Raw genomic sequence first — 57,671 nt, 5'->3', positions numbered from 1 at the left:
AATTTTCCTTGCTTTTAAAAAATATTTTTGAGAATTTTACTACCTACTAGTACCAACCAGTTGGGCAGTAACTAAAATTAATAAAAATGAAAAGCTACAAACTACTTTCACTACTACTATTTATTTACCTGGGCATCTCATGCTCAAGCAAATATGAAGATGTACCTTTCGAAGAACCTGACCCAAAACCATGGGAAGATCCGGAAATTGTACAAATCAACAAAGAAGCGCCAAGAGCACATTACATTCCCTACGCAACAGCAGAACAGGCCATCGCCGATGAAAAATGGGAATCACCCAAGCTGCTTTCACTCAACGGAACGTGGCAGTTTCATCTGGCACAAAATCCAGGCGAACGTCCGTTTTGGTTTTTCAAAAACGATTACGATACGGGTGATTGGGATGAAATCAAAGTCCCTTCAAATTGGGAGGTTGAAGGATTTGACTACCCTATCTATACCAACGTGAAGTATCCGCATGCTAAAACTCCTCCACTCATTCAAGACCATTACAACCCGGTTGGTTCGTATAAACGTACCTTTACGATTCCTTCAGATTGGAAAGAAAAAGACATCATCCTGCACTTCGGTGCGGTGAGTTCGGCCATGAATGTTTGGTTGAATGAAGAATTTGTCGGTTACAGCGAGGACAGCAAAACACCTGCCGAATTCAACATCACACCCTTGCTAAAAGAAGGGGAAAACACGCTTGCCGTTGAAATTTTTCGATGGAGCGATGCCAGCTACCTCGAAGATCAGGATTTTTGGCGCCTCAGCGGAATGACCCGCGACGTTTTCCTGATGGCCAGAAACAAGCAAAACATACACGATTTCAGGGTAACAGCCGGACTGGACGAAAACTACCAGGATGGAACATTTGTCTTGAATGTGGAACTGGTTAATTCGGCCGATGCCGCTCAACAAGTAAGTTTGGAAGCCGAATTGTTTGACGGAACCACATCTGTTAAATCTTTTGAGCAAACCGTTGAATTGGCCAATCCCAGTGAAATAGTTTCTTTTGAAGAAACATTCGCTGATGTAAAAAAATGGTCAGCCGAACATCCAAATCTATACTTGCTTCTGCTCACCCTGAAAGATGAAGCGGGCAAAACCATCGAAGTCATTGGCCAGGACGTTGGCTTCCGCACAGTTGAAATTAACAATGCGCAGTTGATGGTGAATGGCGAACCAATCTATGTTAAAGGTGTAAACTTGCACGAACACAATGATGTTACCGGACATGTGCAGGATAAGGAAACCATGCTCAAAGACATTGAGTTGATGAAAACCCATAACATCAATACCGTTCGTACCTCACACTATCCGCAACCCGAATTGTGGTACAAGCTCTGCAATGAATATGGACTTTACCTGATTGATGAAGCCAATATCGAATCGCATGGGATGGGATATGGAAAAGAATCGCTGGCCAAAGACCCGATTTGGGCAAAAGCACACCTTGATCGTACCAAAAACATGTTTGAGCGCGACAAAAACCAGCCATCGATCATTATCTGGTCGCTTGGAAACGAAGCAGGAAACGGAGTCAATTTCATGGCCAATTACAAGTACCTGAAAGAACAAGACTCGACCCGCCCGGTTCAGTATGAACAAGCTCACGGCGGCGAAAATACCGATATCAATTGTCCGATGTATGCCAGCATCGACCATATGGTTAAGTACGCAAAATCGGATCCTGAAAAACCAATGATCCAGTGTGAATACGCACACGCCATGGGTAATAGCGTTGGTAACTTACAAGACTATTGGGACGCCATTGAAAAGTATGATGTTTTGCAAGGAGGTTGCATTTGGGATTGGGTTGACCAGGGACTGTTGACAACCAACGAGGAAGGCGAAGAATTTTGGGCTTATGGCGGTGATTTCGGACCGGATACGGTTCCATCGGATGGGAACTTCTGTAACAATGGACTGGTTGATCCTGACCGTGACATAAAACCTCATCTACTCGAAGTAAAAAAGGTGTACCAGAACATTGGTTTTACAGCTAAAAACCTAAAAACCGGCGTTGTTGAAATTGAAAATAAATATGCCTTCACCAACTTGTCCGAGCTGAATTTGAGTTGGACCATTACCGCAGATGGCGAAGTGGTAAAAGAAGGAACGCTGAACGACTTTGAGTTGGCTCCAGGAACAAAAAAGCAAGTACAACTGGATTACTCCATCGACCCAAAACCGGGTACCGAATATTTCCTGAACTTCTCAGCGAAAACGAAAACTGATCAAGGACTGGTTCCTGCCAATTATGAACTGGCTGCCGAACAAATGAAACTGCCTTTCGAAAAGGCAGCACCGAAGGCCAACATCACTGAATTTCCTACTCTTGAAGCCAATGAAACCGATTCAGAAATCACCATTCAGGGCAAAGGTTTTAGTCTGACTTTCAGCAAGGAATCCGGTGTATTAAGTAGTTTCCAGTCTGGTGATACCGAACTGCTAAAAGCAGGCCCGATCCCAAATTTCTGGCGTGCACCAATCGACAACGATTACGGAAACGACCTACACAAGCGCAGCCGTGTATGGCGAAAAGCCGGTGAAAATAGGAAAGTAAACTCCGTCAAGCTCACGAAAAAAGCAGCCAACCAATTGGTGGTCGATTTCAAATTTGACTTAACCAATGAGCAAGATCAAAAAATTGCTGACTACAACTCCACTTACACGATTTATGGCAGCGGCGATGTGGTAGTTGCCAACCAGTTTAAAATGGCCAATGACGAGCTGCCTGAGATTGTCCGCATGGGTATGAATCTGCAAATGCCTCGCCAGTTTGACCAGATGAGCTGGTTGGGTCGTGGACCGCACGAGTCCTATTGGGATCGTAAAACATCCGCTTTTGTAGGTAAGTATTCCGGATCAGTTGCCGACCAATACTGGGCTTACCTGCGTCCGCAAGAAAATGGTAACAAAACCGATGTCCGTTGGATGACCATCACCAACGAAGACGGCAATGGCCTGCTTTTCGTAGGACAACCACTACTGTCAGTGAGTGCACACCACAATATCATGGAAGATTTCGAATCGCCCGAACGCACGGATGGTCGCCAGGAAGATGGCGTGAAGCCTGTGCATCGGCATATCGATGATGTAAAACCACGCGATCTGACTTCGGTAAATATCGATTATAAACAAATGGGAGTTGGCGGTGATACCAGCTGGGGTGCCTGGACACACGATGAATACCGTTTAACCGGGAAAAGTTACAGCTATTCCTTCCGGATGCGCCCGATTACATCTGGCGTTAATCCCGTAGAAAATGCAAAATTGAAACTCAATTAGTACCGATTACCCTTAATAACGAAGCAAATCCCTGGCAGATACTTGTTCTGTCAGGGATTCTCGTTCTATATAAACAGATAAAAGTTAAGCCTGATCACTTCAAAATCAAAACATTTAAAGATTGTTATCTGTTTTTTTAGAGGAATTCTTAATTTTGCGCCCACTATTCTGAAAAAAGGAGTATTTCAAGATGGAAAAGTTATTGATACAGGAGATGTTGGAAGAGAAAGGTTTTATTGATGAAAAAATCGATCCGAAGTTAAAATTGGTCGAGGAAATCAATCGCCTGAAAAAGGAAAAGAACGCCGTCATTTTAAGTCATTATTACGTTGATGGCGAACTACAAGATATTGCCGACTTTGTGGGAGATAGCCTGCAACTGGCTCAAGCTGCTGCAAAAACTGAAGCTGACATCATCGTATTTGTTGGTGTTCATTTTATGGCTGAAACAGCAAAGATTATCAATCCATCTAAAAAAGTTATTCTGCCCGATTTAAAAGCCGGGTGCTCGCTAGCCGAATCAGCTCCTGCTGAGAAGTTTGCTGAGTTTAAAGCGAAATATCCCGATCACAAAGTCATTTCGTATATCAATTGTACTGCCGACTTAAAAACGATGACTGACATTGTTTGTACTTCATCCAATGCGGAAAAAATTGTGGAGAGCTTCCCCAAAGATGCTAAACTGATTTTTGCACCCGATAAAAATCTGGGTAACTACATCAACAGCATTACTGGTCGCGATATGGTACTTTGGGATGGCGCATGCATGGTACACGAAAAATTCTCGATTGAACGGATCATCAGCCTGATGGACGAACATCCGGATGCTGAATTTATCGCACACCCCGAATGTGAAAAACCGGTTTTACTGCTGGCCAAACACATTGGGTCCACGAGCTCCTTGCTTAATTTCGTTCAGGAAAGCGATGCCAGAAAGTTTATAGTGGCAACTGAAAGTGGAATCCTCCACCAAATGCAAAAAGCCTGCCCCGATAAACTATTCATCCCTGCTCCCTCAACAGATGAAACTTGCGCATGCAGCGACTGCTCCTACATGAAACTGAATAGTTTACAAAAACTATACATCTGCATGAAGTATGAACAGCCTGAAGTACAGCTTTCTGCAGAAGTTATCGAGAAAGCGAAAGTGCCCATTATCCGCATGCTTGAAGTGTCGAAATAGCTGTTCAAAACTTTCAACCACATCACTATTTCATACATATCGTGAGTTGATATCGAAAAAATATCGCCGAACAGCCCACGACTATTGACTTTTAAACAACTACCTGTTGATTAGTTTTAGTGCGAAGACACCAATCTGCACTTGCTGATTTCATATCTTCGTACTAAGCAAAAAAATATCTTATGCCATACCGAAGATTGCCAAACACAGACCAAGCGAGGATGAAAGCCATCGAAATGGCGTTGGAGAAAGGAAAACGCACCGCGTTTAGTGAGCTGGCATTTGATGCCTTAACACTCGGAAAAATTCAAATTCTATATCCTCGACTATCAAACTCCATTCGTCAGCTACAAGCAAGCAAGCAAATACAGTTTGACAGATCTAACGAGTATGGCACCATTTTCAAGAAGGCCAAGCTTTACCTTTCGCACTTTGTACAAGTACTGAATTTCGCGATTCTTCGTGAAGAGATGAAACCTGAAGTTCGCGAATTTTATGGCATGCCATCTCATTCGGCTAAAGTTCCTCCACTAAACTTAGAAAATGATGTATTGGCCTGGGGCGAGCGCATTATTTCTGGTGAGCAAAAACGTTGCATGCAGGGTGGAAGCGCCATTTATAGTCCGTCTATCGCGCTGGTAAAAGTTCATTACGAAAATTTTAAAGACGCTTTTCATCACCAAAAAATACTGCAAAATAATGTAGACCGTGCCACTTTAAAAGTGAAAGAAATGCGCGAGGATGCAGATGCCCTCATTCAGGATTTATGGAATCAGGTAGAAGAAAAATTTTCAGATTTCCCTGCTGACCAACGGCGTGAAAAAGCACAGGAGTATGGTCTCGTTTATGTTTTTCGACAATCTGAATTGAAAAAAATGGAAGCGGAAAAGCTCCAAACAAACCTAAGCTTTAACTAGCAAAAGACTTCTTTTTCAGAAAGAACAACAACAAAACGGACAGGATTAAACCGACAATGGCCAAACCGGGTGAACTGCCATACGAATCGGAATACTGATTAATCGCTTCAACCGTTTCACTCCCCTGTTGCTCGCTATGCAGAGCTAACACTCCAATTGCATTATTAAAGAAATGAGCCAGTATTGGCAGCCAGAGAGAGCCCGAGTAAACCAGCAAATAGCCAAATAATCCACCAAGTAGCATGCGTGGTAAAAAGCCGTAAAACTGCATGTGCAAGGCACTAAACACAAAAGCTGAAATCCAGATTCCCCAATGATAGTTCTCGGTCATTTGAGTGAAAATTTTCTGAATCACTCCACGAAATAATAACTCTTCACCAATAGCAGGAATTACAGCAATCATAAAAAGGTTGAATAACAATCCCCAAACGGTTTCAACCTGAATAAAACGGTCAATCATTTCGGTTGCGCTATCTTCCATGGTGCGCATCCAATTTTCAAATCCAGCCATCGACTCCGGAAAGGTCATCTGCTGATTCAACTCGCCTAAAAAGCCCACCAAAGGTCCGGCAGCTAAAACAGCCAGTAATCCCAAAATAATACTTTGGATATCGATTTTCTGCTTTAAATTCAAATACGAAACAATATTTCCGTCGTACAAATAAGCGATAACTAGTGGCGGCAACACAAAAAGCCCAATAGACTGCACCACCTGAAAGTATTTTAGCAATGCGATTGTTGACGGATCGGAGAGGTTCTCGCCGGATAGTCCATTCATCATACCAGAAACTCCAATAACCGGAACAATAGCTAAAATTGAAAGTACAAACACCAACAGAAAAGAAACCAGAATAATGAAAGCAGCAAAAATAAACTGAGACCAGGGATTCATCCCCCGAAATGCTGTAATCGCCATAATTGTATTTTTTTTAGAGGCCTAAAGATAGCTCCTGTTAAGCGAAAAAAAAACCTTCATATTCTCCAAAAACTAAAATGAAAACCCAACACTTCCGATTAACAACTCGAAACCTTGAACTTGAAACTTTGAACTCGAAACTTGAAATGCTAAACTTCTACGTTTTTATATCTTTGCGTCCTGAAATTTTGACAAAGTGAAGATTGGATCAATTGAATTAGGCGAAACACCATTGTTTTTATCGCCGATGGAAGAGGTTACTTACAAGTCGTTTCGAAATATTTGCAAGAGATATGGCGCGGATGTGGTATGCACAGAATTTGTCTCGTCGGAAGCACTAATTCGTGATGTGGAGAAGACCAAACAGAAGATGAGACTGTATCCCGAAGACCGGCCGGTGGCCATCCAGGTTTATGGCTCCAATATCGATTCGATGGTGAGCGCCGCCAAAGCTGCCGAAGAATTCCAACCCGATTATATTGACATCAACTACGGCTGCCCGATGAAAAAGATTGTCAATAAAGGAGGAGGAGCCGGCATGCTGCAAGATCTGGATAAAATGCAAAAGATGACCGCCGAAATCGTAAAAGCCGTTTCGCTTCCGGTAACTGCCAAAACCCGGTTGGGCTGGGACCAGGATTCGATTTCAATTCAGGAGGTGGCTGAGCGGTTGCAGGATGTCGGCATCCAGGCGCTAGCCATTCATGGTCGCACGCGCAAGCAACTGTATACCGGCGAAGCCGATTGGAGCAAAATTGCAGCGGTTAAAAACAATCCACGAATCCACATTCCAATTATCGGAAACGGCGACATCAATGGTGCCGAAAAAGCCAAGCAATGCCTGGATGAAAGCGGTGTTGATGGCTTGATGATTGGCCGGGGAGCAATTGGTCGCCCATGGATTTTCAATGAAATTAAGCACTATCTGCAAACCGGAGAGCTACTCCCGCCACCAACGGTTACCGAAATTATTCAGCGTACCCGCGAGTTTATGCAAATGACCCTCGACTGGAAAGGCCACGAACGCCCAACTATTTTGATGATGCGCCGCCACTTTGCCAAGAGCTTCCCGGGCTTGCAGGATTTTCGCCCGCTCCGGATCAAACTCTTGCAAGCTGCGGAAATGGATGCTGTTCAGCAAATACTGGACGAAATTATTGAACACTATGGCGAGGTACGGGTTGATTATACAAACGTCAGTTTGAAATGAACAAGGAAGAATACAAAGATTTTTACAATGAGCAATCTTTTAAAAACAAACTTCAAAAGTTTGCTAAAACAGCCGGTATCCAAGTGGTTTACTCAGCCTTGCTTTTGTATTACATGATGAAAGACCCATCGGTTCCTCTCCGATCCAAAGTCATCATTGCTGCCGCTCTGGGCTATTTCATTTTTCCAACCGATGCCATCCCTGATTTAGCTCCGTTGGTTGGTTATTCTGATGATCTGGGTGTGCTGATTTTTGCCCTTTCGCAAATAAGCGACAGCATTACTACCGAGCTTCAGGAAAAAGCGAAATCGCAACTTCGTTCGTGGTTTAATGATTTTGATGAAGAAAAACTGGACGAAATCCACGCTAAGATTTTCTAAAAACGATATCGCTGTGGTCGTCATCCTGCAGTCGTTTCAGGATCGGAACCAATTGACAAACACCCACTGAAACAAGCTCAGACCGACCTGTTAAAGTTATTGTCTTGTACTTTCAACACTTCTTTCCATCTTGCTTCAAAACAGAAGATTCTATTCCTGGCATTATTTTTGACTTTTGGTAAACAACAAGCAATTAAAAGTCTCAAAGCCATGAAACGAACACTACTTACACTTGCAATTGTGATTGTTGCCTTCTTATTGAATCAGGAAACAGCATCGGCACAGGTAACTGTCGCCCAAAAACCAACTCCACCGGAGTACAAACTTTCGCTGGCCGAAAAACCCGGAGCAGACTACCAACTGATACCAGGGCACTGGATCTGGCACAGGCCCTCAAAAATGTACGTTTGGGTTGGCCCCCGGTGGGTTGAAAAGAAGGAAAACAAAAAATGGAGACCGGGACATTGGCAGAAACAGTCAAAAGGCTGGAAATGGATTCCCGGTAAGTGGGAGAAAATTAAAAAGAAGAGATACTTTTTCAAGTAGTTGAGTTGTGTTTTTGTTTACTTGTTTGTTATGTGTTTTTTTGAGTTATAAGGCCGGAGTGATCCGGCCTTTTTTAGTTACTACACGCTCTAGTCTACCCATCTTTATTACTTTTGTATTTCTAAACACACAAGATGGAACTGCTTTCCCCTTTCGATTTAACGGCTTTACAATGGTTTTTCATGGCTGTTTGTGGCATGCTCATTGGCATGTCTAAAGTTGGAGTGCCCGGAGTTTCTCTCATCGTGGTTCCCATTTTAGCTTTTATATTCGGCGGAAAACAATCCACGGGCGTTTTGCTTCCTATTTTAATGATGGCCGACCTGTTTGGTGTGGGCTACTATCGCCGTCATGCCGAATGGAAATACCTGTTTAAAATATTGCCCTGGGCCTTTGTTGGAGTAGGCATTGCCCTGTGGGTTGGCGAAGTGGTAAACGATGAACAGTTTAAGGACATTATTGCCATTGTGGTTTTCATTTGCATTGGCCTGATGCTTTGGAAAGACCGCACGAAAAACGGTAGCCTTTTCCCCGACAGCTGGTGGTTCGCTGCACTCATGGGGGTTTTGGGTGGATTTGCCACCATGATTGGCAATGTTGCCGGCCCTATTTTTGCCATTTATTTACTGGCCATGCATTTGCCCAAAAACAACTTTATTGGTACAAAAGCCTGGTTCTTTCTCATCATCAATTTCTGTAAGTTTCCCCTGCATTTATTCGTATGGAATACGATTAGCTGGCAGAGTTTAAAACTTGATTTACTCACGCTGCCGGCTATCGCATTAGGTGCATTTCTTGGAATTTTACTGGTGAAACGGATACCCGAAAAAGCTTACCGGGCAGTGGTCATTGGAGTTACGGCAGTTTCTGCCTTTTTATTGCTAATTTGAGTTTGAATTAACCAGACATAAATAAAGACCAGCTCAACAAGAATAACAACAATCGATATGAAACGCTTACAACAATTTTTCAACAAACACACCGTCAAACAAGTATTGGATATTGGAACAGGCTCGGGTGACTTTGTGAAAATACTAAACGATACTTTTCAAGGCGAGGCTGATATCATCGGGGTCGATCCCGGCGAGCAGTGGCTCAAGGAAGCCCGCAACAAGTTCCCGCAGGACAACATCCGGTTTCAGTGTATGAGTGGCGAAAAGCTGGCGTTTGACGATCATGCATTCGATGTGGTGAGCATTGCCAACGCCCTGCACCATTTGCAAGACACGACCACAACATTGAGCGAAATGAAACGGGTGACCAAGCCCGGTGGATGGATCATTATCTGTGAAATTTCGGATGGTGAGTTGAACGAGGCTCAGAAAAATCAGCAGCTATTGCATCATTTCAAATCGTTTGTCGACCGCCTGCATGGCATCTCCCATCGCGAAACCTATACCCCGGATGAGATCAATGCCATCATCACCCAAAACCAAATTGACATACAGGAGTCGTTTACGCATTTAAAGATGAAGCAGCCCAAGTTTGAAGAGCAAATTCTGGATGAAAAATACGCGCAAATGAAAAGCCTGCTCGAAGAACTACAAGGCCGCCCGGAGTATGAAGCAAAAAAGGACCAACTCCCGCTATTCAAAGAACGACTGAAAAAATACGGCTTTCAAATGGCGCCTCAACACGTGGTGATTGGCCATGTTGAAAACGAAGCTTAATAAGTTAAACCCGGCCTTTTCAACGGTTCGAAAAGGCCGGGTTTAATTTATCTTACAAATCGTGACTCCCGTTCTTCTTACGTCACCCCTCTGTCAGCAGAAAAGCTGAGAGCTCCCCTGATTTTCAGGAAAGAGAAAGCGGGTTAGTTCATAATCATCTCCATTTATTTCATAACGTGTGCTAGCCATTGTATAACTATTGTACGAAATCCCTGTTCCAATTATTAACACCTACCTGTTAATGATGATTTTTGAGTTTTTTAATTGGCAGCACACATGCATCCTCTATGATTGACTACTTTTTTTTGGCACCGCTTTACTATACAAGATTGACCTAATTCTCAATCGTTTCTATCAAAACAGCTATAAGTTAATCAATTCAACAGAATAACTGATTTTAATAGCTTCTATTTAGTTTCATTAAAAATAACAAATCGACTATTTATTGTTGTACTATTGATTATAGCAAACGAATAAATCACGATGTACACTGCCTGTTTTATCGTTAGAAACTAGTCATCAGCAGTTCTATTCTGGTTCTCATAAACTGAGTTTCCACCCTAAATTTTTTGGACGCCGGAAACTCAGTTTCCAGCTCGTTTTAAATTCTGTTCGTGAAATCGACCCGATTTTTAGGGCAAATTCAGTTGATTTCAGCCTTTCGACCCGGTTTTCGGCCTCAGCTATCTTTGTTCGTCCAATCGACCGGGTAGCTGAGCTAAACAAGTTTTGTTGAGAGCGAAAACTCAGTTTCCAGCTTCAGCTATTTTTTCTCTCTTCACCAACCGGGTTTCCGGGAGCACTTAAGTTGGGTTCGTAAAATTTATTTTAATTTATCAGTAGTTTATTATGATTATTCCAACGTATTGTGTTAAATTAGACATCACCTATTAATCAAAAATCAAATTAATTTATGAGTTTAACACTTCAACCTTTACGATTTGCCAGCCTCTCCAATATGGAAGCAGGGCAGCTCATCAACCGACATCTTACCGATGTAGGAAGTATTGATCCTGGTTTACGAACCGACGAGCCTTTTAACACTTACGTTCAAAAGCTAACAGCTCAAAGCACTACTTACGAGAAGGCTCTGGCGCAAGTACAAACACACGAAGAAACGTTAAAAATTAGCCATGCCGATGATGATCGCGACAAAGCCAGCCGAGCCCTTGAACTGTGTGTAAAGTTGTATTTAATGTCAGACGACGAGGCAGAAGCAGAAGCTGCCCGCGGATTGAAAATTATTTTGCAGAACTTTAAAGGCTTATCCGCGCTCAACTACGAAGCAGAAACGATGGCCATTGACAAATTGGTGGATGAATTAGGTAAACCGGCCAATAGTCCAAAGGTAGAGCTACTGAACATGGAGAGTTATGTTACCCGCCTGACAACTAAAAACGAGGCATTTAAAGCACACTTCAATAGCCGCATACAATCGGAAGCACACGCCGAAGCTTATGACATGAAAGTGGTGCGTAAGGAAACATACCAAATCTATAAAGAATTTTGCAGCTACGTGCTAGCCATGGCAAAAGCGCTTAAAACACCCTTGTTTATTCAGGCATTAGACTTATTGAATGCCGGCCGCAGCTATTATGCAAACATGCTGGCCCGGCAAGGCTCGGGCGAACACGAGCCCCAGCAACCAACATAAAGTTATCTTCATTGGTTTTCTTTACGCGAACCCGCTGAACTTGCATAAGAGTAGCGGGTTTTTTTACGCCTAAAAAAACAAGAATCTATTTCTTATCCGCAATAACTCCTTTATCAAATTCAAATTCCTTGAATGATTGATTCAGGATGGCTTGAATAGCCCGGGCAAGTGTTTGTTCAGCCTGGTAAAATGGAAGGACAACAGAGATCGGCAGCTTGTTCATCAAACGAAACATTAAACACGGCGGGTTAATTCGCGAAATACGCTTTCCAATCCTGCTTGCTTTTCATTCATCGTCAGAATGACCAGACCATTGTCTACGGCGAATTGAAAAATGGCTGGCCGTAAGTCGCGGTCATCCAAAGCTGTCAGCAGCAGTGCTTTTTCCGATAGTACCTCAATCGTTTCAGCACCGGCCAGCTTTTGCCAGGCTACTTTTTGTATTGGAGTTGAGAGCTCAACCAGTACCTGTTGTTTGGAGATCAACTGCCCGGACCGAACCTGATCAACCGTACCATCAGTCACAATTTTTCCACGATTAATGATAATCACCCGGTTGCAGATAGCCTCCACTTCTTGCATAATGTGAGACGAAAAAAGTACGGTTTTCTCCCTGCTGATTTGCCGGATTAGCGAGCGGATTTCATCCAACTGGTTCGGATCAAGCCCGGTTGTCGGCTCGTCTAAAATCAATACCGAAGGATCATGAATCAACGCTTGTGCCAGCCCTACCCGCTGACGATATCCCTTTGAAAGTGCACCAATTTTTTTGTGCTGCTCCAAACCCAGCCCTGTCATTTCGATGGCCTCAGCAATCTTTTGCTTTTTGTTTGAAAGTTTGTAAAATCCGGCGGCAAAACTCAACGATTCCCTGACATACAAGTCGGCATATAACGGATTATTCTCGGGTAAATAACCAATCTGATTACGCAGCTGATAATTTTCCGGTGTCATGGCTTCACCATTCAAGATCACCTGCCCTTCGTCAGGCGCCAAAAATCCCGTTATAATCTTCATCAGGGTCGACTTTCCTGCACCATTCGGACCCAAAAAACCAACCAATTCACCGTCATTAAATCCAAAACTCACATTATCAAGTGCTTTCTGACTTCCATAGGTCTTCGTAACTGTTTCAACTTGTACCGGCATACAAAATAAAGTTTGATCAAAAGTAAGTGATTTCAACCAAACCAAAAAGCTGATAAAACGGCTAAAAATTAAGCTTCCCGTAATGAATAAGTCATTCTTGTTAGCTTTCTTTGCAATCCTGAAAAAGAATCAAGAAAAAAGAAAAAGCTCGAGTTGTGTAAGAATCACACAAATACCACCCATATAGAGAGATTTGTATTCGCTGTGCGTGGAATTTAAGCTTTGAGATTTTTTATTTCTTAACTTTAAATTAACTTTGTGGCGCTCAAACTAGAGGTGGTAATGAAAGATCGGAATTTTAATTATATCAAAGACTTAACGAAGTATCAACGTCAGGTAACCAGCCCTGTTCAAATCGGTAATGTCCCGATGGGAAGTGAATATCCTATACGTGTGCAATCGATGACCGACACAGATTCTCGGGATACAGATGCCACCGTTGATCAAATTATACGGATTATTAAAGAAGGTGCAGACTACGTTCGCGTAACTGTAAAAGGCATTAACGACGCTGAAAACCTGAAAAATATTAAGAAGGAGTTAGTTGCCAGAGGCTTCGAAACTCCCCTGATTGCTGATATCCACTTTAATCCCCGTTTAGCTGAAGTTGCCGCACGATTTGTATCGAAAATCCGAATTAATCCGGGTAACTTTTACGATAAGCGCGCCCGATTCGAGCATCACTTATACACCGATGCCGAATACAAAGAAGAATTACGCAAGATTGAAGACCAATTTATTCCCTTCCTCGGCATCCTGAAAAAAACCAATACGGCATTGCGAATCGGTGCAAACCAAGGATCGCTGTCAGATCGGATTATGAGCCGTTTTGGAGATACTCCTGCCGGAATCTCAGAATCGGTGATGGAGTTTTTACGCATTTGCAAGAAAGTAAACTTCAACGATGTTGTTATCTCCATCAAATCGAGCAATACCCGAATGATGGTGTATACCGTTCGTCTGCTCAACAAAAAAATGCGTCTCGAAGAGATGAAATTTCCCCTCCACCTGGGGGTAACTGAGGCTGGTGAAGGAGAAGACGGAAGAATCCGATCAGCTGTTGGAATTGGTGCTCTGCTAGTTGATGGCATTGGTGATACCATTCGTGTTTCGCTAACTGAATCGCCTGAAAAGGAGATTCCGGTTGCTCAAAAAATTATTGGACATGTTCAAACCTATAAAGGACATGAGCCCATCAAAGCCCCACTTTTTGCTCAAACCAATCCATTTGAATACGAACGTCGATCTGTTCGTCCGGTGATGAATATGGGAGGCAAGCAAGTGCCGGTTGTTGTTGCCGATTTACGTGACAGGAGCATCTCAGAGATTCTTCCATTGCGCGGCAAGCAGATCCCGGAGTACTTTTTGAAAAATGATGAGGTACTTGATCTGGAAGGTAATTCTTATCCCATACTTTCAGTTGAAGAATATTTGTTTGGTGGTTCGCATTGGGGACAGATGAAATTCATCCGCACCAACAAGCCCGAGTTTGATCGTTTTATGAGCGAAAATCCGGAGATTATTACCAAGCTTAAGCAGACCCGCAAAACAGTTCTGATTCTTGAAAGCTTCAATAAAAACCCACTGTCTGAATTACGAGCCTTTTTTATGAGTTTAGAAACCCATATTTGGAAAGTTCCTGTAATTATCTACCGCAAATACAAGGAAAAAAGGCTGGATGATCTGCAGATCAAATCGGCAGTTGATTTGGGTGGCTTATTGCTGGACGGCTATGGTGATGGAATTTGTATTACCAACGAAGGCGACAACATCACCTTTACCGATCTGAAAGATTTGAGCTTCTCCCTTTTGCAGGCTAGCCGGATGAGGGTAACTAAAACGGAATTCATTTCTTGCCCGGGTTGTGGCAGAACCTTATTCAACTTGCACGAAACGACTAAAAATATCAAGGAGCACTTTAAGCATCTCAGCCACCTTAAAATTGGAGTCATGGGCTGTGTGGTAAATGGTCCGGGCGAAATGGGTGATGCCGACTACGGTTTTGTAGGAGCCGGTCCCGGCAAGGTAAACTTATATAAAGGTCAAACCCTCAAAAAGCGTCACATTCCTTTCGAAAACGCCGTTTACGAACTGGAAACCCTCATCAAAGAGAATGGCGACTGGAACGAGCCGGAAGATAATTAATCAGTAGCAAAAATTTTGTGTAAGCTTTTTTCGGAAGTTAGGTGAACAGCATGCATCCCTACTTTTTGAGCCCCTTCCACATTATCTTTGGAATCGTCGATAAAAAGCGTTTCCCGTGGACTCAAGCCGGCATTATTCAAAACAATTTGAAACGATTCCAAGCTTGGCTTTCGCTTTTGAATGACATGGGAGTAAAAGTCCTTTTCAAACAATTCGGTAATCGAATACCCAAATTTTTGCTGAAACAGGTGATGAAAATACTGTAAATGAATGTTGTTGGTATTGGAGAATAGGTACAATTGATAATCCGCCTGCAGTTCCTTCAACAACGCAATCCGGTCAACCGGAAAATCGATCAGCATTGCACACCAGGCCGTGTCAATATCATGATCGGTAACCTCTTGAGGCAATAACTTACGCACGCCATCGCGAAATTCATCATCGGTCAGCAATCCTTCTTCCATGTTCAGAAAGACCTCATGTTTGTACCCCCAACCACCGGGTTTTATGACATCGGTCAACCCCAGCGCTTTAAACGCTTCAATAGAGCGATCGGGGTCAATATCCAGTAAAACACCACCTAAATCGAAAATAATATTTTGTACTCCTTCCGGAACTTGCTTCATGTTATTCAATTTTCTATTTCAATCATACCTTGTCACAAATCTATTCAATGTATTTCTTGTAACAGAAAATTGGAAGCTAAGTTTAACGATTTATTGAAGCAAAATGCGCCGGGTGTGCTGTCCGTTTATTTTTAACAGGTAAACTCCGGGAGTCAGCTGCCCCAGATGCAGCTGATAGCTTTTATCGCTAACATCACTTTTTGACAGGATCAAATTCCCTTGCAATGAATAAAGCTGGATTTCATGAATCAATGAAGTAGAAGTGATCGTGACAAACTCGCTAGCAGGAACAGGAAAAACCTTGAACTCGGTGTCCGATACCAGCTCTTCGATTGCGGTATTGACCGGAACTTGCATGCGCATATTTTTTAGTTGAAAGGCTCCGCCTCCACTTCTCCCCAAAATACCATAATTGAAGTACACACGTATTTGTGCCACCCGATCAATTCGAAAGGAACCATCAGCACTTGCTGTAAACAGATGGTTATATGCATGAAAAGAGCCATCCAACTCAAACGAATCAATTTTAAACAGGTCCGAAAGTTTGACACTCCCATTCATATCAACTAAATCAATTCGCATGTTGGAAGGTGGATTTATTGGATCAACTTTCAGGTCGAAAGCGAATTGGTTAATTTCAGACAAGTCGAACAAGCCATCAAAATCATAATAAACAGAGGGATTCTGAGATGGTTTGCTTATCTGAAATGCAACAGCCAGATTTCCATCCTCTTCCGACAAGCCTACTGTATTGTCAGAGCCAGGAGTTGCTCCCCAAAGCAACTCCTGGTCATCATTCAGAATTGAAATTTCCAACTGCTCCGCGTCTGGTTTAACCAAGTAGTTTACATGAAAGATATCGGAAACAACCGTATCACAACTCGTAAAAACTTCCACCTGAATATCACCAGGCGAATCGTTCCACCGTACTGAAGCAGAATTTGTACCCTCTCCACTAATTACCGTTACTCCCTCCGGAAAATGCCATTTGTATTGAGCTCCCTGAACAGCGTCAATAGAATAAGTTGGCTCGTCACCCGCTGCATTGATTGTTGGTCCCTGAACAACAGGCTGAGCCATCTTATCGTTGTAAACCCGAACGTAGTCAACCTCCATCACGGCTTCAGTCAGATTTGGATCAATACCCTGTGCTCCTCCCCAGTCGCCACCAATGGCGATATTTAACAACAAATGAAAACGTTTATCGAAAGGCCATTCTTTATAGGTTTTATCCTCATTATTGAAGGTAAAATACAGCTGATCATCAACATACCATTTCATGTCTTCAGCTGTCCATTCAATAGCATAAACATGAAAAACAGACATGGCATCGTCAACCGTAATGCGTCCCCCTTTTTGTGTGCCAATGCCGTGATTATAGGCCTCGGTATGGATGGTTCCATGCACCACCCCGGGATCGTATCCGACGTGCTCCATGATGTCTATTTCGCCACTGGCAGGCCAGCCACCATATTCCCAATCAGTTGGTAACATCCAAACAGCCGGCCAGGTACCTCTCCCGGAAGGAAGTTTTGCTTTCACTTCAATGCGTCCGTACAACCAATCGCCTTTATCCCGTGTCACCAATCTTGCCGAAGTCCAACTGCCGCTTGACTTCGTGGCTTTAATGTGCAAATGGCCATTTTCAATCCATGAATTTGTACGGTTGTTCGTATAAGTTTGTAATTCATTATTTCCCCAGCCACCGCCGCCTGTGTCGTAATTCCATTTAGCTGTAGATGGAGCTCCGTCGGTATCGAACTCGTCACTCCAAACCAGGCTCTCACAGCTCGAATCCTGTGCCCGAACACTGATCAAACTTCCAACCAACAAGACCGCACCTATTAATAGAATTTTTTTCATTCTTGCTCTTTTACATTGAGAAAGGAACTAAACGAATTTATGTTTATATTTTTTGATATACCCGAACGTAATCCACTTCCATTGATCGAGGGAATATGGAATAATCAATTCCTTTGGTTCCTCCCCAATTACCTCCAACTGCCACATTCAATAGCAAGTGAAACGGTTTGTCGAACGGCCACTCTTTGTAGCCTGTTCCTTCATTTTCAAAAGTGAATACGTGCTTTCCGTCAACAAAAACCCGATATTGGTCTGGCTCCCACTCCAGCTGGTACAAATGGTATTGGTCGTAACAGGTCGGCACAACAATTGTATCTCCACGCTGGGTATTGATTTTGTGATTGTAAGCCTGAGTATGCGCAGTGGCCAAAATCGTATCAGGCATGTACCCCACATTTTCCATGATATCGATCTCCCCGCTGGCCGGCCAACCTCCGTATTCCTTGTCAGTAGGCAACATCCAAATGGCGGGCCACAAACCACGCCCTTCGGGAAGCTTTGCGCAAACCTCAACTTTTCCATACAGCCAATCACCTTTACCTTTTGTTATTAACCTTGCAGACGTAAACTTATGATCCTTGTAATTTTCTTTGATTGCGGTAATAACCAGCTTGCCGTCTTTTACCTCTGAATTCGCCATGCGACGGCTGGTATAATACTGTTCTTCATTATTACCCCAACCCCATTCATTTCCTTTGGTATCATAGCTCCACTTCGATGAATCAGGCAGCCCTTTGTAATCAAACTCATCTGCCCACACCAGTTTATAACCATCTTGACTATTTTCATCCTTTTTCTCTTTCTCTGAATTACACGCTATTCCGAGTACCAGAATAAACAAAACAGAAACCAGGGTCAATTCATTTAATTTCATGTGTTTATAATTGTTTTCTTTTCAATGCATCGTATGCAAATCGCATGACAATCATGCTCGTTCCATACTGACAATTGTTAAGACTAGTTCATTACTATAAATTTTTTGCTCGTGTACTTTTTATCTCCTTCAACTAGCAAAAAATAGATTCCTCCCGGCAGTCCATTTATATCGAGAACTGTTTGATTGGTTCGCTGCGATTTCTCCGTTTTTAATACCTCACCTAATAAGTTACAAATCAGCAATTGATAGTCAGCCTTTGGAGTTGCATCAAAATCGACGTATAGCTTATTTATTGCTGGATTTGGGTAGACCCGGTATCCATCATCCTTTCTTTTTATGTCTGAGGTTGCTGTACTAAAATCAAACTCGAACCAGTTGAGATTATGCTCTCCCTGCTTAACCAACATGCGGATAAAATAATACCCTTCATCAAGATGAACACTGGTCGACTGACTTTCCCATTTTTGCCATCCTCCGGTGGCCGAAAACCTTATCGTATCGAGGGAAGTGAAACTTTCTCCATCCCCTATCTGAAGTATCATTTCAGCATCAGACTTTTCAGTTGCTACCCGATAATCTATTTTGTAATTACCGGCTTTGGTTACATGTACCTCATAATCCAAGTACTTATCAGCAGCTGCATAAGCAGTATTTTGACCACCTCCAATATCATTGCAGTCCTCAAGTGCAAATCCGTTGTTGTGATAAAAATCCTCCGCCTGTATTTTACCTGGAATTACATGGGTAACAGGAAGCCTGTTTTGAACCACAAGTTCTGAAAACTCAGTCAGGTTTTGTGTGCCTGATTTTACGGACGTACCACTGTAGGATATTGTAACTTCGTTGTCTGAATATACTTTTGTGTCATGCGTTAAAATAAGCACATTGGATAAAGTCAAATCTTTGCTGACTGACTCCAAGCTAATCGGGGTTTCATCAATCATCAACTCAAAATCGCTCGAAGTCAACTCATCATCGCTATTCGTAATATCCTTGTTTAAAGCGATGTAAACTTCAAATCCATCTTCAGAGGTACGGGCAGACGAAGCTTTAAAATCAACCTCTTTAGCCGATTTTGGATCGTTAAATTTAAAATAGTTTAGATTAGAGCTCCCTCCATCAATGACACATTTGATCCTGATATTACCTCCCGGAATGACGATATTCTCAAAAGTAGCAGTTTCCCATTTTTGCCATCCGCCTGTTGCCGGCAAATCCAGCTCTCCGGAAACATTAGCTCCATTCATTTCGAAGTGCATCTTTGATCCGCTTCCACCTGAAGCATGGCGGATAGAGAGTGTATAAATCGCGGTGGAATCGGCGCTGAGCGAATATTGCATCCACTCACCTTTCTCTGTCCACCCAACACTATAACCATTTGTAATATCTTCCGCACCCTGGATGGTTTCAATATCCACACCATCGTTTCGCAATCCCCATCCGTTGTTCCATGCATTCCATTCTCCTCCGTAATTCGCCACAACGTTGTCCGAATAAGCTATTCCATTTTTTCCTAAATCGAAATCACTAAAGAAAATGGGCTCAGACAATTGATGTTGTTTGAACGGAATCACCGCATCGGTATGTGGCTGTCTCATCATGGCATCAATCACGTCGTACTGCACAGTGCAGTTTTCTATTTTATGATTTTCGGCCCACTGCATCACCGCATTATAAGCTTCGGTTTCAGTTGGTGCCGTTGTGATTTCGCCCTTCCAATATTCTACTAAATCTTCATATCCCTTATTTATAGGGACATTCAATACATTATTAATTCCGTTCTTTTTTACCGGCCACCACGACCAACCAATATTATTTGTTTCACATGTTGTAATAAATTCAGTGAACCAGGTATTTGAGTTCTCCCCGGACTCACCCATCCAAATCGGTACATTGTGCTCCTCTCTGATGGTTAAAACCCAGTCCAGATCAGCGGTTGACGTGCCGCTCCAATACTTATGAAAGCTATAGGCCATGTTATCATCCCATGGTGGGGTCAAGCCGGAGAAATCGTTTGCCCAGCTATTTCCTTCAATAAATAGAATATGGTTGGTGTCCACCTCTCTAATGGCATCAGTAATGCGACCGAAAAGCTCACGCATTTGCGAATTATTACCCTCAGGAAATGTCCAGTTGGTTTCATTAATCAAGTCATATCCACCGATCCATGGCTCACTGCTATACCTTTCAGCTAATTTTTGCCACAAGGCCACTGTTTTATCTTTATTAGCCTGACTTTCCCAAAGTGATGGTTTGGAGGGATCATAATCCGAGATGTCGGCATTTGAGCCTTGTCCTCCGGGTGCTCCGTGCATGTCAAGGATCAGGTACATTTGATTTGCCTCGCACCAATCCAACAGGTTATCAATCATTTTGAACCCTTTAACCAGCCAGGTATTTACACCAGGAGTTAATTCGTCTTCAATTGGTGGGGTAAACCATTTATAGTGCATAGCAACCCGAACGCTATTAAAGCCCCATGCTTTCATGGAATCGACATCAGTTTTTGTAAAATGATTGGCGAGCCAGGTATCATAAAAAATATTGGTTTTTTCGGTTCCGATCGTTTCTTCTAGTTTAGCTCTAATTTCATGTTGAGTTCCGGCAAAACCATCCGTCTTCATCATATAGCCTTCCATCAACATCCAGTTCCCGGTTCCAATCCCTTTCAAGATAAAATTCTCACCATCGCCGTCAACGATGTTTTTGCCATCCACATGTAAGTATTGAGCAGAAGCCCAGTTTGAAATAACGAATAAAAGGATGGTAATTTTAACGGTTAACCTCATCGCGGATTTTTTTGGTTTATCTTCTATGATCAGGCTTTTGTTTGATACCTGACCATAGAAGATTTTAAGTTTAGTTGATATCTGTTAGTTGATTGAAAATTCATCATGCAATCCTTCTTTTGAGTTGGTTCCCACCCAAATATCAAAATCGCCGGGCTCAATTACATAGTCGGTTCCATTATAGAATTCGAGATCTTTAGCGTGCAAAGTCAACGTTACCTGCTTCGTTTCCCCGGCCTTCAGGCTCACTTTTTGATAGCCTTTTAGTTGTTTTACCGGACGTGTCAGGCTACCAAAACGATCATGAATGTATAATTGCACCACCTCGGATCCCTCATATTTCCCTGTATTTTTCAGATTTACAGAAACTTGAATCGAGCCATCTACTCCCATTGTTTTAGATGATAACTTCAGATCAGAATAGTCAAATGTTGTATAGCTTAAACCGTATCCGAATGGGAAAAGTGGCTCAAATCCTGCATCCAGGTAATGAGATGTATTTCCCAGCGAAGTTTGCCCTGCCTCAACCGGAATCTCGTCAATATGCGTCCAATTGCTATAATCAGCCGGTCGACCTGTATTTTTATGGTTGTAGTAAATAGGAATTTGCCCTACCGTTTTTGGGAAAGTGACAGGCAATTTTCCAGACGGAATTGTTTCTCCAAAAATCATTTCAGCCAGTGCCGGTCCACCCATGGTTCCTGGAGCCCATGCATACAAGACAGCATCAGCTTCAACCATGGCATCCTCAATCGTTAATTGTCTTCCGGCCATAATAACCAACACAATCGGTTTTCCGGTTTCTGCCATTGCATCCAGCAGCTGCGATTGTGCACCACGGAAGTTTAAATCGGCCAAGCTGTGTGCTTCACCAGATAGAATGGACTCTTCACCTAAAAACAACAGCACAACATCTGATTTTTCAGCGGCTTGAATGGCTGCTGCAAATCCGTCTGTGTTTTTTGTGCGGCTGGTTACCAATCCTTCAGCAAAATTGACTTTCTCAGCTCCCAGCAGTTCTGTTAAGGCAGCATAAGGAGTTTCAGTATCTTCTTTTTTACCATCGAATACCCAAGTTCCCATTTGATCGTGTGGAGCATCGGCCAAGGGACCAATTACAGCCACCGAATTAATATCTTTGGATAGGGGTAGAATTTCATTTTTATTTTGAAGCAATACAAAACTTTCGCTTGCTGCTTCTTTCGCAATCTCTTTATGTTTTTCTGAAAGGATCGTTTTTTCTGCTAGTGTCTCATCAGTATAAGGGTGATCAAATAGTCCCAAACGGAATTTGACACGCAAGATATTACCAACATACTTGTCAATGGTTGCCATCTCAATCTTGCCTTCATCCAGTAGTTCCTGAACATTATCCAAATAGCATCGACTAACCATTTCCATATCAACACCAGCTCGAAGGGCTTTATAGCCGGCTTCTTTGGTGTCTTTTGCATATCCGTGAGCAATCATCTCGGCGATCGACGCCCAATCGCTCACCACCATACCATCAAACCCCCACTCTTCGCGTAAGATCGTTTTAAGTGTGAACTCGTTACCACTAACGGGAACACCGTTTAAATCGTTAAAGCCTGACATAAACGTGGCAACACCAGCATCAGTTGCTGCTTTAAACGGGGGTAAGTAGTCATTCCTCAGTTGATTTTCGGGAATGTAAGTGGTGTTGTAATCGCGGCCGCCTTCCGCTGCACCGTAACCAACATAGTGTTTTGCACAAGCTGCAATGGTTTTCGGATCGCTTAAATCGTCACCTTGAAAACCCTGCACCATTGCTTTTGCCATTACCGAAGAGAGATAGGTGTCTTCGCCACAACTTTCGGCAATACGGCCCCAGCGGGGATCGCGAGACACATCAATCATAGGTGCAAACGTCCAATGGATTCCTTCAGCTGCTGCTTCTTCTGCAGCCACAGCCATTGTTCTGGTTGTCAGCTCAGCATTCCAGCTGGCTGCCATTCCCAAAGGAATCGGTGTAATCGTCCGATAGCCGTGAATCACATCGCGACCAATGATAATCGGAATTCCCAAACGGCTTTCTTCAACAGCAATCCGTTGTAGTTCATTAATTCGTTTGGCACCAACCAGGTTTAAAATAGAGCCAACTTTTCCATCTTTAATAGCTTGCTTGGTTTGCTCGTCATCTCCAAATTGTCCTGGATCAAACTGAGCCATTTGTCCCAGTTTTTCATCCAGTGTCATTTTTGAAATGAGTTCCTCTATCTTCTTCTCTGTTTGTTCATCCTTCACCGGAGAAACCGTTGCAACAGCCTCGGTTGAAATTAATAATCCGATTATTAAAAATAGAAATGTTGTTTTCATGTTTTAAGGGGGTAAGAAACCTAACCTGCCCCGGATTAGGGCAGGTCAGTTTTCAATTTAAAATCAAAGTTTAACTAATTAATTTTCGCCGACTTAATTCCCTCTACGTGAGGACCAGCCAATTCATCGAAATAGAATTCGTGTGTGCCTTCTCCGTTACCAGGATTCAGCATGATCCGAACGATATCATAATAATCGTGGTTATAGCGATTGTCAGTCGTAACATCACTAGCCATCAATGGAGCTAATCCCGCATCCCATGATAGATCAGCAGTTCCCGCTCCAGAAAAATCATAGTCAGCTAGTTCCCAGGTATTGTCATTCTGAATGGTGTAAGTGAGCTCCACACCTGTTTGCCAGGCATTTCCACCCATATCCGTATTTTCCAATTTCAACAGTACCACATCACCCGCATTTCCATAAACCATGATTCTGAAGGTTGAGATTGATCTCAAATCAAAACGGTATCCTGCCGGAAGTTGCATATTTGCGTTTGCCCACTGATTATCGGTTTTCGAGTAAAAAGCAACGTTTGTACTTCTATTCGGATAAATGCGACTTGGGTTATCGGATTTTGCGACAAAACAGTCTTCACCAACGATTGGTGCTAGCTGCACTTCGCTAAAGTCGTTATACATCACCATTTCGTCCAATAAGAATGGAACGTAATCCGGGTGATTGGCATCAACAGTAACGGATTCAAAAAGATTCAAGTCTCCAATTGATGTGCTTACTAGCGCGCTGATCATGTAAGTTCCGGCACGCATGTATGTATGCGAAACCACATCGGTATTACTGTCAGCAACAACTGTCTCTCCATCTCCAAAGTCGAAAATCACTCCATTAATCGCTTGCCCTGCTGGGATATCCATATTAGTCAATGAAGCCTCATAGGTATTAACTTCAGTTGCAGAAACATCAGTCACCAAAAGTTCAGCTGTTACAGAAGGTTTCACATAGCCTTTTGGAATTAGTTGATAATGCCAAGCGTTACCTTCAACACGGTCAATGGCAACTAGCTCTAACAAGTTTTCTTCGATTTTCAAAACCTCGTATGAACCATTGACAGCTCCTACATCAAAACAGGGAAACATGGGAGTAGGTCCAGAAAGTGCCAAATACCACTTGCCATCTCTTTCCTCTAAAAACCAACTACCGGGTTGCGGACTATAGTCAACTACAAAATCAGAATCATCTTCATATCCATTACTGTAAGCTGGATCATCTGCTACAAAACCCTTCACGTAGCTTTGTCCGTGATTAGTCAATGTTGCACCAAATCCATTCACCTGAAAGTTAATTTCATCATCGTACAAAACACCAACAGCTTGCTTTGCCAATGGATCAGCATTCCACCATTCCAAACCATTGGAACCGGCTGGTCCAACCCCAAGGTGTCCCTTGGCTAAACTATCCAACACCCAGGTTTTTCCATCCAGGTCATCAGCCCCGCCACTCAGGAAAATAAATTCTTCGCTGGTAAAAATAGAGTAGTCAGTTTCTTCCTGAACAATCTGAGCAACTACTTTCTGAGTAGATGCTCCCGTATTAGTTGTAATGGTCAGGGTCACATCGTAGGTACCAGGAAGCGGATAATAAGCTTCAACCTCATTCCCTTCAGCGACACTACCGTTTCCCAGGTCCCATTTTACCAGATGAATACCAGAAACTTCAGTATTGTTAACCATATTGAAATGGTACGCATCACTTCCCTGGCTGACATTTGCCATTACCTCCTCTTCTGAAGGAGGATAACTTTCTCTGGCATCGCCCGAGTCAAATTCTTGCGGTTCGCAAGCGGTAAATAGCATCGCTAACATAGACATTAGCAAGCTAATTTTAAATATATTTTTCATCGTTTTTTCAATTTTAGCGATTAATAACCATCATTTTGAACTAGCTTGAATTCCCCTTCCGTTTTGTCGATTTCTGACTGAGGAATCGGCAGGTACTTTTTATTAGCATCCCACGTACGGTTTGAAGAATATTCAGGAAGGTTTTCCGTTAAGGTACTGCCTTCACCCCAGCGAACGAGGTCCCAGAAGCGCATGCCTTCACCAATAAACTCACGACGCCTTTCAAGCTTAACTAATTCTGCAGTTGGTGCTACCGGATCTAAGCCAGCACGGTCTCTGATTTCGTTGATAGCTACTTCGGCTGTCAACTGTCCCACAGGAGCCACGCCATGAATGACGATTAATTCAGCAGCATTCAGCAAGACCTCAGCATAACGGAAGATCCGCAGGTTGTTTTCGTAGTTCAGGTCAACATCACCCGGTGGCTCATTATAGCCTTTGCGAGCAGCATATTTGCCCATAAAATAACCAGTATTCTGAAAACGTGGCGTATAGGTTCCATCAGCAAAATGATTGATTGAAGTAGCCAGTCGCTCATCTCCATCTTCAAAAATATCGACTAACTCAGAACGTACGGGTCCGAAACCCCAGCCACCTTGGAAAACAGACAAGCCACTTAATTGGTCAGTTCCACTCAATCCGTTTGGTGAGATAAAAGCAGGCAGGTTGGTTCCAAAACCAGTCCAACCATCTGACCATGTTTTACCGCCATATTCACCCGGAAGATGATTTGCTTCCAAAATAGATCCGGCACCAAACTCACCTTCTCTGGTCCAAATAGATGCGAAGTTAGCCAAGCTATATTCGCCACTTTCATAAATTGCATTCATGTCGGCCAATACTTCAGCGTACTTTGACTCGTCGTTTTGATACATCACTACGCGGGCTTTCAGCAGCATAGCAGCAGCTTTAGTTGCCCGTCCTTCTTTAGCACCGGACGCATTCATTGGCAGCTTGTCACCTTCCAATGCAAAATCGACATCGGCTATAATTTCAGCGTAAATTTCATCAGCCGTATATTGACGTGCAAAATAAGGTTCAGCCAAATCTTCTTCGAAATAAGGAATATTACCCCAGAATTTCCACAACCAATGCACGTAATAGGCACGCAGGAAATGAGCTTCTGCATTGTATTGAGCCAGCCGATCTTCATCAACGCCTACTGCATTTTCGCATGCCGAAATAGCATTATTACAACGAGCCAGCGCGTTATAGTAAATCGTCCAAAGGCCTTCGGGCAATTCGTCCGGAGTAGCATCCAACTGAGACAAGCGGTACAATTGCCCTTGATCACCAGCGTCACCACCACCTTTGAAAATATCATCTGAGCGAAGGTCAGACATCAAAACGACACTATTGTAGTTATTGTTTGCATAACTATCGAACAGTAGAACCTGGTAGCAGGAACCTAAGTTTGATAAGATAGCTCCTTCAGTTGCTGTCCCTCCTGACGCCTGAGAATCAGTCGGATAATTTGTAAGGAAGTCATCCGTACACGATGTAAATCCTAATATCGCAATAAAGACTATTGCTTTAATATATTTATTCATAACTTCTTCTGTTTTTATTGATTAAAAAGTAATATTAGCTCCAATGTTAATTGTTCTTGATTGAGGATAGATTCCCCGGTCAATACCAATTGTTGTATAGCCGCCAGATGCAACTTCAGGATCGAAACCATCGTAATCAGTTATCGTCAAAAGGTTCTCCGCCGAAACAAATACGCGCAGGCGTGAGATCGATGCTTTTTGCAATAATGCCTTTGGCAAAGAATAACCGAGTTGAATATTTTTCAAGCGTGCATAAGAACCATCTTTGATATATAAATCAGATGATCTCCAGTTCCGGTTATTGTTTAAATTGGTTATGCGAGGAATTGAATTTGATGTTCCTTCGCCAGTCCAGCGATCCAGAATCCAGCTTGGACGGTTCATTGCGGGGATATCACCACGCTGCGAGAAGTCAAAGATGTCGTTTCCTAAAGATCCTTGCCAAAACATATTGAAGTCAAACTGCTTCCATTCAGCACCCACTGTAAAACCATAGGTCCAGTCGGGCATTCCTTTACCAATTTTCGTTTTATCATCATCTGTAATACTTTCATCACCATTAAAATCAACAAAACGAACATCTCCAGGCTTGGCATTTTCGCCATACAAACTGTTGTAAGCATCTGCTTCTGCTTGATTCTGAAGCAGGCCATCGGTTTCATAACCATAGAAATAAGGAAATACTTCGCCATTCATCCCTTTCACATAACTTCCAACACCCGACGCCCCAGCGGATTCGTAAATCGCTTCACCGGAGTCATTCCCCATATTGATCAGTTTGTTTTTCAGGTAAGTAGCATTAGCTGAGATATTGTAGCTAAAGTCTCCTGCACTCCCTCTGTAACCGAATTCAAACTCTAATCCGCTGTTTTCCATATCTCCAGCATTAGCAATAGGAGCACCTTTTCCAACATAACCAGGAATTGGCTGATCAATTAACATCCCATTAGTTGTCTTCTTGAAATAATCAAAACCAAAGGATAATGCACTGTTCAGGAACCGGGTATCGAAACCAATATCAATTTGTTCTGATTCTTCCCATTTCACATCGGCGTTTGCCAATTTTGAAGGACTGCTACCGTACTGCATGTACATATCGTCATCCGTTCCAAAGTAGTAGTTCTGATTACCAGCCATCAAACTCGTGTAGGCGAAGTTACCAATCCGGTTATTCCCGTTGGTTCCCCAGCTCGCTCTAATCTTCATGTAATTAAACCAGTCTGGTACGTTTTCCATAAATGCCTCGTTGAGTACGTTCCAACCCACAGAGAATGAAGGGAAAATAGCCCATTTGTTGTTGGGTCCGAATGAGGAAGAACCATCACGGCGAATAGTAGCCTGCAAAATGTACTTTTCATCAAAGTTATAATCTAAACGACCAAAGTAAGACGCCAGCGTTTCGTTGGAGAAACCTCCGGTTCCGCCAGCTACGCGTCCTTCGGTAGGAGGAGCAATGGCATAATCAATGTTAGCTTTCCTCGGATCGCTTTCCAACAAATCGTAGTCATCACCATATAAGTGACGAACTGTATATTCCTGAGCCGACTGCCCTAGCAGTACCGTAAAATTGTGTTTCTCATTAATTGTCTTGGCATAGGTCAGCGTATTTTCAAGCTGCCAGGCAAAACCACGATGCATGTTTGAGTAGACATGGCTTTGCGTCAGGTCTTTTCCCTGTGTTGCCAAAAAGTGCTCAAATTCGTAACCATCTGCTCCCCAGAAAGCCAGATCAACTCCGTAGCTTGATTTGAGTTTCAAGCCCTCAACCACGTTGATTTCTCCCCAAAAGGAAGAGACGAATTTATCTTCGTTATTTTGACCTCCGGTAGGTGCATTCAACATAGCCACCGGGTTGGCAATTTCCTGAAACCCTGCTGGCGGAATCGAAAATACATTTCCGTTTTCATCGGTCACCGCGTTGGGGTGAGCAGCCAAAACAGCATCCGGGTCTTGAGCATAAACCGGAACAAGCGGATTGAAAGTGAGAGCACTTCCTAAAATAGAACCATACTCTGAGTTGGTTTCAATACCGCTAGATAAAACACGCGAGTAACCTGCGTTCACCCCTACTTTTACGTTATTCAGGAAAGAGCGGTCAGCCTCAAAAACATTGTACGTTGTATTCGAGCGAATACTGTAACGCTCATAGTTTGAACGATTATAATCACCTCCTACAATACCTTCTTGGTTAAGATACCCAAAAGATAAAAAGTAGGTCACATCGTCACTACCACCGTTGATGCTGATTTGGTGCGATTGTACCGGAGCATCGTAGTTAAAAGTCTCATCCTGCCAATCGGTTCCAGCTCCGGCATTGGCAATTTGGTCAGCAGAATAACGAGGCGCTTTATTGTCATTCAACTCCCCTTCGTTCATAATCATCATGTACTCTTTCGCATTCAGCACTGATTTCTTTTTCCAGGGATTTTGCATTCCATAAGAAAAGTCGTAATTAATAGACGCTTTGCCAGATTTACCCTTTTTTGTTGTTACTAAAATAACTCCGTTGGCAGCTCTTGCTCCATACACGGCTGCAGAAGCAGCATCTTTCAGCACTTCAACAGATTCAATATCAGATGGATTTAAGTAGCTAATACCACCACCAACAGCCATTCCGTCGACAATATAAAGAGGTTCACTATTGTTAATGGTACCAATACCACGAATTCTGACTTTCGAGTCAGAGCCCGGTTGACCGGAACTTTGTGTGATTTGGACTCCGGAAACACGTCCTTTCATAACATCTTCAATCCGAGTTGGGGTTGAATTTTCCATCTCCTCAGAAGACACGCTGCTAATTGCAGCCGTTACAACACTTTTCTTTTGTACTCCATAACCAACCACAACGACCTCGTCAAGGTCCGTATAGTCTTCAGATAACACAACATTAATACTAGACCGTCCATCTACGGCCACCGTTTGGCCTTTCATACCAATGTATGAAAACACCAAGGTTGCAGAGGCTGGAACCTCAAGCGTATAATTACCATCAAAATCGGTAATTGTACCCGTGGTTGTTCCTTGGATAACAACAGACACACCCGGCAGGGGTTGTCCATCTTCTTTCGCAGTTACATTACCCGTAACGGATACTTCCTGGGCAAATAAACTCAAGCTAAAGAAAGAACAGAATAAAATAAATAAGATTCGTTTCATGCGTTAAGTTTTAAGTAGCAAATAATCTTTTTTACAAATTAATTTTGACTCAAATATGTACTTTACAAGCAGGACAGTAAAACTATTGCGTACTTCAATAATACTACATAAGGATATCTCAGACTACTACAAAAATACTACAATAAAACACTTAACATCTGTACAACAGACAATTAAAAAAGAACAAGTATTGTTTTTTGATACATCACACAGCAATGTGTTATACAACAGGATAGTTAAATATTGGAAATAAACGTTCCTAAATTAGTTTCCCGATCCAAATCTAGCTTTTTCCGTAAACGATAACGGCTGATCTCTATTCCACGAGTTGATATATTTTGAAGAGCTGCAATTTCCTTGGTGGGAATATTCATTTTAATGTAAGCACACAGTTTCTGCTCTCGTGGAGTTAAGGAAGGATATGTTTCACTAAGACGCTTAAAAAAGTCTTCGTGCACCTCATCAAAATACGTTTCAAAAAGCTCTTTTTGCTTTTTATCATCGAATTCTTTATCGATACGACTAATGATTAAGCTAACTTTCGACTTCATGGCACTATCTGTTGCTTGATTTTGCAAACCTTTCAGTTCCTTTTTCAACCGAGCCATGAATTTATTTTTCTGAACAAGGCTCATCGTTTGATTAGCCAATTCCTTATCCAGATGTATCATTTTCCCACGCAACTTCTCATTACGAAGCTTCACAATTTCACGCTCAGATATCAATGCTTCACGCTGATATTGCTGGAGCTGCTTCCGATGTTCCTGTAGGCTTTTTAAGCGTTCTCTTCGTTTGGAAATCTTAACCCGATAATACATGTACCAAATTGTTAGCCCAATCAGACTAAGCCCAAACAAGGTATACAACGTAAATGCAACGATTGACCGATACCACGGTGGCTTAATGTAAAATGAAAAGCTGGCGGTTTCGGTTTCCAACTGAAAAGGATCCATTGCCTTCACTTTAAAAACATAGTCTCCCTCGCGTAAATTCATAAACTCACAACTCGACTCTTCTGACCACTCTGACCACTCGCTACTATAGTTTTCAAGAAAATAACTAAACTCTGTATTGTTAAAGCTGTTGTAATCGGGACAAGAATATGTAAATTCCAGATTATTGCCTTTATATTGAAATACCAGCGAATCCTCAGGAATACCGGGTGACATCAGGGAAGGATTAAACGTTCTACCATTATGCAAATTGGTAACATCCCGAATAAATACATTAAATTTTTCTTCTTGATTTGCCTGGTAATTTGGACTATAATGTGCCAAACCATCAACAAGCGTAATGAACGTATTCTGACGATCAACAATCTCAATGTGCTGAAAACCTGAAATTATATGTCCTGACAACTTTTCAAAGGGACCAATCACTTTATTATAAGTACCATCTTCCTGAAACCTTAAAACACCAGGGACATTTCCTCCCACAAACCAGATATTTCCAAACTGATCTTCCTTAATGTAATCGATGTCTTTCTGCTCTTCAAAAATGCTGTTGTAATATTCCGATCGTTCAAATCGATTTAGAGCCGCATCGTACTCATAAATACCATTAGGTGAGGTAAAAACAATATCATCACCAACTGTCATCAAGTTCAGATAAATATTTGAAGGAAATCCATCATTTGAATTAAAAAAGTCGTAATAAATAACACTGTCTAACCGCTGACTCAGTCGAATGCGAAACACGCCTTTAAATCCGTGACTCATCCAGATATCACCAGTTTTGTCCTGCGCAATTAATTTGGATGATTCTGAAAACCCTTTAATTTGATTAACAAGTTCCCACGATTGACGATCATTGTCTTTTTTGAAAAGAGTCAGCCCATTGTAATTTCCACCAACTAAATAATCATCCTGATCCTTCAGCTCGAGGAATGTCCAGGCCCCATTCACATTCGACACTAATTTTGCTTCTTCTCCCTCAATAACGTAAGTCCCATTATTGTGTCCACATAAAATCACTTCCTGATGAACTTCCAGACACCAAACCTGTCCCACTGTATTTGGTATTAACCTAAACCCCTCTGGATTTAGATCCACTTCCTCCGGCCAATCTTTTACAAAAAGACCGTGGTTTGTTCCAACATATAGCTTTCCCTTATAAACTAAGGTTGTGTATGTTGCCCCAAGCCCTTCCTCATCATACATAAAAGTAAAAGGCGAACTAACATCAACATAGTCAATCCCATTATCAAGCCCCAGCCAAAGATTGTTATCCTGATCGGTACCAACACTGAGGATTGTATTATTCTGGAGACCTTTTTTCTTATTGATATGTTGGATTATCGTTCCGGTTTCGTCTGTAATCAACAATCCATTTTGAATGGTTCCAAATGCGTAGTACGCCTCCATAAACCGGGTAGCCGAAAAAACTTGATTAGCCATTAAGAACTGATTAGCAGGCCCTGTCCAAGGCTTAAGTTTCGCACCATCATAAGTAAAAACACCATGATTTGCAGTCCCAATCAAAAGGCGGTTATTAAAAATGGGCAAGATTGTCCAAACTTCTTTATCTTTCAACAATTCAAGTCCGGGGAGATCAAAAAAATGTCCTTGCCGATATTCCCTTATTCCTTCAAGCTCATCCTGAACCCATAATTGACCGTTGACGTAAAACGAAAATCGAAGTCGATTTGGCAATTCAACCATTGACATCTGTTCATTCCGATAGATAAAAAGATAAGTATAGGATTGAAATACAACTCCAAAACTAGTGAGGTGAATGCGCCATACTTCTTCAAAATTACGGGCTTCAGCTGGCACTAGCTCCAATAAGGAATGGTATCGAAGCTTTCCATCAACACCAGGCTCCATATAACCAAAATCGTTTTGCTGCCCCAAATAAATGCGTCCATTTTCGTCAATAGCAAGTGACCGAACAATGGATTGATTCGGCAAATCATACAATTGCCAGTGATTGCCATCGAACTCCAACAAGCCATCGTTATTGGCAAAATAGATAAAATCGTTTTTCCCTCTTTCTACTTGCCAATTTTGTGTTCCTCCCTCGTAGGTTTGTTTTGTGAAATTTCGAATATCAGGAACCCCAATATCTTTTAATTGGCCGTAAGAAAATACGCTCATGAAAAGCGATACCGCAAGAAAAAAGTATTTAAACTGAGCTAAGCGCATAAAACAAATATAGTAAAAACGATTTTTTTGCCATTGGTAATGTTTTATAACCTAATAGACTACTATTTTTACCAAAATTTTGAACTGATAACTATGAAAACCGGGATAATTGGCGCAATGCGTGAGGAGATCCTCCTCTTAAAAAAAGACATTAAAGACTTAAAATCGGAGCAATTCGGGTCGAGAGAATTTTATTCAGGCACTATTCATGACAAAGAAGTGGTGATGTGCCTGTCGGGTTGGGGAAAGGTTGCCGCTGCTACCACTGCCACAACACTTATAAACCACTACAAAGTGGATCAATTGGTTTTTATTGGCTTGGCAGGCTCCATTCAAGCTCATCTGAATATTGGAGATATTGTAATCGCCAATCAACTAATCCAACACGATGTTGACTTGACCAGGCTTGATGGATTCCCTAATGTTCAATCTCCCTTTTGGAAAGAGTTTAGCTTTAAAGTGATGTCTGATTCCGAAAAGAAAGCCTCTGAGGCTGTTGAGAAATTCCTTCTCAATTTGAAAAAAGGAGACTATCCCTCCATTAGCTCCACCTACAATCCAACCGTTTATGTAGGTGCTATTGGTACCGGCGACCAGTTTATTGCATCGAAAGATGGTAAAATGAAGATTAGCGAACGCTTTCCGCAGATTTTATGTACAGAGATGGAAGGAGCCGCAATCGCACAGGTTGGAGCAGATTACAAAATTCCGTGCACCGTAATTCGCGTGATATCAGACAAAGCAGACGAAGAGGCACACGATTCGTTTACAAGTTTTCTCTTTGAAAATATTAGTCAGATTTCGGTTGAACTGGCCAAACTGGTGCTAAACTAGTCACCCATTGCCACAAACAGCACTTCAGCAGCAATAAGTATGAAAAGCTGACCGATTATCCATAAAAAAAAACTTGAGGAAAAAATATCGACAACATCATAAAATGGCACAGATGTTGTAATACTCATTTCAGCCACAAAAACAAGATATACCCCACATAGATGTGGGAACAATTAAACAATGAGATTTTTAGTTTAGAAAGACCAGAAAAAAACTCCTGAGTAACGTGCTCAGGAGTTTTTACTTTTTCAAGAAATATCTCGCCAATTAAATCTCCATCAGATTTGTTCTGACAAAATCAATTATACTGTTGGTAACTCCCAAGGACTTCGATAGCTTGGAACCAGATGTTGATTGGCCTCATCATCGTTGAGAAACTGGCTTTTTTCGCTATCCCAATACAATCGTCGTCCGGTTTTCAACGCGATATTTCCCAGATGAGCTACCCGGGCAGTATTCGCGGCAATATCAATGCTGCAATTCAAATCACGCCTGTTATCACGAACACCATCCAGAAAATTCTCCATGTGGTATTCAAGCCCTTTTCCTGTTCCTTTTTGGAGTTCAACACGCTCCATCAAATCTTGATCTTTTTTACGTTCAGGAATGACTTCCCATCCACTTCGATCGACCACTAACGTGCCATTATTTCCAACAAAACCAACACCATGTGTGCGGCCATAATAACCTCCATCAATCCCAATACCGTGATCCCACAACATGGTAAAGTCTTCAAATTCATAAATTGCCTGCAAGGTATCCGGTGTTTCTGCAGCATCTTCAGGATAGGCGAACTTGCCGCCCATTGCCATAACCGATTTCGGTGCTTTAACCTGCATACCAAAAAGACCATAGTCAATAATATGCACCCCCCAATCAGTCATCAATCCGCCGGCATAATCCCAAAACCAGCGGAAATCGAAATGAAAGCGATTAGGGTTGAACGGGCGTTCTTTTGCAGGTCCCAGCCAAAAATCATAGTCAACACCTTCGGGCGCTTCACGATCTGGCTTAACCGGAATAGACCCCATCCAGCCTTGATAGGACCAGGTTCTGACTGTCCTGATTTTGCCTAATTTCCCGGATCTCACAAAATCGACAGCATCGCGCCAATGGGGATCGCTTCGTTGCCACTGCCCAATCTGCACCACAGTGTTGTACTTGTTGGCGGCAGCTTCCATGATATTGATTTCTTCGATGGTGTTTCCCAACGGTTTCTCACAATAAATAGCTTTTCCTGCCTTGCAAGCTTCAACAAAAGGCAGGCAGTGCCAATGATCGGGTGTTCCTATAATAACGGCATCCACTTCCGGATCAGCAATTAGCTGGCGGTAATCCTCGTAGCCTTTTGGTTTTTTGCCCTGCAGCTTTTCAGTGTCTGATATGCGCGCATCCAACACCCGCTGATCGACATCGCAAATCGCGACACACTCCGTGTCCGGCTGTCCTAAAAAGGCTTTCAAATCGGCAAATCCCATTCCTTTGGCTCCAATCAGTCCGCAGCGAACAATTTTTGGAGCACAGGCCGTCATCGCCGCCGGCATTGAAGCGGCCAAACCGACTGCAGCAGTTGCCGCAGTGGTACTTTTAATAAAAGATCTTCTAGTTGTCATTTATACTTAAATTAGTTGGTAGGTCATTCCTTTTGCATGGCATCGTCAAAAGCGATATCCGATGGATCAAAATCGCTGTAGCGGACAAACTCACACGACTCAGCAGCTCCGGCTTCCCGGTTCATCCCGCTGTCTTCCCACTCCACTGAAAGCGATCCGGTATATTGAATATCATTCAATGCACGCATAATATTTTCGAAATTAATATTGCCTCGTCCCATACTGCGGAAATTCCAGTATCGGCGATTATCACCAAAAGGAATATGTCCTCCAAAAACACCCACTGTCGTTGGAACATCACTCCAATACACATCTTTCATATGAACATGGAAAATACGGTCGGCAAACTCGTATATAAAGCGCACATAATCGACATGCTGATACCCCAAATGGCTCGGGTCGTAGTTGAAGCCAAAAGCCGGGTGGTTATCCAATGCTTTTAAAGCGCGCTTGGCCGATTCAATATCAAAAGCAATTTCGGTAGGATGAACTTCCAAGGCAAATTTTACACCCATCTTTTCGTATTCATCCAGAATGGGTTTCCATCGCCTGGCAAAATCTTCGTATCCTTTATCAATCGTTTCCTGCGATCCGGGTGGAAAAGCATACAACAGATGCCAAATGGAACTTCCGGTAAAACCAACTACAGTATCCAAACCTAGGCGTTTGGCAACTTTGCCCGTGTTAATCATTTCGGCTGCTGCCCGCTGACGAACACCCTCAGGGTCGCCGTCTCCCCAAATGTAATCCGGTAAAATGCTTTTATGGCGCTCATCAATCTGATCGCAAACACATTGGCCGACCAAATGATTCGAGATAGCGTACAAATTCAAATCATACTTTTTTAACAAGGCAATACGGTCATTGCAATACTTCTGATCGGCTTTATCAATTTCCATATGATCGCCCCAACAACAAAGTTCCAAACCATCGTATCCAAAGTCCTTTGCTTTTTGACACATGGTTTCAATTGTTAAATCGGCCCACTGTCCGGTGAATAATGTTACTGGTCTACCCATCGTTTATTAAGTTTTAAGTTTAGTTTGTAATTGGTTTATTCGTTAAATGGTTATTTACTGAGAAAAGCCAAGCTTACTGTGGTCGGACTTCCTTCTTCCCACATTTAGCTTTACTCCCCAAATTTCACCCATTTTACCCCATCGTTGTAGCCGGCTTTTACCATGGTATCGATAAACTGCATGCCGCGTATTCCATCTTCCACACCCGGGAAATCAAGCATTTCTGAAGTGGGTTGTTCCCCATTCATCTTTGCTTGAACGGTTAATGCAAAGTTCCGGTAAATATTGGCAAATGCTTCCAGGTAACCTTCGGGGTGTCCACCGGGCGTGCGTGTGTTGTGTTGCGCCCATTCACCCATCTGTCCGGTTCCAACGCGTACCATCTCAGTTGGACGATCAGCCCATTTCACCCACAAGGTATTGGGCTCATGCTGTTGCCACTCCAACCCGCCTTTTTCGCCATACACTCGTATTTTGACATTATTCTCTTCACCGGCCGCAATCTGAGAAGCCATCAGTACTCCACGTGCTCCATTATTAAAGCGCAATAGTGCAGCGCCGTCGTCATCCAGCAAACGTCCGGGAACAAACTTATTTAATTCGGCACAAATCTCGGTGGTTTTCAATCCCGAAATATATTCTGCCAATTGATGGGCATGTGTACCAATATCGCCTATGCAGCCTGCTTTCCCTGATCGCTTAGGATCGGTTCGCCACTCAGCTTGCTTGTTGTCATCCTCTTCCTTTGCTGAAAGCCATCCCTGTGGATATTCGACATAAATGCGGCGGATGTTCCCAAAGTCGCCCCGGGCAACGCGCATCTTAGCTTCCTTTACCGCAGGGTAACCAGAATAAGTATGGGTTAAAGCCAGCTCCAAACCGGTTTCCTGCTGTTTCTTTTTAAGTTGAAGTGCTTCATCCAACGACAAGGTAATTGGCTTATCCATCACCACATGAAAGCCATGTTCCATTGCCCGCATCGCCGGATCAAAATGTACGTGGTTCGGCGTCACGATAACCACAAGATCCATTCGCTCACCTTCCGGCAATTGAGCTTCTAACTCAAGCATTTGTTGGTAGGAAGAGTAGATTCGGTTTTCGGGTAAAAAATAAGACTTGCCGGAATTGAGGGAATTTTCAGGACTGCTACTAAAACATCCACAGACTAGTTCGATCTGGTTATCCATGATCGCGGCAATTCGGTGAATAGCTCCAATAAAGGCACCAGCTCCACCGCCAATCATGCCCATGCGAAGTTTCCTACTCATAGTATTTGGTTTATTGATTTAGTTGTAACTTCTCAAAGTTATAAAACTTAGTTTAAAGCGAAAGTATTTTTATTGGCGAAAAACAACGAAGGCAAACAGCAAGGCTAGTCGTCGGGGAAATTCATCTTACTGATCAATGCCTGTTCTTACTTTATTTGCTCCCTGGTGATAAAAACGATCTGTAATCTACCCCACTTAAACTTTTTCCATGTAATGCTTTCATTAAGAAAGCCTGTACAAATGAACAATACGAGCATATCAATTGTAATTTTGTCCGATTATAAAGTCTGAAAAATTTACGATGACAAAACGATTCCTGATTTCGCGGAAAAACCGCTTTTTTGTTGCACAAATAACTTTCCTTTTAGCCTTATTAACTTCGCTTTCGCCTTTTGCAACCGATACCTATATTCCTGCTTTGCCAACGATGGCTGAATTTTTTGGCCAACCTATTAATCTAGTTGAAATTTCGTTGACAATCTATTTTATCGGGGTGGCAGTTGGCCAGTTATTTGGTGGTCCGTTTTCAGATACATTTGGCAGAAAAAAGATCGCTCTGGTTGGCTTGCTCCTTTTTTCTGTATCAAGTCTGCTAGCCATATTTGTTACCGATGTGTATTCTTTATGGGTTCTTCGCTTTATCCAGGCTATTGGAGGTGGTGCTGCTTCTGTTGTAAATATGGCCTTTGTTCGCGATTGGTTTGAAGGAAAAGATATTGCACGAATATCGTCCTTAATAGGTATGATCATGATGATTGCACCACTTGTCGCACCTGTAATTGGAACATTTTTGCTAATTCACTTTAGTTGGCAGGCGATTTTCATTTTCATGTTTCTGATGTCGTTTGTCGCATTTATTCTGTTTATCTTCTTAATGCCTGAGTCAAGAGATAAAGAACTGATTACAAACCGAATTTCATTAAAAAAAATAAGAGTCTCTTACGGAACTGTTTTTAGCTCGCCAAAATCAGTAATGCTTGTTTTATGCAGCAGTTTTGCTGTTTCCGGTATGTTCACTTTTTTAACGGGAGCCTCCTTTCTATATATCGATTTTTTTAAAGTTAAGGTGAGCAATTTCCCCTTATTCTTTGGAGCTAATATTGTGCTAAATGTGGTTTTAACACTTCTGAATTACAGATTAGTAAAACATATTTCTCCGTCAAAGTTACTGCATGCTGGTTTAATCATGCAGCTTATTTCAGGAGTTGTTTTGTTCTTTGCTGTTCGCCAGAACGAGCCGAACTTATGGCTGGTCTTTGGTTGTATTGTCCTTTTCATTGGCAGCCTGGGACTTGTATTTGCAAACATAGTGGCTCTGATCCTGGAACAATTTCATGCCATATCCGGTTCAGCCAATGCGGTTATTGGGGTTGTTCGGTTTGCATTTAGCGGAGCAATCGGTTCCCTTTTGGCAATATTCCACACAGGAAATATTATTCCGCTCGGAACCATCATGTTTGCTTGTACCGCTTTAGCTTATTTGTTTTTTACAATTTCTAAAATGGTAAACGTTTAACCTAAATTCCATTAAACTTTACATCGAACTTAAAAATGAGTTCATCATTTCTTTAAGCTTGTTAAGGTCACGGACCTATTTGATATTTTCGGTTTCGCTTCTATCACAAATTGTTAAAGACTCGAAACATGACACTAAATTATTCGCACTACTTATTTAGCCAATTAACTTTCATTGGAGCTATTCATGTTTTTCAACAGAAAAATGTACTTTTGTGATTCACATTTTAAACCTGCAAAACAGGAGAATAAAAAATCTGCAAAATTAGACGACAACATGAAACGACTGAAAATTAAAGAAGTACTCGCCGGTGGACAAGTAGGCCAGCAAGTGTTAGTTAAAGGATGGGTTCGAACCAAGCGCGGGAGTAAAAATGTTAATTTCATTGCGCTGAATGATGGATCGACTATCAATAATTTGCAGATTGTTGCGGATGTTGAAAAGTTTGGTGAAGCATTACTTCGCGATATTAACACGAGCGCATCAATTGGAGTTAACGGCGAATTGGTTGAATCGCAGGGTAGCGGACAAGCTGTTGAGTTAGTCGCATCGGAAATTACGGTTTATGGAAAAGCTGATCCCGAAAAATACCCGATCCAACCGAAGAAACACAGCTTGGAATTTTTGCGCGAAAATGCGCACCTGCGTTTTCGTACGGCTACTTTTAGTGCGGTGTTCCGTATTCGTCATGCCATGGCTTTTGCCATCCACAAATATTTCAACGATAAAGGTTTCTATTATTTGCACACGCCAATCGTAACGGCTTCGGATGCTGAAGGCGCCGGACAAATGTTCCGCGTTTCAACGCTTCCACCGGTAAACCCACCAACGACTGAAGACGGCGAAATTGACTATACTCAAGATTTTTTTGGTCGTCCGACGAATTTGACAGTTTCTGGTCAGTTGGAAGGTGAATTAGGGGCGACTGCCTTGGGTGAAGTTTATACGTTTGGCCCAACATTTCGTGCTGAAAACTCAAACACAACCCGCCATTTGGCTGAGTTTTGGATGATTGAGCCCGAAATGGCATTTTATGAGCTGAAAGACAATATGGATTTGGCTGAGGAATTCCTGAAATACCTCATCAAATATGCATTGGACAATTGCATGGATGATCTTAAATTCCTGAGCAATCGTCTGCAGCAAGAAGAAAAAAATAAGCCACAGGATCAACGTTCGATGGAGCTAATTGAAAAACTTCAGTTTGTGTTGGAAAACGACTTTATTCGTTGTACATATACTGAAGCTATTGATATTCTGAGAAACTCAAAGCCCTTCAAAAAAGGAAAATTTCAGTTCCCCGTTGAATGGGGAATCGACCTGCAAAGTGAGCACGAACGTTATTTGGTTGAAAAGCATTTCAAAAAGCCGGTTATTCTGATTGATTATCCCAAAGACATTAAAGCCTTCTACATGAAGCAAAATGAAGATGGCAAAACAGTCGCTGCCATGGATGTTCTCTTCCCTCAAATTGGAGAAATCATTGGTGGATCGGAACGTGAATCTGATTACGATAAACTGGTAGCGCGAATGGAAGAAATGGATGTTCCTGCCGACGAAATGTGGTGGTACCTGGATACCCGGCGTTACGGAACGGTTCCTCACGCCGGATTTGGGTTAGGATTTGAACGTTTCATTTTATTTGCAACCGGCATGGGTAATATTCGCGATGTAATCGCATTTCCAAGAACGCCAAAGAATGCAGAGTTCTAAAAAAACATTAAAAACTAAAGAAATATAAAGAGGTTGACCGCAATAGTCAACCTCTTTTAGGTAACAAAGGTTATATTTGTTATAGAAATAAGAAGAAAACAATTATAATATGCCATCTCAGAAACTAAGTTTACAGCAAAAGCTACTGCAGAAACTTTCACCTCAACAAATTCAGGTGATCAAGCTTCTGGAGATACCTACGATGCAGCTGGAACAACGCATAAAGAAAGAGCTGGAAGAAAACCCGGTTCTTGAAATGCTTGACGATGAGCCAATTGATCAAAGTGAAGAGTCGGAAAGCAGCGATTCCGAAGGTGATGAATTTTCACTTGAGGATTACATTGAAGATGATGAAATTCCGACTTATAAACTAAACACCAGTAACTACTCGAAAGACGATAAACAACCCGATGTCCCTTTTAGCACAGGAACAAGCTTTTATGAATCACTTACTGAACAGCTCGGCCTTACCGACTTGGATGGCGAGCAAAAGAAGCTGGCAGAATACATTATCGGAAATATTGACGAAGATGGCTATTTGCGAAGAGATTTGATGTCGATCAGCGACGACCTGGCTTTCACGATGAATATGAACGTTGCAGAAGAAGATCTGGAAGAGATACTGGAAACGATTCAGGACTTTGATCCAGCCGGTGTTGGCGCGCGTTCGTTGCAAGAGTGCTTGTTGCTTCAAATTCAACGTAAAAAGGGGAATGAATCGACCTTGCTCGCCTCCCGGATATTGAAAGAAAATTTTGAAGAGTTTACCAAAAAACACTATGATAAAATCATTCATAAGTATGAAATTTCGGAGGACCAGCTAAAAGAAGCGTTGAATGAGATTCTGAAGCTTAATCCGAAACCCGGTGGCTCAATTAATAATCCGAACAACCAGTCGAACCAAGTCATTGTTCCCGACTTTATTCTCGATAATGTAGACGGAGAACTGATCCTGACATTGAATCAGCGCAATGTTCCTGATCTGAGAATGAACAACACTTACATGGACATGCTTCGAGGCTATACCGACAACAAAAAGAACGCCTCGAAGAACCAAAAAGATGCCGTTCAGTTCGTCAAGCAAAAGCTGGACTCGGCCAAATGGTTTATTGATGCTATCAAGCAGCGCCAGCAGACTTTGATTTTAACCATGTCGGAAATTATTGACTTCCAAAAAGAATACTTTAAAGAAGGGGAAGAGACCAAGCTTCGTCCGATGATTCTGAAAGATATTGCCGACCGAACAGGCCTGGATATCTCTACGATTTCCAGAGTTTCGAATAGCAAATACATTCAAACACACTTTGGCATTTATGCATTGAAATATTTCTTTTCAGAGGGTATGCAAAAAGATACCGGAGAAGAAGTTTCCACCCGGGAGATTAAAAACATTTTGGGAGAATGTATTTCGAAAGAAGACAAGCGAAAACCATTAACAGACGATCGGCTGGCTAAAATACTGAAAGAAAAATCGTATCCGATTGCACGGCGTACCGTTGCAAAATATCGTGAGCAACTGGGAATTCCGGTTGCGCGTCTAAGAAAGGAATTGTAGAAATTATAACGACTACACTATGAATGCAAAGCAAGCCATCGCCCAGTTCTTTTCCTTGGTTTTTCATCCATTGATAATTCCTACACTGGGCTTTCTATTACTCATGAATTCCGGTTTCTATTTTTCGATGATGAGCTTTGAGGGTAAAAAATTCCTGCTTATTATTATCTTTTTAAGCACTTTTCTACTTCCGGTATTAAGCTTAGGACTGCTATCATTTAACAAGCGATTTGATGCGACAATGAGCAAGAGTACCGATCGGGTTCTCCCGCTTTTTATGAGTGCTATTTATTACTATCTGGGCTATTACTATTTAGGGCGGCTGGATGTTTACCCAATCTATCGTGTCTTTTTGCTCGCCACAATCCTCATCATCATTATGCTGCTACTGATATCCATGAAATGGAAAATTAGCAATCACATGGCAGGTATCGGAGGGCTTATTGGGGCTGTAATTGCCTTATCATTTCGCATGGGAATCAATAGTTCTATGCTATTATGCGGCTTAATTATTTTGGCCGGAATACTTGGAACTGCCCGTTTAATCTTGAAAAAACACAGTCAGCTACAAATCTATGCCGGCTTTTTTCTCGGATTTATGGTGAACTATCTGATCATTATTTATCTATAATCATAATCCAGGCATCGTTAAAATCCTCTTCCTGACGAAGCACCATAAGGGCGTTTTGAGCTAAATCAAAATCATTAAAAGACTGAACAGCTAAACGGTAGTAACCATCTTCATTACGCATAATAACAGCCGATTTAAAACCTTGCTGCTGGTATTCTTTATTCCAACTTTCAGCAAATTCCTTTACGGTGTACGTGTCAACAACCAAAAAGTATTTGTCGTCCAGGTTGACCCCCATATCAATTTCTTCAACCGGAGGTGGTGGTGGCTCAGGAGCTTCAACAACTTGCACGGTATCCTGAGGATTAACTTCAACTTGCAAATCTTGCTTCTTTTCCTTGGTCTTGCATGCAACAACGATTACAAGCAATAATACGAACAGGTATTGTAGTTTCATATTCAACGAGCTTTTAAACAAAGTTACGGAAAGAAATAAAAAAATCCCTTATTTCTAAGGGATTCTGTTCATGCTATTCGACAAACTTATAGCCAATACCTTTCAATGTTTTTATATGATCGTTCCCGATTTTTTCTCTCAATTTTCGAATATGAACGTCAATTGTGCGGTCTCCCACGACAACATTTTCACCCCAAACCGAATAGTAGATTTCTTCGCGGGTAAACACTTTACCAGGTTTCGAAACCAGTAATGAAAGCAATTCAAATTCTTTTCGAGGAAGAATCATTTCCTGACCTCTGGTATTAATCAGGTAACGCTCTTTATCAATAACCAAATCACCAATCGTTATGGTGGTTGAATTTTCAACAACTTGATCAGGTGCAACCCCTCCAGTACGTTTCAAGAGTGCTTTAACACGGCTAACCAACACTTTTGGACGAATGGGCTTGGTAATATAATCGTCTGCTCCTGCCTCGAATCCTGCAATTTGCGAATAGTCTTCTCCACGTGCCGTTAAAAAGGCGATGACCACACTATTTAAGGACGGTATTTTACGAATTTCTTCGCAGGCTGCTATTCCATCCATTTCCGGCATCATCACATCCAGAATGATCAAATCCGGAGTTTTCTTCTCAGCCACTTTGATAGCTTCCAACCCATTTTGAGCCGTATAAACTTTGTAACCTTCTTTTTCAAGATTATAGCTAATAAATTCTAAAATATCGACTTCATCGTCGACCAGTAAAATTTTGTACTTCGTATCACTCATAATGGTAAAACTTATCTGCTGCTAAAAGTAGAATTAGAGCTTAGAAAATGTGTTAATAAACGATTAAAATCTCAAATCACAGGCAAATTACTACTTTCATTTGGCTTTTTCAAGCGTGAAAGTAAAAGTTGTTCCTTCGTCCACCGAAGACTTTACATTTATCGTTTGCTCGTGTGCCTCGATAATGTGCTTTACAATTGATAAACCAAGCCCGGTTCCTCCTTGTTCCCTGGAACGTGATTTATCAGCCCGGTAAAAACGCTCAAAAATACGGGGTAAATGTTTGCTATCTATTCCCAAACCATCATCGGCAACTTCCACCATCAGGTTTTCTTTCAAGTCGTAAAATGAAATATTAACGAATCCTTTTCTTTTACCGTATTTAATGCCATTTAAAACCAGATTAGTCATCACTTCCATAATCCGCTTTTTGTCGGCTAAAACATTTACCGGCTTTTCTGGCCGTTTAAAATTCAGTTGTATTTTTCGCTCAACAGCCATCATCTGCTCCAATTCAATCACATCATCCACCAGGCGAACCAAGTCAAAACTTTCCAGCTTAAGCTTCAGTTCTCCGGATTCCAGTTTTGTAATTGACTCTAAATCCTCGACAATGGAAATCATCCGATCAATACTTTTCTCCGTCCTCTTTAGGTAAAGCTTATTCACTTTCGGATCATCGATCCCTCCTTCGAGCAAAGTCAAAATATAACCTTGAATATTAAAAATAGGAGTTTTTAATTCGTGCGATACATTACCAACAAATTCTTTCCGGTACCTCTCCAGATCTTTCAAACGAGTAATTTCCTGAGTTTGATTTTTGGCCCATTCCTCCACCTCTTGTCGTGCTGTAGAAACCATGTCAACTTTATCTTCGCGTTTCTTGATTTTCTTCCCTGTTACCGGAATTTTGCGAATAATCTTATAAATTGGCTCAATTCTGTTATCAACGTACTTTCGCATAATAAAAAGAATCAGAGAATAAACGATCGCGAAGTAAAATATGATTAATACAAGATATAACCAGAGTGAAAAAGCTGTAAATGAGAACGCCACAACGAATACAATGGTTAACAATGTTAGTGCTTGTGCCAAATACAGCGCTAACTTTCTTGGAGAATAAGTCTTCATAAACCTTTTTGTTTGGCGGCTAATTTATAACAAAATTTTGCTTGTTTGCTCATTAATAGTAATTTGACCGTTCGTTAACATTAAATTAACACAAAAGGGGTGGTAGGTTAATTGATAGCACTATTTTTGCCACCGTCAATCTTATATCTAATATGATGGAACAATTCTACTTAATTCTTGTGATCGTGCTCTTTGCACTAGCAATTTCGGATTTGGTTGTTGGAGTCAGCAATGATGCTGTTAATTTCCTGAATTCAGCGATTGGATCAAAAGCCGCCCCCAAATGGATTATTTTTACTGTTGCCAGTCTTGGCGTACTTGTCGGATCTACGTTCTCCAGTGGTATGATGGAAGTTGCGAGGAAAGGAATTTTCCATCCCGACATGTTCTTCTTTGCGGAGATCATGGTTATTTTTATGGCGGTCATGATTACCGATGTGATCCTACTGGATTTATTTAACACCTTCGGCCTTCCAACATCGACCACCGTATCAATTGTTTTCGAACTTTTGGGTTCTGCTGTCGCGGTGTCTCTTGTAAAAATTAGTGGAGCCGGTCAGTCAATTAGCGAGTTACATAAATACATTAACTCGGAAAAGGCACTTGCTATTATTACTGGAATTTTACTCTCGGTATTTATCGCTTTTATAGTCGGTGCCATTGTCCAGTACATCGCCCGGGTCATCTTCAGTTTTAAACAAAACAAAACATTAAAATATTACGGCTCGGCATTTGGTGGACTTGCCATTGCTGCAATGACCTATTTCATGGTTATTAAGGGAGCCAAAGGAGCCGTTTTCATGTCGGCTGACACGGTAGATTTTCTAAAAACCAACATGGTTAGGATCCTACTTATTAGCTTTGTAGGCTGGACTATTGTTCTGCAATTACTTTACCTGATTTTCAAAATTGATATCCCTAAAGTTATTGTACTGGTTGGTACTTTCGGATTAGCCATGGCCTTTGCCGGAAACGATCTGGTGAACTTCATTGGAGTTCCATTGGCTGGATTCTCATCGTACAAAGCTTGGGTCGCTAATGGTGCACTTGCGCCAGACAGCTTTGAAATGGGAATGCTAACCGGGAAAGTTCCCACACCCACGTATATGCTACTTATTGCAGGTCTTATCATGATTATCACGCTGATTACATCTCGCAAAGCACGTTCGGTTGTAGCCACAACAGTTGACTTATCACGACAGACTGAAGGCGAAGAGCGGTTTGGTTCATCAGCTTTTTCAAGAGCCGCGGTAAGAACAACAATGACGATTAACAAAGGTATTCGAAAAGTTCTTCCAGCCTCTGTGATTAGAGGATTGGACAATCGCTTTGTCCCAAACACCGAGAACGAAAGCAATGCAATAAAAGAAAAGGATAAACCTGCTTTCGATAAAATCAGGGCATCGGTTAATCTGGTTGTTGCCAGTATCCTAATTTCGATTGGTACTTCACTGAAATTACCACTGTCAACGACCTATGTAACCTTTATGGTGGCTATGGGTACTTCATTAGCTGACAGGGCCTGGGATCGTGAGAGTGCTGTTTACCGGATTTCCGGAGTATTTACCGTCATTGGCGGTTGGTTTATGACAGCCTTAGTTGCCTTTAGTGTTGCCGGATTCATTGCCTGGATCATTTCAATCAGTGGAAACTTTATGATTTTCGTCTTTATTTTAGTGGCTATACTAATGGTTGGAAGAACCTACTTCTTTTTCAAGAAAAAAGCACAAGAAAAAGAAGAGGAAGAAGAGGAACTTGACGTTTCAGAAATGATTAAGGAGAAAACGAAAAAACAAGTCCTAAATACGGTTATTAATGCAAATCAGATTTTCTCTGTTTGTATCGATAGTTTTATAAAAGAAGACCGCGCGCACCTAAAAGAATCATTAGAACTAAATAAGAAGTTCCAGAAGAAAGTGAAAAAGGCGAAGGACAAAGTATTCCCAATGATTCAAACCTTACATCAAGAATCAATGGACAGCGGACATTGTTTTGTACAGATTGTCGACTACCAACGTGAAATTTCGCATTCCTTGAATTTCATGGTCGAACCACTTTTCAAACATCTGGATAACAATCACAAACCATTCATCGAAGTCCAATTGGAAGAATTAACCGAATTGATTGGTCTCGTTGATGAATTTTTCAACCTTGCCTTGCACATTGTTAAAGAAGATCAATACGAGAAGTTTGATGATATCTTGTCAATGAAAGAGTCGCTATCCGATAGGTTGACTCAGTTGGAGAAAAAGCAAATCAAGCGGATAAAAGCAAAAGACGTGAGCACACGTAACTCCCTGTTATTCTTCAATGTCATCAAAGAAACCAAAAACCTGGTGCTACACTCAGTTAACCTGATTAAGTCGCAACGTGATTTTGTAGATCTGAGCAATTAAAAACCACAAAATAGAATAAAATAAAACAGCCGGACACAAATTGATCCGGCTGTTTTGTTTTGTATTTTATTCTATTAATTCATTTAATCAGCAACCCAATTTTGATCCTTTATATTTGTACAATTATTGATCGAAATTGAATCCGATAATTCTCCGGTTACCGATAGCTGTATGGGTGCATAAGTAGTATTGAAATGAATGTTTTCAAACGATATGTTTCTGGCATCAACCAACTCAATGATGCTGTCGTTAGCTGTCAAATTCATATTTTTAAACGATGAGTTAACGATATCGTGAGCATAGAAGAAATTGGTACAATTTGCTTCTACATTTTCGATTTGCAAATTTTCGAGTGGTGACTCCGGAATACCATAAACTTTGACAAAATGAGTTGCTTTTTCGATCAGAATATCGCGTGCAAAAATAGTACTATATTTAGGGGTCAACTCGTTAATGTCAAGTGCTGGAAGCCTTCGGGCTAATTCGCCAACGTACAACTCTCCTCCAAGCATATCCCATTTAAAAGCGGTATGCTTCAAATTCATCCGAATTCGCTCGTAAATGAGGTTCTCGCCACCGCCGCCACGTGGTCGTCTGGTTTTAAAACGTATTCCAACTCCGGTATCCTGAAAAACACAATCGTGAACATACAAGTTCCGAATCATGCCAGCCGTTTCACTTCCGCAGGTAATCCCGCCGTGCCCCTCCTGTGCCAGGCAATACCGAACAACTATATTCTCCGTCGGTTTATTAATTCGAAGTCCATCATGACCGCGACCCGATTTCATGGTGAAACAGTCATCACCACAATTCAACGTACTGTATTCAATCAATACATTACTGCTCGATTCAATATCGATGCCGTCTCCCCTTTTTATTCCGACCGAGTTGACCTTCACACCGCGAATAATAACGTTGTTGCAATAAATAGGTACAATATTCCAGAAAGCCGTTTGATCGAGTGAAATACCTTCGATGTAGACCTTTTTACAATTGATGGGGGAAATAAACATGGGAGGAAAAATACTCCCTGACTCTTGTGTTCCATCATAAATACGCTGCTCAACAGCCAAGCCGGAAGCCACTACATTTTCAATTACATCAGACCGCTCGATACGCTCGCGAATATCGCCCTTTGAGGCCGACGGACCAACCAGCTGTCCTCTTCCGGTAATCGCAATGTTTTGCTGATTGTTCGCATAAATACAAGCTCCCAGCGACATGACTTCCACGCCTTCGATGCGGGTAAAAACGCCGGGTTGAAAATCTTTCACCCATGCACTGAACTTTAAGGTACAGCCCGCGGGAATATGCAGATTCACATTGCTTTTTAGCTCTATCCGCCCTGTTAACCACTCTCCCTCCGGAAGCATCAACATTCCACCTCCCTTTAAGCTGAGTTGATTAATGGCATCTTGAATGGTGCTAGTATTGATTTTATCGTCCGAAAGGTCAACACGAACAGTATCGTCAGGAAAAACAGGCTTTGTGAAATCAACCGTTTCGAAAGGCGCTTTAACCGGTGCAATTTCATCGGGCATATTAGCTTGGCCCACTTCTTCAACAGTAGGAATTTGGGCTAGTTGCCATATCTCCTTCTTTTCAGACGATTGACAAGCAGTCAGATATAAACTAATAATAGTTAAGACCAGATAGGTGTATGAGTACCTCATTTTTCCAATTTTAAAAGGTGAATTTTATAATAGTAGCGTAAGCAAAAGGTAAAAATACTCAACTGAAAACGTTTTCACAAGAACCGCCTTTTCACTCAAAAAGAATTAAAGCAGTTTCATTCTCGGGAAGTTATCCTTTAGTACTAAAATAGCGGCGAAACAAGACCTTTTTCAGGTCGCGGAAGATAATTTGATGGGCAATGACTTCTACTTGATTATAGCGAGGGAAATCGGCCTGTGTGCAGGCAATATCGCGGTCGGTAATGTCAACCTGGTACAAAATGGACAGCAACAAGTCCGATTTGTTGATCAATAAGGTATCGATCTGCTCAACCAATTGCTGGTGGAGTTCATGGTAAGCGTCATCAATACGACCCGAAAAATGGATTTCCACTCCAAACAGGCCAAAATCCTTCATAATCTGAGCAATGGTGTCCAGAATAATATCTTCCCGATTCAGGAAAATATCAACATTGGTATGGGTGATATTGGGTAAGTCCATTTGCTATCCGATTTGAAGGGGTGAAGATAGAGATATTTTAGTTGCTGCAACTATTGTGAAACACCACGCATCAATCATGCATTATATTATGTTTTTAAGCAGGTTTGGTTAATATGTTTAGCTAAAATAGTATTTTCGAACATAATTCCACCTCATTAAGAATGAACAATTATTTTAAACCATTAAAATACACAGCAGTTATCATTGCCGGCATGATCTTACCAATTTATATTTGTTTTTCATATTTCTTTGAAAAGAATTATTTTAGTTGGGCTTATTATTGTTTTGTTTCAATTTTTTTTGGCATAATTCTTCTTTTTAAAACAATTCCGGGCAAGATTAAAACTATCAATGTTAATTCAATAGACCTTCTATTGATCCTTTACTCTTCCTACATCATCATTTACTATTTCTTTGTTCCAAATTATGCCATCATATCTAAGCATCAGATTATTTTCTTCACCCTTCCTTTTTACTTTCTGTTTGGTTCAGGAAAGATGAGAAATTTTGACTTGTTAGCAAAAATAATTTCAATAGTCTGCTTATTCGAAATATTAATTGCACTGCTTCAGCTTCTTGGAATGATTAAAAATATCAACGATTATTTTCAGATTGCAGGAACTTTAGGTAATCCTAATGTATTTGCGGAACTACTGGCTCTGGGAGTTCCTATGTTGTTGTTTCTGTTTAAACATGAGTCAAAAAAATCTAATCAACTGCTGATTTTAACTGTTCTTTTACTGAGCATTTCCTTCATCTTCTTTGTTAAAGCACGAGGAGCAATTCTTGGTCTCCTGCTATTTTTCACAGTTATTTCTTTTCGTTTTTTGTCCCGAAAAAAGAGGATTATATCAATTCTAATATTTACGCTACTGACCTGTTTACTCTTTCTCATAAAGCATGATTCGATGACTGGTCGTCTACTGATTTGGAAAGTCTCATTAAACGCAATTACCACAAAGCCATTTTTAGGTTTTGGTATCAATTCATTTAGTCAAAATTATCTACGTTTCCAATCTGCTTTCCTAAACACGTCCACTAACGAACAATTCAAATGGATTGCGGGAGAACCCGAATGGGCATATAACGAACTAATTGAACATGCTTTTGAAGGTGGTATCCCATTGGCATTGTTATGGCTTGGACTTTTGACTGCTGCCTTTTGGCCGATCATAAGAAACTGGAGAAAAACCAATAATATTTCAGATATCCAATTGGCTCTGTTAGGGATCTTCGTCGTTTTTACTACTATTTCACTGGTTAATTTTACTTTCTCTGTATACCCAATTCTTCTCATATTCCTAATCGCATTAAGCTTCGTGTCACATGACTTAAAACCAGTCTGGATTATAAATAAGAAATACCTGTACCTGTTTTTAAGTATCTGGTTATTAGTGGCTACAATTCAATTCATTGGAATCTGTGATTATTTGCCAAACTCATTTAAGATCAGGAAAATCCAAAATACAAGAGTGATTGATAATGATTCCGATGATTATCTCAGGAAGCTCGCAGACCAATACCCCTTATATGGCAGACTTCAAATGTTATGTGGGGCAAAAGCTTATCAAAGAGGAGAACACACTGAAGCAATGAAATATCTTGACCGATCGATACAAACAACTCAGAAATCTCAAGCCAAATTACTCAAGGCAAAAATATTAATCGACATTCAACAATACAACAAAGCAGAGGTGCTTTGTAAAGAGGTCAGAAATCAGTTACCAAACCGGATTACGCCCTTGTATTTCCTTTTTCTGATTGCTAAAGCACAAGACGATATCACTTGTGCAATCGATTTAGCACATGACATTGAGCATTTTCAAGTGAAAATAAAAAATAGAAAAACCGAAAAAATAAAAACCGAAGCAAAAATATTTCTTTATGCAACTAAAAACGACAATAATTAATTATTCTCTTTTAGCAGTCTTATTTCTTTCCACGGCTTGCAGTAATGACGGTCATCCTAGTCCAAACGAAGTTCCCAAAGAGGTACAAAATGTTATTACCCAATCAAAAGATAATGGCAAAGAGCTAAAAAAGGCCATATTTTATTTTTTGGAAAAAGGAGATTCGTTACAGTTAAAAGCATTGTATTTTTTGATCGAAAATATGCCTTTGCACTATTCAGAAAACGTTGAATGGACAACATCAAATGGAGATGTATTTCCATTTAATGAACTTGACTACCCCGATTACGAGACCTCTATTAAAGAGTTCAAGGAACAGACAAGGGATTTCAGTGTAACTCCTGGAATCCAAAGATATTTTGACCAGGATACGATCACAGCCGATTTATTAATAGCCCACGTTGAATTTGCATTTAGCAACTGGCAAGAATCCTGGGCCAAACATTTTCCATTCAACTTTTTTTGTGAATACATATTGCCATACCGGGTGAATACGGAACCTATTCAGACCTGGGAGAATAGCTATCAAAAACGTTTTCTGGACATTGCAAAAAGGCAACACAGTGATGACCCATTAATTGTTGGGGCAGCCATTAACTCTGATCTCAAATTGTGGTTTACCAACTCATTTGCATTGAAAAACTCCAAAGATCCAGTTCCATTGTTGGGGCCTTTGCAATTGTTACACCGAAAAACAGGAGGATGCCCGGACATGGTTAATTTAGCTACTTACTCATTACGGAGCGTTGGCATTCCGGCAGCCGTGGATTTCACTCCATTTTGGGCGACTTCAACAGGATCACACTTTTGGAATTTTACATTCGACAGCCTAAGATATGGTTATAGCTTCATGGGAGCGGGTGAAAATTATTATGACCATTCTATTAACAAGGATATGGCAAAAGTTTACCGGATCATGTATAGCAAACAAAAAGACCATATTGCAGCAAGGGTACCTGCCGAAAAAATACATTCCGACCTGTTTCAAGTTCCAAACATAATGGACGTAACCAAATACTACATCAAAACGACCAACTTGTCTGTGAAGCTTGATTCAACGCTCAATCACGAAGTGATCTATTTATGTGTCTTTAATGGATTGCAATGGAGGCCGGTTGCAGCAGAGGTTGCAGACAATGGCGAGGTCCATTTCAATGACATTGGGCTCAACATCGTTTACCTTCCAATGGTTTATAATTATAGCAAGTTGACACCGGCCGGGCTTCCGGTTTTAGTGCGAGACAAAAGACCTCCGGAATTTATACAGTGCTCGGATAAAGACAAACGAAATGTTGTGATTAAAAATAAAGACCGCTATTTAATATTAAGAAATGGGAAAAGCTACACGCTGCGATATTGGGATGGTAAATGGGTCAAACATTCCACCCAAAAAGCCTCCTCTAAAAGTTTCATTGAATTCAAAAACGTCCCTGCAAACTCGCTGATGGTTCTGGTGCCGGAATACAGTCAGGGTAAAGAACGCATTTTTACACTAAACGATAAAGATGAACTAATGTATTGGTAACCATCTCATAAGCGAAATGAAAACGAAAACCACCTTGAATCAATTTGTTTCATTAAAGAAAATTATTCTTTATGAGCGCGAAGAATTAAAGATTGTTGACCAGAACTTGATCATCAGGGTTGAATCGAACCGTTGCTATTCTTTGATTTATTTTGTTGATGGGACATCCCACCTTGCATCGAAACCCTTAAAGGAAATTGAAGTTGATCTGGATAAAACCCTATTCCTTCGCATACACCGTTCCCACCTAATCAATATAGGTAGTGTATGCAGCATCCTTCGGGGAGGGAAAAGCCGGATTAAGCTAACAGACGGAACCATTCTTCCAATTACCAGTGAAAAATTGCACATTTTAATTGAAAGCATCAAGCGATTTGGAGATCGTTAGTTTTGCCTGATCACGCCTTTTTTTAAATCGCCCCGGAGACGAATTCATATCTTTGGGATATTCACATATACTATTCATAGATTATATAATATAAAATAATAGGGTGACATGTATTATTGAAATCGTTTAATCATAATTTCAATTTGTCATGAAAAAGATCACTGTATTCCTAACCCTGTTCATTTTTATCTTTCCATCCTGGGGACAATCTCCCACAGAAGCTATACTTACTTCAATTCAAAACAAAATCAGTTTAACTCAATCACAAAAAGAAAGCATTGAAAAGGCGTTATCCGAAAAAAAAGATTATTTTGATCTTGATGGGATAATCTCCCCTTTTCTTGAAGAAGCGCAACTTGAAGTGTTGTTTAAAAAACAGATAATATCCAAAGCCACAGCTTTAGCTCAGACCGAGATTAATTATTTGAACTTTTGTAAAGAGCCAACTACAGCACAACTCAATAAAATCAAATCAATCCTGGTTGAGAAATATGCAGACCAGCTTGTCTTGCTAAAAAAATACGGAGATACGCCCGAAGGATTGAGTAAATTAAACGAATCAGAGTACAGACATGACAAATTAAAAAGGAATTATCTTTTCATCAGCAACCTCAGGGATGCAAAATATAGTGAAATCTTCGCGTACCAGGACATGCTCCAGTTGTCAGAGAATCAAAAAAATGCTATTGCAGAAGCCTATAACAAACGAGTAGCTGAATTTTCTGAGATCAAAAAGAACGGGAAATATGATTCCAAGAACGACAAGCAAATAAACAAGAGATATAGCCAATCTCTTGAGAAAATACTGACCGCTGAGCAATACGATTTTTACCTTGGGCTACTATGTAAAGGGAAAGCACAATCCCGACTGGACCTGACAATGGCAGAGTTGCAAAAATACGACCTGGTAACTAATGAAAACCAGGAGAAAGCCAAAAATGCTGTTTACAACTATTACCTTGAAGTGGAGAAAACAAACAAGCGTTATGCCAATGATGATAAAACGCGAATCGACACAAAAGAACGGTTGGAAGCTAACCGCCCTAAAATACTGGTACAGCTAAAACATGCTAAAAAATTTAGCGAGCAGGGGAAAAAATACCAAGGCAACTTCCAGTGGTAAACTCAACCACAATCAACGATTTTAACCATAAAAGGAAATGACACATGAAACGGCTTAGTATATTCATACTGCTTATAATATGGGCACAATTATTATCTTATGTTTACGGGCAAAGCGCCAGCCCCGAATCCGAAAAACTCCTCAGAATGGGTCACCAGTTCCGGCTGGGAGGACAAGAAGCGCCCGATTACCAGAAAGCGTATAATTGTTTCCTGAAAGCTGCTACCCTGGGCAATCCCGATGGGTTTAACTGCATGGCCATCATGGAACAAAAAGGGATTGGACGGGAAAAGGACGAGTCAACAGCAGTTTCGCTTTTCAAGAAGGCTGCCTCCCTGGGATCAGGGAAAGCCATGTACAACCTCGGGCTAATCTATAAGTTTGGCTACGGTGTTGAGATAGACTATCAAACAGCTTATGAGTATTTTCAGCAATGCTCAGATGCTGGATATCCGGGAGGAATGTATGGTATTGGATATTTCCTGTTTAAAGGGCTTGGTGTAGATCAAAATTATGAAGAAGCCTTTAATTGTTTTTCTAAAGGCGCCAAACTTGGACGTTCTTCCTGTAAACACATGTTAGGCATAAGCTACCGTAATGGGTATGGGGTAGAAAAAAACCTTAAAAAAGCAAGGGAATGGCTGGAAGCGGCTGCACAGGATGGATACGATTTGGCACTCGATGAGTTATTGATCAGAGAGGAAGAAAACAACACAACTCCAACGCTAAAGTCAGCAAAGGTTGACGAAATCGTATTGGAAACGCCTAAAGTTTATAAAAAGATAAAAGGTGTTTCCAGTTCCATGAACCTTCAAGGTTCATGGGAAGGAAAATTAGCCACGTATGATTTTTCGGGGAAATACCTCATCAAGAAAAAGAAAGTCACCCTGGTGTTACAGCAAAATGGAAAAAATATCACCGGTTCCTGGCAACTGGGCGATTCATTGCAGCTTAACATACAAGGCTACCTGACTGATTCCCTCTTGTTCTTTACGAATGCTGATTTTGATGAACCCGACCGGTACCAGGTTTCGCTTGACTGGGCAATTGAAGGGGGCACTTTGGAAAGTTATACCGAAGGAAACAGACAAGTGTTGGCCGGGAATATTTACCTGTATTCGAGCTACATCAAGGAACCCGGAAGGCCAACCATATTATTGCTTTCCAAAGAGCTTGAACCGGTTAACCCAATTGACACGATCACAAATAAAGTGGAAGCTGAATATGACGAGGTAGCCTACAACGAACCTGATACAATCCCGAAAAGTAATTTTTCAAAGGTAGTTACAGAAGATCAATTGGTAGAAAAGCTGGTCTCAGGACTAAACCTAAAAGTCTATCCTAATCCATTTACCAACCAACTTAATGTCCAGGGATATCTGGATACGGAAGGGATTGTAAGCGTTGCGTTATATAATTTATCCGGCCATTTGGTTCAGAATTTATTCTCAGGACACAGAGCTGTTGGGCAATTTTCCAGGGAGTTTATTTTACAAATACCTCCCGGCAGTTATATTTTGTCGGTAAGGAGCCATAATCAGCAAAAAAGTATCATGGTTATAAAAAAATGAAGATGAATCTATTGCGCATATCCATGGCCCTTTTGTTGGTGTTCTTCTTTATTCAATGCAAAAACAATCAATCAAATTCATCGGCCAAAAGAGTTGCTTCAGAGAATGACTATATAGAGCAACTGCAACCAGAACCGGACAGCATCAAAAGGCTGGCGATAAAGTTAAAGAGCCAGATCAATAAAAATTACAGGGCAATCGATTTTAAAGATTCGTCAAACTGGGAGCTTATTTCAAATCTTTTCGCGAAAGAAATTCTGGAATCTTTCCAGGATGATAACAACAAAAGGCATCAGCTTATTGAATGCAAATTACTATTCCTAAAAGGAAGGAGTGCCATAGAGAATATGAAGCTTGAAAAGGAGCAGCACCTCGATATGATGCAACACAATTTTGACACGTATATGGCTAACCTGCAGGAAATACTGGGGAAAGAGAAATTTGAAAAATGGAAGAATGAAGATGATAAAAAATACAACTTATTTATAAAAACCTGCAATCAATGGAACGAATTAAAAAAACAATCTTACAACGAATAAGAAAGTTAAGTTTTCTTTTTATCGGGTACATTATTTTAACGATATTTGCTCCAAGATTTGGAGCAACTGCATTATACGGGCAATGGACTGATGAAGATGAGTTTGATGCGGGTTGTGTTTTTTGTGGTTGTAGTGGAATACCTTGTTGTTGTGATGGCGTACTTGTCACAGTATGTCCTGTTTGTGGTTATGAAAATTGTATATGCGATCTTTTAAATTATGATGACTACTGTCCTTATTGTGGATGTTCAGGTACTCCTTGCTGTTGTTTTGATCCAGATCCGATAGTTTGTGATTGCTGTGGAAGCGAAGCACATAGTCATTGCGATTTT

The 57,671-nt window shown here is 41.4% G+C and carries 43 protein-coding genes; 23 read left to right on the top strand and 20 right to left on the bottom strand.

The window, feature by feature from the left end:
- Positions 1 to 86: 86 nt before the first annotated feature.
- The 3 genes from lacZ to ACTB00_RS09600 all read left to right on the top strand — a co-directional run bounded on the left by lacZ (position 87) and on the right by ACTB00_RS09600 (position 5,396).
- Positions 87 to 3,296, top strand: a complete 3,210-nt coding sequence (lacZ, locus tag ACTB00_RS09610) for a beta-galactosidase, LacZ type (RefSeq protein WP_463299699.1) — start codon at positions 87 to 89, stop codon at positions 3,294 to 3,296.
- A gap of 190 nt (positions 3,297 to 3,486) precedes the next feature.
- Positions 3,487 to 4,479 carry a quinolinate synthase NadA gene (gene nadA / locus ACTB00_RS09605; protein ID WP_463299698.1) on the top strand — a complete coding sequence of 331 codons (993 nt, stop codon included), beginning with the start codon at positions 3,487 to 3,489 and terminating at the stop codon, positions 4,477 to 4,479.
- Between the two features lie 182 nt (positions 4,480 to 4,661).
- Positions 4,662 to 5,396, top strand: a complete 735-nt coding sequence (locus ACTB00_RS09600) for a hypothetical protein (RefSeq protein ID WP_463299697.1) — start codon at positions 4,662 to 4,664, stop codon at positions 5,394 to 5,396.
- Here the strand turns inward: ACTB00_RS09600 and ACTB00_RS09595 are convergent.
- The gene (locus ACTB00_RS09595; protein ID WP_463299696.1) at positions 5,389 to 6,312 is read right to left on the bottom strand and encodes a lysostaphin resistance A-like protein; all 924 of its coding nucleotides are present in this window, start codon (positions 6,310 to 6,312) and stop codon (positions 5,389 to 5,391) included. The two genes, ACTB00_RS09600 and ACTB00_RS09595, sit on opposite strands and share 8 nt — an antisense overlap.
- Before the next feature lie 196 nt (positions 6,313 to 6,508).
- Between ACTB00_RS09595 and dusB the strand changes: the two genes are divergently transcribed.
- The 6 genes from dusB to ACTB00_RS09565 all read left to right on the top strand — a co-directional run bounded on the left by dusB (position 6,509) and on the right by ACTB00_RS09565 (position 11,772).
- A complete protein-coding gene (gene dusB, locus ACTB00_RS09590) occupies positions 6,509 to 7,522 on the top strand; it encodes a tRNA dihydrouridine synthase DusB (RefSeq protein WP_463299695.1) in 1,014 nt (337 codons plus the stop codon).
- Positions 7,519 to 7,902 (top strand): YkvA family protein, encoded by a 384-nt coding sequence (locus tag ACTB00_RS09585; RefSeq protein WP_463299694.1) that lies wholly within the window; start codon positions 7,519 to 7,521, stop codon positions 7,900 to 7,902. Before dusB ends, ACTB00_RS09585 begins: the two co-directional genes overlap by 4 nt.
- A 210-nt stretch (positions 7,903 to 8,112) precedes the next feature.
- Entirely contained in the window at positions 8,113 to 8,448 is a 336-nt protein-coding gene (locus ACTB00_RS09580) for a hypothetical protein (protein ID WP_463299693.1), read from the top strand.
- A gap of 134 nt (positions 8,449 to 8,582) precedes the next feature.
- Positions 8,583 to 9,338, top strand: a complete 756-nt coding sequence (locus ACTB00_RS09575; protein WP_463299692.1) for a sulfite exporter TauE/SafE family protein — start codon at positions 8,583 to 8,585, stop codon at positions 9,336 to 9,338.
- Between the two features lie 57 nt (positions 9,339 to 9,395).
- Complete coding sequence (locus ACTB00_RS09570; RefSeq protein WP_463299691.1) at positions 9,396 to 10,118, top strand: class I SAM-dependent methyltransferase; 723 nt, start codon at positions 9,396 to 9,398, stop codon at positions 10,116 to 10,118.
- A 913-nt stretch (positions 10,119 to 11,031) separates the two neighbouring features.
- On the top strand, positions 11,032 to 11,772 hold the full coding sequence (locus ACTB00_RS09565) for a DUF6261 family protein (RefSeq protein WP_463299690.1): 741 nt from the start codon (positions 11,032 to 11,034) through the stop codon (positions 11,770 to 11,772).
- 85 nt (positions 11,773 to 11,857) lie between these two features.
- On the opposite strand, the gene ACTB00_RS09560 is transcribed toward ACTB00_RS09565, so the two are convergent.
- Both ACTB00_RS09560 and gldA read right to left on the bottom strand, forming a co-directional pair.
- The gene (locus ACTB00_RS09560; RefSeq protein ID WP_463299689.1) at positions 11,858 to 11,995 is read right to left on the bottom strand and encodes a hypothetical protein; all 138 of its coding nucleotides are present in this window, start codon (positions 11,993 to 11,995) and stop codon (positions 11,858 to 11,860) included.
- Between the two features lie 11 nt (positions 11,996 to 12,006).
- Complete coding sequence (gldA, locus tag ACTB00_RS09555; RefSeq protein WP_463299688.1) at positions 12,007 to 12,921, bottom strand: gliding motility-associated ABC transporter ATP-binding subunit GldA; 915 nt, start codon at positions 12,919 to 12,921, stop codon at positions 12,007 to 12,009.
- 282 nt (positions 12,922 to 13,203) lie between these two features.
- Here gldA and ispG point away from each other — a divergent pair, with 282 nt between their 5' ends.
- On the top strand, positions 13,204 to 15,066 hold the full coding sequence (gene ispG / locus ACTB00_RS09550; protein ID WP_463299687.1) for a (E)-4-hydroxy-3-methylbut-2-enyl-diphosphate synthase: 1,863 nt from the start codon (positions 13,204 to 13,206) through the stop codon (positions 15,064 to 15,066).
- Here ispG and ACTB00_RS09545 read toward each other — a convergent pair.
- The 9 genes from ACTB00_RS09545 to ACTB00_RS09505 form a co-directional block, all read right to left on the bottom strand.
- Positions 15,063 to 15,692 (bottom strand): HAD family hydrolase, encoded by a 630-nt coding sequence (locus tag ACTB00_RS09545; RefSeq protein ID WP_463299686.1) that lies wholly within the window; start codon positions 15,690 to 15,692, stop codon positions 15,063 to 15,065. The two genes, ispG and ACTB00_RS09545, sit on opposite strands and share 4 nt — an antisense overlap.
- A gap of 90 nt (positions 15,693 to 15,782) precedes the next feature.
- Positions 15,783 to 17,555: a family 16 glycosylhydrolase gene (locus ACTB00_RS09540; protein ID WP_463299685.1), complete on the bottom strand. Its 1,773-nt coding sequence runs from the start codon at positions 17,553 to 17,555 to the stop codon at positions 15,783 to 15,785.
- Between the two features lie 43 nt (positions 17,556 to 17,598).
- On the bottom strand, positions 17,599 to 18,429 hold the full coding sequence (locus ACTB00_RS09535; protein ID WP_463299684.1) for a glycoside hydrolase family 16 protein: 831 nt from the start codon (positions 18,427 to 18,429) through the stop codon (positions 17,599 to 17,601).
- An 83-nt stretch (positions 18,430 to 18,512) separates the two neighbouring features.
- Positions 18,513 to 21,221 carry a carbohydrate-binding protein gene (locus ACTB00_RS09530; protein ID WP_463299683.1) on the bottom strand — a complete coding sequence of 903 codons (2,709 nt, stop codon included), beginning with the start codon at positions 21,219 to 21,221 and terminating at the stop codon, positions 18,513 to 18,515.
- A gap of 84 nt (positions 21,222 to 21,305) precedes the next feature.
- Entirely contained in the window at positions 21,306 to 23,558 is a 2,253-nt protein-coding gene (locus ACTB00_RS09525; protein ID WP_463299682.1) for a glycoside hydrolase family 3 N-terminal domain-containing protein, read from the bottom strand.
- Between the two features lie 74 nt (positions 23,559 to 23,632).
- Positions 23,633 to 25,414: a PKD domain-containing protein gene (locus ACTB00_RS09520; protein WP_463299681.1), complete on the bottom strand. Its 1,782-nt coding sequence runs from the start codon at positions 25,412 to 25,414 to the stop codon at positions 23,633 to 23,635.
- A 20-nt stretch (positions 25,415 to 25,434) separates the two neighbouring features.
- Positions 25,435 to 26,964: a RagB/SusD family nutrient uptake outer membrane protein gene (locus ACTB00_RS09515; protein WP_463299680.1), complete on the bottom strand. Its 1,530-nt coding sequence runs from the start codon at positions 26,962 to 26,964 to the stop codon at positions 25,435 to 25,437.
- A 21-nt stretch (positions 26,965 to 26,985) separates the two neighbouring features.
- Positions 26,986 to 30,120, bottom strand: coding sequence for a SusC/RagA family TonB-linked outer membrane protein (locus tag ACTB00_RS09510; RefSeq protein ID WP_463299679.1), 3,135 nt, complete (start codon positions 30,118 to 30,120; stop codon positions 26,986 to 26,988).
- A 236-nt stretch (positions 30,121 to 30,356) separates the two neighbouring features.
- Positions 30,357 to 33,215 (bottom strand): triple tyrosine motif-containing protein, encoded by a 2,859-nt coding sequence (locus tag ACTB00_RS09505; protein ID WP_463299678.1) that lies wholly within the window; start codon positions 33,213 to 33,215, stop codon positions 30,357 to 30,359.
- Between the two features lie 141 nt (positions 33,216 to 33,356).
- On the opposite strand from ACTB00_RS09505, the gene ACTB00_RS09500 reads away from it, so the two are divergent.
- Positions 33,357 to 34,097, top strand: coding sequence for a 5'-methylthioadenosine/adenosylhomocysteine nucleosidase (locus ACTB00_RS09500; protein WP_463299677.1), 741 nt, complete (start codon positions 33,357 to 33,359; stop codon positions 34,095 to 34,097).
- Positions 34,098 to 34,399: 302 nt separating this feature from the next.
- Here ACTB00_RS09500 and ACTB00_RS09495 read toward each other — a convergent pair whose 3' ends face one another.
- The 3 genes from ACTB00_RS09495 to ACTB00_RS09485 all read right to left on the bottom strand — a co-directional run bounded on the left by ACTB00_RS09495 (position 34,400) and on the right by ACTB00_RS09485 (position 37,997).
- Positions 34,400 to 35,710: a Gfo/Idh/MocA family protein gene (locus ACTB00_RS09495; protein WP_463299676.1), complete on the bottom strand. Its 1,311-nt coding sequence runs from the start codon at positions 35,708 to 35,710 to the stop codon at positions 34,400 to 34,402.
- A gap of 23 nt (positions 35,711 to 35,733) precedes the next feature.
- On the bottom strand, positions 35,734 to 36,729 hold the full coding sequence (locus tag ACTB00_RS09490; RefSeq protein WP_463299675.1) for a sugar phosphate isomerase/epimerase family protein: 996 nt from the start codon (positions 36,727 to 36,729) through the stop codon (positions 35,734 to 35,736).
- Positions 36,730 to 36,839: 110 nt separating this feature from the next.
- Positions 36,840 to 37,997 carry a Gfo/Idh/MocA family protein gene (locus ACTB00_RS09485; protein ID WP_463299674.1) on the bottom strand — a complete coding sequence of 386 codons (1,158 nt, stop codon included), beginning with the start codon at positions 37,995 to 37,997 and terminating at the stop codon, positions 36,840 to 36,842.
- Positions 37,998 to 38,298: 301 nt separating this feature from the next.
- Here ACTB00_RS09485 and ACTB00_RS09480 point away from each other — a divergent pair, with 301 nt between their 5' ends.
- The 4 genes from ACTB00_RS09480 (at position 38,299) to ACTB00_RS09465 (ending at position 43,412) form a co-directional block, all read left to right on the top strand.
- Positions 38,299 to 39,513, top strand: a complete 1,215-nt coding sequence (locus tag ACTB00_RS09480) for a multidrug effflux MFS transporter (protein WP_463299673.1) — start codon at positions 38,299 to 38,301, stop codon at positions 39,511 to 39,513.
- A 276-nt stretch (positions 39,514 to 39,789) separates the two neighbouring features.
- Positions 39,790 to 41,226, top strand: a complete 1,437-nt coding sequence (gene asnS / locus ACTB00_RS09475; RefSeq protein ID WP_463299672.1) for an asparagine--tRNA ligase — start codon at positions 39,790 to 39,792, stop codon at positions 41,224 to 41,226.
- Positions 41,227 to 41,335: 109 nt separating this feature from the next.
- Positions 41,336 to 42,781: an RNA polymerase factor sigma-54 gene (rpoN, locus tag ACTB00_RS09470; RefSeq protein WP_463299671.1), complete on the top strand. Its 1,446-nt coding sequence runs from the start codon at positions 41,336 to 41,338 to the stop codon at positions 42,779 to 42,781.
- A 19-nt stretch (positions 42,782 to 42,800) separates the two neighbouring features.
- On the top strand, positions 42,801 to 43,412 hold the full coding sequence (locus tag ACTB00_RS09465) for a PAP2 family protein (RefSeq protein WP_463299670.1): 612 nt from the start codon (positions 42,801 to 42,803) through the stop codon (positions 43,410 to 43,412).
- Here ACTB00_RS09465 and ACTB00_RS09460 read toward each other — a convergent pair.
- The 3 genes from ACTB00_RS09460 to ACTB00_RS09450 form a co-directional block, all read right to left on the bottom strand.
- The gene (locus ACTB00_RS09460; RefSeq protein WP_463299669.1) at positions 43,399 to 43,809 is read right to left on the bottom strand and encodes an SPOR domain-containing protein; all 411 of its coding nucleotides are present in this window, start codon (positions 43,807 to 43,809) and stop codon (positions 43,399 to 43,401) included. The genes ACTB00_RS09465 and ACTB00_RS09460 overlap by 14 nt on opposite strands.
- 73 nt (positions 43,810 to 43,882) lie before the next feature.
- Positions 43,883 to 44,581, bottom strand: a complete 699-nt coding sequence (locus tag ACTB00_RS09455) for a response regulator transcription factor (protein WP_159521173.1) — start codon at positions 44,579 to 44,581, stop codon at positions 43,883 to 43,885.
- Between the two features lie 96 nt (positions 44,582 to 44,677).
- Positions 44,678 to 45,712: a sensor histidine kinase gene (locus ACTB00_RS09450; protein ID WP_463299668.1), complete on the bottom strand. Its 1,035-nt coding sequence runs from the start codon at positions 45,710 to 45,712 to the stop codon at positions 44,678 to 44,680.
- 152 nt (positions 45,713 to 45,864) lie between these two features.
- Here ACTB00_RS09450 and ACTB00_RS09445 point away from each other — a divergent pair, with 152 nt between their 5' ends.
- Positions 45,865 to 48,108 carry an anion permease gene (locus ACTB00_RS09445; protein ID WP_463299667.1) on the top strand — a complete coding sequence of 748 codons (2,244 nt, stop codon included), beginning with the start codon at positions 45,865 to 45,867 and terminating at the stop codon, positions 48,106 to 48,108.
- An 83-nt stretch (positions 48,109 to 48,191) separates the two neighbouring features.
- Here ACTB00_RS09445 and ACTB00_RS09440 read toward each other — a convergent pair whose 3' ends face one another.
- Both ACTB00_RS09440 and ACTB00_RS09435 read right to left on the bottom strand, forming a co-directional pair.
- A complete protein-coding gene (locus ACTB00_RS09440) occupies positions 48,192 to 49,781 on the bottom strand; it encodes a glycoside hydrolase family 28 protein (RefSeq protein WP_463299666.1) in 1,590 nt (529 codons plus the stop codon).
- 130 nt (positions 49,782 to 49,911) lie between these two features.
- The gene (locus ACTB00_RS09435; RefSeq protein WP_463299665.1) at positions 49,912 to 50,283 is read right to left on the bottom strand and encodes a hypothetical protein; all 372 of its coding nucleotides are present in this window, start codon (positions 50,281 to 50,283) and stop codon (positions 49,912 to 49,914) included.
- A 161-nt stretch (positions 50,284 to 50,444) separates the two neighbouring features.
- Here ACTB00_RS09435 and ACTB00_RS09430 point away from each other — a divergent pair, with 161 nt between their 5' ends.
- From ACTB00_RS09430 to ACTB00_RS09400, 7 genes are all read left to right on the top strand, one after another.
- Positions 50,445 to 52,193 carry an O-antigen ligase family protein gene (locus ACTB00_RS09430; protein WP_463299664.1) on the top strand — a complete coding sequence of 583 codons (1,749 nt, stop codon included), beginning with the start codon at positions 50,445 to 50,447 and terminating at the stop codon, positions 52,191 to 52,193.
- Positions 52,168 to 53,718: a transglutaminase domain-containing protein gene (locus ACTB00_RS09425; RefSeq protein ID WP_463299663.1), complete on the top strand. Its 1,551-nt coding sequence runs from the start codon at positions 52,168 to 52,170 to the stop codon at positions 53,716 to 53,718. The genes ACTB00_RS09430 and ACTB00_RS09425 overlap by 26 nt, the downstream gene beginning before the upstream one ends.
- A gap of 16 nt (positions 53,719 to 53,734) precedes the next feature.
- Entirely contained in the window at positions 53,735 to 54,106 is a 372-nt protein-coding gene (locus ACTB00_RS09420; RefSeq protein ID WP_463299662.1) for a LytR/AlgR family response regulator transcription factor, read from the top strand.
- A 148-nt stretch (positions 54,107 to 54,254) separates the two neighbouring features.
- Positions 54,255 to 55,229, top strand: coding sequence for a hypothetical protein (locus tag ACTB00_RS09415; protein ID WP_463299661.1), 975 nt, complete (start codon positions 54,255 to 54,257; stop codon positions 55,227 to 55,229).
- A gap of 146 nt (positions 55,230 to 55,375) precedes the next feature.
- Positions 55,376 to 56,800 carry a T9SS type A sorting domain-containing protein gene (locus tag ACTB00_RS09410; protein ID WP_463299660.1) on the top strand — a complete coding sequence of 475 codons (1,425 nt, stop codon included), beginning with the start codon at positions 55,376 to 55,378 and terminating at the stop codon, positions 56,798 to 56,800.
- The gene (locus ACTB00_RS09405) at positions 56,797 to 57,339 is read left to right on the top strand and encodes a hypothetical protein (protein WP_463299659.1); all 543 of its coding nucleotides are present in this window, start codon (positions 56,797 to 56,799) and stop codon (positions 57,337 to 57,339) included. Before ACTB00_RS09410 ends, ACTB00_RS09405 begins: the two co-directional genes overlap by 4 nt.
- The coding region (locus tag ACTB00_RS09400; protein WP_463299658.1) for a hypothetical protein at positions 57,303 to 57,671 on the top strand (369 nt) is incomplete at its 3' end. The genes ACTB00_RS09405 and ACTB00_RS09400, both read left to right, overlap by 37 nt.

This window comes from Sunxiuqinia sp. (assembly GCF_055140945.1).
This window is presented reverse-complemented; position numbering and strand designations above follow the sequence as displayed.

Excerpts from the sequence above, each read along its gene's own strand:
- ACTB00_RS09580 (WP_463299693.1), top strand. The coding sequence starts at position 8,113 with ATGAAACGAACACTACTTACACTTGCAATTGTGATTGTTGCCTTCTTA.
- ACTB00_RS09585 (WP_463299694.1), top strand. The coding sequence starts at position 7,519 with ATGAACAAGGAAGAATACAAAGATTTTTACAATGAGCAATCTTTTAAA.
- ACTB00_RS09510 (WP_463299679.1), bottom strand. The coding sequence starts at position 30,120 with ATGAAACGAATCTTATTTATTTTATTCTGTTCTTTCTTTAGCTTGAGT.
- ACTB00_RS09430 (WP_463299664.1), top strand. The coding sequence starts at position 50,445 with ATGAACAATTATTTTAAACCATTAAAATACACAGCAGTTATCATTGCC.
- ACTB00_RS09420 (WP_463299662.1), top strand. The coding sequence starts at position 53,735 with ATGAAAACGAAAACCACCTTGAATCAATTTGTTTCATTAAAGAAAATT.
- ACTB00_RS09455 (WP_159521173.1), bottom strand. The coding sequence starts at position 44,581 with ATGAGTGATACGAAGTACAAAATTTTACTGGTCGACGATGAAGTCGAT.
- ACTB00_RS09530 (WP_463299683.1), bottom strand. The coding sequence starts at position 21,221 with ATGAGGTTAACCGTTAAAATTACCATCCTTTTATTCGTTATTTCAAAC.
- ACTB00_RS09415 (WP_463299661.1), top strand. The coding sequence starts at position 54,255 with ATGAAAAAGATCACTGTATTCCTAACCCTGTTCATTTTTATCTTTCCA.
- lacZ (WP_463299699.1), top strand. The coding sequence starts at position 87 with ATGAAAAGCTACAAACTACTTTCACTACTACTATTTATTTACCTGGGC.
- ACTB00_RS09515 (WP_463299680.1), bottom strand. The coding sequence starts at position 26,964 with ATGAATAAATATATTAAAGCAATAGTCTTTATTGCGATATTAGGATTT.
- ACTB00_RS09560 (WP_463299689.1), bottom strand. The coding sequence starts at position 11,995 with ATGAACAAGCTGCCGATCTCTGTTGTCCTTCCATTTTACCAGGCTGAA.
- ACTB00_RS09505 (WP_463299678.1), bottom strand. The coding sequence starts at position 33,215 with ATGAGCGTATTTTCTTACGGCCAATTAAAAGATATTGGGGTTCCTGAT.
- ACTB00_RS09450 (WP_463299668.1), bottom strand. The coding sequence starts at position 45,712 with ATGAAGACTTATTCTCCAAGAAAGTTAGCGCTGTATTTGGCACAAGCA.
- ispG (WP_463299687.1), top strand. The coding sequence starts at position 13,204 with ATGAAAGATCGGAATTTTAATTATATCAAAGACTTAACGAAGTATCAA.
- ACTB00_RS09565 (WP_463299690.1), top strand. The coding sequence starts at position 11,032 with ATGAGTTTAACACTTCAACCTTTACGATTTGCCAGCCTCTCCAATATG.
- ACTB00_RS09595 (WP_463299696.1), bottom strand. The coding sequence starts at position 6,312 with ATGGCGATTACAGCATTTCGGGGGATGAATCCCTGGTCTCAGTTTATT.
- ACTB00_RS09600 (WP_463299697.1), top strand. The coding sequence starts at position 4,662 with ATGCCATACCGAAGATTGCCAAACACAGACCAAGCGAGGATGAAAGCC.
- ACTB00_RS09465 (WP_463299670.1), top strand. The coding sequence starts at position 42,801 with ATGAATGCAAAGCAAGCCATCGCCCAGTTCTTTTCCTTGGTTTTTCAT.
- ACTB00_RS09425 (WP_463299663.1), top strand. The coding sequence starts at position 52,168 with ATGCAACTAAAAACGACAATAATTAATTATTCTCTTTTAGCAGTCTTA.
- ACTB00_RS09570 (WP_463299691.1), top strand. The coding sequence starts at position 9,396 with ATGAAACGCTTACAACAATTTTTCAACAAACACACCGTCAAACAAGTA.
- ACTB00_RS09460 (WP_463299669.1), bottom strand. The coding sequence starts at position 43,809 with ATGAAACTACAATACCTGTTCGTATTATTGCTTGTAATCGTTGTTGCA.
- ACTB00_RS09485 (WP_463299674.1), bottom strand. The coding sequence starts at position 37,997 with ATGAGTAGGAAACTTCGCATGGGCATGATTGGCGGTGGAGCTGGTGCC.
- ACTB00_RS09500 (WP_463299677.1), top strand. The coding sequence starts at position 33,357 with ATGAAAACCGGGATAATTGGCGCAATGCGTGAGGAGATCCTCCTCTTA.
- asnS (WP_463299672.1), top strand. The coding sequence starts at position 39,790 with ATGAAACGACTGAAAATTAAAGAAGTACTCGCCGGTGGACAAGTAGGC.
- nadA (WP_463299698.1), top strand. The coding sequence starts at position 3,487 with ATGGAAAAGTTATTGATACAGGAGATGTTGGAAGAGAAAGGTTTTATT.
- rpoN (WP_463299671.1), top strand. The coding sequence starts at position 41,336 with ATGCCATCTCAGAAACTAAGTTTACAGCAAAAGCTACTGCAGAAACTT.
- ACTB00_RS09445 (WP_463299667.1), top strand. The coding sequence starts at position 45,865 with ATGATGGAACAATTCTACTTAATTCTTGTGATCGTGCTCTTTGCACTA.
- ACTB00_RS09495 (WP_463299676.1), bottom strand. The coding sequence starts at position 35,710 with ATGACAACTAGAAGATCTTTTATTAAAAGTACCACTGCGGCAACTGCT.
- ACTB00_RS09545 (WP_463299686.1), bottom strand. The coding sequence starts at position 15,692 with ATGAAGCAAGTTCCGGAAGGAGTACAAAATATTATTTTCGATTTAGGT.
- ACTB00_RS09405 (WP_463299659.1), top strand. The coding sequence starts at position 56,797 with ATGAAGATGAATCTATTGCGCATATCCATGGCCCTTTTGTTGGTGTTC.
- ACTB00_RS09490 (WP_463299675.1), bottom strand. The coding sequence starts at position 36,729 with ATGGGTAGACCAGTAACATTATTCACCGGACAGTGGGCCGATTTAACA.
- ACTB00_RS09575 (WP_463299692.1), top strand. The coding sequence starts at position 8,583 with ATGGAACTGCTTTCCCCTTTCGATTTAACGGCTTTACAATGGTTTTTC.
- ACTB00_RS09410 (WP_463299660.1), top strand. The coding sequence starts at position 55,376 with ATGGGTCACCAGTTCCGGCTGGGAGGACAAGAAGCGCCCGATTACCAG.
- ACTB00_RS09440 (WP_463299666.1), bottom strand. The coding sequence starts at position 49,781 with ATGAGGTACTCATACACCTATCTGGTCTTAACTATTATTAGTTTATAT.
- ACTB00_RS09435 (WP_463299665.1), bottom strand. The coding sequence starts at position 50,283 with ATGGACTTACCCAATATCACCCATACCAATGTTGATATTTTCCTGAAT.
- gldA (WP_463299688.1), bottom strand. The coding sequence starts at position 12,921 with ATGCCGGTACAAGTTGAAACAGTTACGAAGACCTATGGAAGTCAGAAA.
- ACTB00_RS09480 (WP_463299673.1), top strand. The coding sequence starts at position 38,299 with ATGACAAAACGATTCCTGATTTCGCGGAAAAACCGCTTTTTTGTTGCA.
- ACTB00_RS09520 (WP_463299681.1), bottom strand. The coding sequence starts at position 25,414 with ATGAAAAATATATTTAAAATTAGCTTGCTAATGTCTATGTTAGCGATG.
- ACTB00_RS09525 (WP_463299682.1), bottom strand. The coding sequence starts at position 23,558 with ATGAAAACAACATTTCTATTTTTAATAATCGGATTATTAATTTCAACC.
- ACTB00_RS09540 (WP_463299685.1), bottom strand. The coding sequence starts at position 17,555 with ATGAAAAAAATTCTATTAATAGGTGCGGTCTTGTTGGTTGGAAGTTTG.
- ACTB00_RS09535 (WP_463299684.1), bottom strand. The coding sequence starts at position 18,429 with ATGAAATTAAATGAATTGACCCTGGTTTCTGTTTTGTTTATTCTGGTA.